The sequence below is a fragment of the Streptococcus sp. 11273D007BT genome, assembly GCF_053547195.1.
Window position 1 is genome coordinate 2,016,688 of sequence record NZ_JBPWPE010000001.1, and the last position, 47,853, is coordinate 2,064,540.

A 47,853-nucleotide genomic window follows, 5' to 3' on the forward strand; every position below is an offset into this window, starting at 1 on the left:
GCTTTAGGATTTGGCCAATGAATCAAGACCAAGTCTAGGTAAGTCACCCCTAATTTTTCCATAGATTGCTCAATGGACGCCCGCGCTCCCTTGGCATCTAATTGATCATTCCAAACCTTAGTGGTTAAAAAAATCTCCTCACGTGCTATCGAACTATCTGCTACCGCTTGGCCGACACTCTTTTCATTACCATAAATCTGAGCCGTATCAATGTGACGATAACCCGCTTCAAGAGCATAAGAAACCGCACGATAAGCCTCTTCACCATCTGGAATCTGCCAAGTTCCAAAACCAATCTTAGGGATATTCAAGCCATTAGCTAATTGATAATGATCCATCATCTGACCTCCTTTTGTTTTCTTTCTTCATTATAAAACAATAAAGAGACAAAAACAAAGAAAACCCTTACTTTATCAGAGCTTTCTGTTCAAAATCCCACCGTAGCCTTAAGTAAGATAAGACCATAAAACCGCAAGTAAAATAGCAGGCAACATATTGGCCACGCGAATCTTTTTGTCCCAAATGATATTGACACCGACACAGAAGATGAGGACAGAGCCGATAAAAGAGAGATTGGCAAGTGCCTGGGCCGTCATCAGTGGCTCAATCAAACGTGCCAAGAGGGTAATAGACCCTTGAAAGAGAAAGACTGGTACTGCTGAAAAGCCTGCTCCCTTGCCCAAACTCGAGGTCATAATCAAAATGATAACAAAGTCCAAAATACTCTTTACGGCCAACAAGCGATAATCTCCTGTCAGTCCATCTTGGATGGCTCCTAGTACAGCCATGGCACCGATACAAACGGTCAATGACGCTGTCAGGAAAGCATCTAAGAACTGACTATCTTGACTGTTTCCTGATTTTTCACGGAGCCAAATACCCAGCCTTTCAAACCAGCCTTCGATATGGAGCACTTCCCCAATCAAGGTCCCCAAGGACAGACTAAGGACCAAAAGCATGCTATTTTGACTTGTGATCTGACCATCTACAACTGTCAGTAACCCCTCTAAACTACCAGAAATCCCCAGAAAAAGAACAGCAACACCACTCGCCATCGTCAACCCCGACTGATGGCGTTCTTTTAGTAAATGCCCAAACCAAGACCCTAAAAAACCTGCTAGGGCAATAGCGATGGTATTGATAATTGTTCCTAAGGCAAACATGGTCCTCCTTTATGATTCTCTATCATTTGGCAAGAGATAATAGACTTTGCCATCTTCAAGCAGCAATTCTACATTCTCATCATAGCTGTTAATAGATAGTTGCTTACTAGATTGATAGGAAACTCTTTCTTGTTCTGAAATCTGCTTAATCGTCTGTTTTCGAACACCAATATAGCGAATCGCTTTATTTAGCTCTCCAGCAGCTTTGCCTAATCCAAAACCTGCAGCAGCACCTACGATACCTCCAAGAAATCCTACTCCAGCAGCAATATGGGCGTTCTTATCCAATTCTTTGGCAACATCTGCTACTACTTTCATAGCACCTTCCTGTGCACGCCTATTATACTTCAAATCAATGCGAAATGATTTTATCTTGTTTTTATGCCAATCAGCTATCTTTTCACCCAAACTGTTACAGGTGTTTAGATAATACTCATACACATAATAACTACTATCCTCTGATATCACGCCCTGTGAGAATACTAAGTCCAACTTACTAAGTTCCTCTAATAATCTCAGCAAGGTTTGTTGATAGAACAGATTGGCACTTAACTTTTCAATTAGTTTTTCATACTTTTCAAAAGATAATCCTTTTCCCTTAGTGACAATATCTTCAATAGCTAGATTCACCTGTTCTAATAATTTAGTAACCTCGGCCCGAAAATTTGCACACTCCATCAACTTTTGTCTTGATAATTCAGTATTTCCAACATAATCTGCTGAAAATTTTGATAGCTGAGAAATATTAACAATCAAAGCCCGAACAGTCCCTTTAAATTCTCTTTCTTGAAAATCTTTAATATCATTTAAAGTTTCTTTCATGGAATTAAGTTGTCCATTGATTTCAGCCATATAATATTGACCAACAACCATGGCACCAACTTGCATTACACCCGAAACAGCTGCCGCAGCTTTTGCTCCCTTTGCGATATCCACTTGTGCAGGGGTCAAGATTGCATGGGCATTAATTTTTCCATCCGCACCTTTAACTAAGGCACGATACTTATCCGTTTCCCCTTTGATTTTGTGCAAATCGCCTATCGGCAAATCCACTTTAAACAATCCCTTAGGAATATTAGGCTGTCCGGCTTTCTGAAGATTATGTTTAAGTGCTGGTTGAACTATCTTTTCAACATGAGCCAAAATATTCGGATTTGTAATTTCATATTTTTGATATGTCGGTAATGCCAACGCATCCATTTCCTGAATGAGGGCAAAATAGTCCTCAGACACAATTAGCTCTCTTTGTTCCTTTTGCTCTAATTCACTCATCTTGAGACTCTCCTTATTTCAACAATTCCGTTGCGTAGCTAATGGCAGAAAGAGCGTAGAGTGGAGCCGTCTCCGCTCGCAAAATACGGGGACCTAGACCTGTCTTGACCGCTCCTGCTTTTTCAAAAGCGGCTACTTCCTCAGGCGACACGCCACCTTCTGGACCGACAATAACAAGGACTGATTGGCCAGCTTCTAAGCCAGATAAGATTTTCACTAGATTGGCTTGTTCGCCTTCTTTTGCGGATTCTTCGTAGGCTAGGATAATCTGGTCAAAGCCTGCCAACTGGGCTAAGAAAGCCACTTTTTTCTCAAATAAGCGAATAGCTGGAATGCGGTTGCGTTTGCTTTGCTCGGCTGCTCCTTGGGTGATTTTTTCTAGTTTCTCTGCTTTTTTTGCCAGTTTTTTACCGTCCCATTTGACCACAGACCAGTCCGCTGGAAAGGCCCATAGGGCTGCCATGCCTAACTCCGTTGCCTTTTGGGCGACAAATTCGAGCTTATCTCCCTTAGGAAAGCCCATGGCAATGGTCACAGAAATGGGTAATTCGACATTGTCTGCCAGTTCTTCAATAACCTCAACCGATTGGCTCTGGCTATCTACCACGCGCGCCAAGCGTTTGATCCCGTCATCAAAGACGAGGACAATCTGATCATCTGCCTGCAAGCGCATGACAGAAAACATATGCTTGGCAGTGTCCTTGTCGCTAATCTGGAAAAGGCCCTGCGGTGCTCTGCCATTGACAAAATACTGCTGCATCCTAACCTCCAATCACACCTGAGCGGTCAGCTGTTTTCTTGAAGACGCAGCAATTCCACTCGCCCTGAATCATGTGGGTCTCAAGGAAGAAGCCAGCCGCTTCCGCAGATGCTCGCACCATGTCCCACTTGTCCGCGATGATACCGCTCATAATCAAGTAGCCCTCGTCCTTGACCAGACGGTAGGCATCCTCTGTCAGATGGATAAGAATATCCGCCAAGATGTTGGCAACGATAACTTCTGCTTTAATATCAACGCCACGAAGTAAGTCACCTGCCGCGACATGAATATTGCTAGTATTAGCATTAAGGTCAATATTTTCCTGAGCTACACGCACCGCCACCTCGTCCAAATCATAGGCGTAAATCTCCTTGGCTCCCAAGAGAGAGCTTGCAATGGAGAGAACGCCTGAACCTGTACCGACATCAATGACCGTTTCACCACCACGCAGGACCTGAGAAAGAGCAAAAAGGCTCATCTTAGTAGTCGGGTGGGTTCCCGTACCAAAGGCCATACCTGGATCCAGGCGGATAATCTTCTCACCAGCAGTCCCCTCATAGTCCGTCCAAGACGGTACAATGGTCAAATCATGGGTAATGCGGGCTGGCTCATAGTATTTCTTCCAGTTGTCCGCCCAGTCTTCCTCTGCCAATTCGTGACTTTCTAGACTGATCTGACCCGTCTCCAAGCCAAAGCCTGTCAAATCCGCCAAGCGAGTCGCCAAGTCTGCCTTAACTTCCTCAATATCTACAGTATCAGGATAGTAAGCCGTAATGGCAATCATGTCTGACTGCTCCACCTCGGGATAAAGTTCGCCAAAACGATCCTCCTGTCCCACATAGTCAGCCGAGTCGCTAATCGCCACCCCCTGACTGCCCGTTTCAATCATGAGATTTGAAACTGCCTCTTCTGCATCACGATGCACGTGAATCGTTAATTCTTGCCATGAGTTCATGTTTGTTTCCTTTTTATACGATATTTTAATTATCTTTTAAGATATTACCAACCTGATTTCTCAATTTTCTATTAGTTACAACATACTCATTTTTTTCAAGAGTTCCTTCTGCTATTAAATGTTCTTCTAATTGCTGAGAAACGGTAAGTAATTTTTTCAAATTACCTCTATTTTTAGTTTCAGTTGTATGATTCAAAAGTCTACTAGTTTTAATAAATAAATTTTCATTACGAACAAAAACAAGCAATAAATTTTCTCTTACTCTTGTTAACGCTTCAAACAACCCATTTATTTCAATATAATCATAATCTCGTTGTGGCAGAATTAACTTCCCATTACTATCATATTGAACTTTTTCGTCAATGACAACCAGTACTTTATCATACTCCCTGCCTATCACATCGAACTGATTTTTTGAACGGTTCGATATTTTTGTTCTGTATTGTTCATTAGGCTTATTCCATTTGTATTTTGTATATTCTGTCAGTTCAATAGCTACATAATTGTTAAACGAAACCATCTTATCAATAAACTCCCGAACCTCTAATTCTGAATTAAAATATACAGCATTAATCTTAGTAAATTCTTCAATTTGTACATTCGATTTAGTATCAAAGAAATTTTGAATGAATGAAGATAGTTCTTTATCTGTTCTAACTTTTTCTTCTAACTCATAGATTACAACATCAACATTTTTTCGTAGAGCCTCCTCGATTCCTAATCTATCTTCTGAAAACCGAAGAACTTGTCTATGATCAGCAGCAAATACTACCTTTTGGGATAGTACTAATGAATTTACTTGTTCCCTTCGTAATCGCTGCGCCTCATCTACCAAAATAACTTCGTATTCATCAACTACTTCATCAATTGTGACATCTTTGATTGGTTTAAAATCAAAAGGAAAATATCGTCCAAAATTTTCCTCTTCAAACTTAGCAGAAAAAATAAATAAAACTTTTTTCCCTTCTAAATTATAACGTTTTGCTAATTCAAACAAGACCAAGGATTTCCCTGTGCCAGGACCACCTGTAATTGCATTTAATTTGTTATCATCTGACATCAAGTCTCTAACAATATCTCGTTGTTTGTCAGATAAAAAATATTTGGATTCTATAAATTTTTGAGGTTCTGTATATGGAGAAATAAGAATATTTGAGCTATTTATATACTCCAACAAATTATCCTCTGTATACGCCTCATCAACCACACTCGCTAAATCCATAAAAGAGACTTCTAATAATTCTTTATTATCATCTAATCGGTATAGAGTATCAGTATCTAAAATATAACAAAATGCTTGTACATTGTCACAGACATTTTTTAATAAATGTTCATGTCTTCGAAGTTGATAAAGTATCCCTGGTAATCCATGCTTAGGCATACTGTATTTCAACTCAATATTGAGAGCTGTTCTATTTGCAAACCTTAATATATCAAACTGTTCTTTTATGCCACATCTAACACTTTTATCAAGTAAATATCCCATCTTTTGAGTGGGAATAGTGAGTAAGGGTGATAATTGCAAAAAAAGAGAGTTTAATGTGTCTAACTCATAGTCTTTCATTGAGCTTAAACAATTAATTTGCAAATATTCTTCTCTAATTTCCTTGTTCAGCCCATACATTTTGAGGAATGTATCAATTTCGATAATATTTCGTCTCATTTTCAATACCTCGGATAGCCAAAAAATTCTGTTTCTTGCAAGTCTGCTCTGCCTTTTTCAAAAGCCTCTCTGTCCCAAGAAATCGCAAATTCTTGGGCCTCTGGGTCCGCCAAAAAGTCCATGAGGTCATCTAGGCCTTGGTCGGCGGTGTCCTTGAGAAAGCCTGCGAAGTAGGTCAGAAACTCTGCCGAAAAGCCCTTCTTGGCGTCAAATGGCAGAGCGACCAGATAGTCTTCCGCGTCAAAGCGAGACTTGTCCTGATTGTAGAAAAGGACATACTCCTCCAGGAAAATATCCTCCGCAGAAGCATTGCCTTCGTCGTCCACCGTTTCAATCCCAGCCACATTTTGTGCTTCCAAGATGAAAGCCAACTCAACTGCGTGGTTTTTCTTGTCCCAGTTGAGCTCGTAATCGTAAGTAAAATGTTTGTCCAGTGCTGCTTCCAGCACATCTAAAAAGCCATGTTTCGCCATTCTATTTCCTCTTTTCTATATAGTCTTTTAGTTTACTTTTAGTACTAGGCAACGAGCTGTAGGCTGTACTGAAGTACGGCAAAGCGAGTTAACGACGTAATAAAAGAAAAACTAAATGACGATAAATTCCAATAAATTTATTTCTCGACCATATTTGACAGAAGCCCGCTTGTCTTTCTCCAAAATGGACTTGGTTAAATCTAGTTGATTCACCGCTGCCAAGGCTACAGCATAGTGAATAACATCAGCTAATTCTTCTGCCAAACGAGCAGAGCTGTCGTCTTCGCCATCCATCATCTTGCGGTCTGCACGCTTGTTCAGCAGCTCTGCCACTTCACCAATTTCTTCCACCAATTTCATAAAGAGACTTTGCTCGGGAACTGTCGTCCCATAGTGGTCACGCAAGTATTCTTCCAAAACACTCACCGTCAACTCCGCCATCTTCGTTTCTCTCCAAATCCTAAAATTGTAGTATAATGATTATACCATTTAAAGAGCAAAAAAACAGGACCATAAAAACTCCCTTGCTCAAATACTAAGCTGGTAAATCCCCTTCTAATACCAGCTTCTTTAAGGACATTAACTTTTGAGAAACCGTTAAAGGAGGACTATGGACACGAATCTTGCTATGCGGATGCGCCCCAAAACCATTGAGGATGTGATTGGGCAAAAACACTTGGTTGGCGAGGGAAAAATCATCCGTCGTATGGTGGAAGCTAATCGCTTAACCTCTATGATTTTATTTGGACCACCAGGGATTGGAAAGACCTCGATTGCCTCAGCTATTGCTGGCACGACCAAATACGCTTTTCGCACTTTTAATGCAACCATTGACAGTAAAAAACGCCTACAAGAGATTGCTGAAGAGGCAAAATTTTCAGGTGGGCTTGTTCTGTTACTAGATGAAATCCATCGGCTAGACAAAACCAAACAGGACTTTTTATTACCCTTACTTGAAAACGGTACTCTAACCATGATTGGGGCTACAACGGAAAATCCATTTTTCTCTGTCACACCAGCTATCCGTAGCCGAGTACAAATCTTTGAACTAGAGCCCTTAAGCAACCAAGACATTACAGAGGCCTTAAACCGTGCCATCTCAGACAAAGAAAATGGACTTAAAGGCAATATTGATCTTGCTCCAGAAGTGATTGATTTTATCGCTACTGCCACTAATGGTGACCTACGTGCTGCCTACAATTCACTAGAATTAGCTGTTCTTTCTACCAAGGAAAGCGATGGCCGTCGCTACATTGATCTAGATGCTGTTCAAAATAGCTTACAACGCTCTTTCATCAGTATGGATAAGTCAGGAGATAGTCACTACGATACCCTATCTGCCTTACAAAAATCCATACGAGGTAGCGATGTCAATGCTAGTCTGCACTATGCTGCACGATTGATTGAGGCTGGGGATTTACCCAGTTTAGCACGCCGACTAATTGTCATCGCCTATGAAGACATTGGTTTAGCCAACCCCGAAGCTCAGATTCACACCGTCACTGCTATGGAGGCGGCACAAAAAATTGGCTTTCCTGAAGCACGAATCTTGATTGCTAATGTCATAATTGACCTCGCTCTCTCACCCAAATCAAACTCAGCCTATCTTGCCATAGATGCCGCACTAGCTGACCTTAGAAAGTCAGGTCATCTTGCTATCCCACGACATCTTAGGGACGGACACTATTCAGGTAGTGAGGAACTCGGCAATGCCAAAGACTACCTTTACCCACATCACTATCCTGAAAAATGGGTTAAACAAGACTACCTTCCTGACAAACTCAAACAAGCCAATTATTTTACCGCTAACGCAACAGGAAAATACGAACGTGCCCTTGGGCTCAACAAAGAGCGAATTGATAAACTCTCAAAATAGAAAACGATTGCAAAAAAATCCTGTTTTTGACTTGAAAAATTTTTTGAATATGGTATCATAAAAGTACAGAAAAGAACTGCTGTGGTATACGAATTCACATCTATGTGTTGACCGACTATTTTTTGTATTTTTCGGGAAACGAAGACATCCAACAGCTCGCAAGCCGTCTCACACGGAAGCAGCTTCAGTTGGAGCGAGTTGCCCACCTGCTATGTACGTCGCGGGTTCAATACAAAACGTGAATCATCGGTACCAATACAGCTTTTTTTTATTTCAAAATAAGACTCTGAGGTTGGGAAACTCTCCCAACCTCTTTTTATATCGTAACGTTTTTAGACAAGCAAAGCTTCTCAAAGCCTGTCTATCCATTCTATGCTATAATAGAAACATGACTAACAAGAATAAATTACTTTTAATTGATGGCTCATCTGTAGCCTTTCGTGCCTTTTTTGCCCTTTACAATCAAATTGATCGTTTTAAAAACAAGAATGGGCTTCACACCAACGCTATTTACGGCTTCCATCTCATGTTGGATCACATGATGAAACGCATTGAGCCGACACATGTCCTTGTCGCATTTGATGCAGGAAAAACTACCTTTAGGACAGAAATGTTTGCAGACTATAAGGCTGGACGTGCCAAAACACCTAATGAATTTCGTGAGCAATTTCCCTACATTCGAGAAATGCTGACAGCTTTAGGTATCAAATATTATGACCTTGAAAATTACGAAGCTGACGATATCATTGGGACGCTAGACAAAATGGCTGAACGCACAACAACACCATTTGAAGTGACCATTGTCAGTGGGGATAAAGATTTAATCCAGCTGACTGATCAAAATACTGTTGTTGAAATTTCTAAAAAAGGAGTGGCAGAGTTTGAGGAGTTTACACCTGCTTATCTAATGGAAAAAATGGGTATTACCCCTAGCCAATTTATTGATTTAAAAGCTCTCATGGGAGATAAGTCAGATAATATCCCTGGTGTCACCAAGATTGGAGAAAAAACAGGGTTAAAATTGCTTCTAGAACATGGCAGTCTAGAAGGCATCTATGAAAATATTGAGCATATGAAGGCTTCTAAAATGAAGGAAAATTTGATCAATGATAAAGAACAAGCCTTTCTCTCAAAAACTCTTGCGACCATTGACACCAAAGCTCCTATCACCATCGGACTTGATGACATTATCTACCAAGGACCAAACCTTGAAGTGCTCTCTGCTTTTTATGATGAAATGGACTTCAAGCAATTAAAAGCTGGATTAGGTGGCGCTGGTCAAAAAGAAGTCGAGGTCTCCTATACAGAAGTGACCGAATTACAACCTGAACACTTTAGCGAAAATCAATTTTTCCATTTTGAGATTTTTAACGATAATTACCACCTAGAAGATATTATTGGCTTTGCTTGGGGAAATCAAGAAAATATTTATGTTTCCACCAATCGCCAACTACTGACGCACCCTCTTTTTAAGGCTGCCTTAGAAAAACCTGTTAAAACTTATGACTTTAAACGCAGCAAGGTTCTTCTCAGCCACTATGGCATCACCATGCCAACCAGCCTTTTTGATAGCCGTCTTGCTAAGTATCTTCTCTCAACCGTTGAAGACAATGCCATCTCTACTATTTCTAAGCTTTACGGACAAACCCCTCTGGCTGATGACATTGAAATTTATGGTAAAGGCGTTAAACGTGCTATTCCTGAAAAAGCTGAGCTTTTGAGCCATCTTGCCAAAAAATTACAAGTCTTGATTGAAACAGAAGAACCTATGCGACAAGAACTGGAACAAAACCATCAGCTAGAGCTCCTTTTTGACATGGAATTGCCACTCGCTAATGTCTTAGCGAAAATGGAGATCACAGGAATCAAGGTTCAACGTGAAACCTTGCAAGCCATGCAGGTGGAAAACCAAGTTGTCATTGACAACCTCACTCAAGAAATCTATGACTTGGCTGGAGAAGAATTTAACATCAACTCACCAAAACAACTGGGTACCATTCTTTTTGAAAAAATGGCTCTCCCTTTATCAGCCACTAAAAAAACTAAAACAGGCTACTCAACAGCCGTTGACGTCTTAGAGCGTCTAGCCCCTGAAGCGCCTATTGTTGCTAAAATTTTAGACTATCGCCAGATTACCAAACTCCAGTCAACCTATATTATTGGCTTACAAGATTACATCTTAGAAGATGGTAAAATCCATACCCGATATGTGCAGGATTTAACCCAAACAGGAAGATTATCTTCCATTGATCCTAACTTACAAAATATTCCTGTTCGACTAGAACAAGGACGCATGATTCGTAAAGCCTTTCTACCAAGTATGGAAGACAGTGTTTTATTAAGTTCAGACTATTCACAAATTGAATTACGGGTATTAGCTCACATCTCTCAAGATGAGCACCTCATCGAAGCCTTCAAGCATGGGGCAGATATTCATACCTCAACTGCCATGCGTGTCTTTGGTATTGATAAGCCAGAAGAGGTCACCTCAAATGACCGTCGAAATGCCAAAGCCGTTAACTTTGGTGTAGTGTATGGTATTTCTGACTTTGGCTTAGCTAATAACCTAGGTATCACCAGAAAAGCAGCTAAGGACTACATCGAAACTTATTTTGAACGTTATCCTGGTATCAAAAATTACATGGAAACTGTCGTACGCGAAGCCAAAGACAAAGGTTATGTTGAGACGATCTTTAACCGACGCAGAGAATTGCCAGATATCAACTCCCGCAACTTTAACGTGCGTAGCTTTGCAGAGAGAACAGCTATCAACTCCCCAATCCAAGGGTCTGCCGCAGATATCCTAAAAATTGCGATGATTCAATTAGATCAAGAATTAGAAAAAGCAGGTTATCAAGCACGCATGCTCCTACAAGTACACGATGAAATCGTTCTTGAAGTCCCAAATCAGGAGTTAGAAGCTGTCCAAAAATTAGTCAAAGACACGATGGAATCTGCCATCTCACTATCTGTTCCTCTTATTGTTGACAGCAATAGTGGCGCCAATTGGTACGAAGCTAAGTAAAATCATCATAAAAAAAAGCTGGCATAGCGTCCAACTTCTTAACCCTGAGTTAGTATCCCTTAAAACAAATGATAAGGGCTACTAACTCTTTTATTTTTTAGTATATTTTTTAACAGCAGGCATGACAATGGAACCCAGTTTATCAATCGTTTTCATCACCTGTTTAAAAGGCATTCCTCCAAAATCAATTTGAGCCATGTAACGTTGATGACCAAAAGTCTCTGCTTGATAAAGTAATTTTTCAATGACTTCTTGTGGACTTCCTAAGACCATGACATTAGTTAAATCAGAGCTTTGTGCAAAAGCCTCTTTCGCCCAACCTGTCCCATTGGCCTTACGCATCCCTTCATCAACATAAGGATAGAACTCCTTCATTGCTTGCTGCGTCGTCTCTGCAACATAACATAATCCTGTCGTCGCTAAAGGAATGTGCTCTGGCTGATAACCTGCTTCTACAAGAGCTTCTCTATAAGCTTCAATAACATATTGATAATGCTTGATATGACCACCCAACATGGCCAAAGCCATTGGAACTCCCTGTTGACCTGCTTTGATGGCACTTGGTTTTTGTCCTCCAACAGCACGCCAAATAGGAAGCTTCCCTTGAGCGGGACGTGGAAGAATTAAGGCATTGTCTAAAGAAGCGCGATACTCTCCTTGCCAAGTGAGACGTTCTGTTGCATTAATCTGCAAAAGAAGATCAAATTTTTCTTCAAATAAGGCTTCATAATCCTTTGTATCATAGCCTAACAAATCAAACAAACCTGTACGAGAAGCTCGTCCAGCTATGATTTCAGCTCGTCCATGTGAAAGAAGGTCTATGGTAGCAAAATTTTCATAAACACGAACAGGGTCTGAAGTTGATAAAATGGTTGCAGCAGAGCCAATTTTAATGGTTTTAGTAGCTTGGGCAATAGCCCCTAAAATAACTGCATGGGCTTGCCCCACAAAATACTTCTGATGACTCTCCCCAATACTGAAAAAATCAAACCCTGCCTCTTCAGCCAACTGGGCTGCCGAGATAATCTGATCTAAGCGCTCTTGGGCTGAAATGCCTTTCCCACTAACACTATCTGGCATATGATCCCCTAAAGAATATAAACCAAACTCCAAGCCAGTTTTATCCTGTTGAATACGAAATGATTCCATTTTCTACCCCTTATAAATCACTAGTTAGTGATAATATACCCTAAAAAAGACTAACCGTCAAAAAATTAGCCCATTTGGTTACAGAAAATGAAATCCCTTTCAAAATATGATAAAATATGAGAAAAGGAGGTCTCCTATGACATATCATTTTATCAACCCTAGTCAACCCATCATTGATCATTATCTGAAAAATGCTCAAACCATTGCTATTTTCGGCCTATCTGATCGTACAGACACCGCTGCTTATCGTGTGGCTGCTTATTTAAAAGAAGTTGGTTACACCATTATTCCCATCAATCCTAAGTTAGCTGGATCTGAGATTTTAGAAGAAAAAGCTTACGCTAAACTACAAGATGTTCCTGTCCATATTGACATCGTTGATGTTTTTAGGCGTAGTGAGTTTTTAGCTGATGTCGCACAAGATTTTTTAGAAACCGATGCAGATATCTTTTGGGCACAGCTAGGCTTAGAAAGCCAAGAAGCCGAAAACATCTTAACGAAAGCCAACCGTACTGCTATTGTCATGAATAAGTGCCTGAAAATTGAACATGCCAATCTAGCAAAAAGGGACGGGAAGTAACTCAACCATTCAAAGAAGAGTTTATCTCCCAGCCCCTGTGCAGTAATCGATTAGATTTGAAGTGTCAAACACGAACAAATCTGCCAACTAACCACCGCTCTGAAATAGTTAGGCTAACCTTGATCAAGTCGTGCTGGGGTTTTTACCCAGCCTTTTTCTTAATTCATGATAAAAAACAGCCCGTGCGGTAAGGTAATAAGGTAAAACATAAATAATAGCAAATCCGAAAGTAATCAAAACCAGTAGATACCAGCCTAAAAAACTCAAATGAAGTCGGAAAAATTTAAACTTCTGCTTTCTCATCAAATCTTGACTCTCAGATAAGATCTTTGAGGCATTCTCATAGCTACCATCTGATAAAGCATCTAATAAGACGTATTCTGCTTGAGAGTAGGCAAAACATTTTATCACGAACATCACTATTCCAAATAGTTGTAAACCCAGACCAACTAGTACCAAAGCGAGAGCTACCCAAGTTTGAAGTTGTGACCAAATGCCCTGAGAATAGATGACAATTTCACTCAGGGCAGGAATCCCAACAGTGTTGATCATCGTTCCCATTATGGTAAAAAACAACCAAGGTAGTAAGAAAATAAGGCGAACAATAGCCAGCCAGATGACCTTAAAAATGATATGGTTATCAAAAATCATCACAGCATCTGCTAAAGTAAGACGCTCTTTTTTTCCTCTTAGACTATAGACCAAACTCATGATAACAGAAAGCGTTATTCCCATGTTTAAAAGATTAACCAAGATAGGAAATACTGTGTCTGACCAATCCCAGTCTAGCTGTGTCTGGATCTCTTGACGATAGCTAATACTAGAGCTAACAAAGATGAGTAAAATTGGTAATAGAAAAAATGAGTATCTTCCTTTCAATTGTGCTAGATGAAGCCTAGCAACTTGACGCATTTGTTTTAAGGACATAAAAACCTCCTAATGTCTATTATAACATAGGAGATGATAAGTCAACTTAATGACAAAGAGCTTTTTTTTTGATAAAATTGTAGGGCTAAAACGCTCAGAACTGTATTTTCTGACAGCAAAGGAGAAAAAATGACAACTGATTCGCCGATTAAATATCGTTTAATCAAAAAAGAAAAACACACTGGTGCACGTTTGGGTGAGATTATCACCCCACATGGCACTTTCCCAACCCCTATGTTTATGCCTGTTGGAACGCAAGCTACCGTTAAAACCCAAAGCCCTGAAGAGCTTAAAGAAATGGGCTCAGGGATTATCTTGGCAAATACCTACCACCTATGGTTACGCCCTGGAGATGAGTTGATTGCCCGTGCTGGTGGACTCCATAAATTTATGAACTGGGATCAGCCTATTCTAACGGATTCTGGTGGTTTTCAGGTTTATTCTTTAGCTGATACACGCAACATCAGTGAAGAAGGGGTAACCTTTAAAAACCACCTCAACGGTTCTAAGATGTTCTTATCACCAGAAAAAGCGATCTCTATCCAAAACAATCTAGGGTCTGATATCATGATGAGCTTTGATGAGTGTCCACAGTTTTACCAACCTTATGACTATGTCAAAAACTCTATCGAACGGACGAGTCGTTGGGCAGAGCGTGGGCTAAAAGCTCACCGTCGCCCACATGATCAAGGACTTTTTGGAATTGTTCAAGGGGCTGGTTTTGAAGACCTTCGTCGTCAATCTGCGCAAGATCTGGTTAGCATGGACTTCCCAGGCTACTCTATCGGAGGGTTAGCTGTGGGAGAAACGCATGATGAGATGAATGCTGTTCTTGACTTTACAACCCCACTCTTACCTGAAAACAAACCCCGTTATCTTATGGGGGTTGGAGCGCCAGACAGCTTAATTGATGCGGTTATTCGTGGCGTTGACATGTTTGACTGCGTCTTACCAACTCGTATCGCTCGTAACGGAACGTGTATGACCAGCCAAGGACGACTCGTTGTTAAAAATGCCCAGTTTGCAGAAGACTTTACACCACTAGATCCAGAGTGTGACTGCTACACTTGTCAAAACTACACTAGAGCTTATATCCGCCACTTGCTCAAGGCAGATGAGACCTTCGGTATTCGCCTAACTAGCTATCATAACCTTTATTTCTTAGTTAATCTGATGAAAAAAGTCCGTCAAGCCATCATGGATGACAATCTGTTGGAATTCCGACAAGATTTCCTTGAAAAATACGGCTATAATCGCTCAAATCGCAATTTCTAACCTTGCTCTTAAGATTTTTTTAAGCTCATCCACTTATGATATTATATATTCGATAAATACCCCAAAAAAGAGGGAGTAGAAAAGATTCTTTTAGCCTGGTGAGTCTTTTCTTTCCCTCTATTTTTTTTAAGAAATGATATAATGGAAATAAAAGGAGAAAGAGCATGCCAGAAAAAGACTATGCCACTAGGTGGCTAAAATCAACCTTAATTGATAAGGTTCACAACCGTCAACAACTCGAAATGATTTGGCATAGTCCATCTATTCGTTTAGAAATTGTTCCAACAACCTACCGCAGTCATTTTTTGGCCTTAAAACCTTTCCCAGACAAAATTTATATCTTTGAAATTGTTGACGGTACTATTTTTTATACGGTGGGCTACCAAACAACAGTAGCTGCCTTAACAGGAAAACAAGTACAGCTCAAAACACAAGAAATTCAGCAAATTGAACAAACACAGAAGTTCATTCAAGGTTTCCTCAATCATTCTATTTGGAAATTTTAAACCATTAAGATCTTCTACCATCTCTCAAAAGTAAGATTATCCATCAAGCTTTTAGGATAAGAGGCAGAGTCTTGATGGTTTTTATTGTCTATTTACTTCAAACATACTATAATAAAATTCATACCATTCTATATTTAGAAAGCGTAGGAATTTCCTATGAATACTAACTTTTTTATTGCCTTTGCATTGACAGCTATTGCAGGTTTAAGTACTGGTATTGGTAGTCTTATTGCCTTTTTAGCCAAGGATACCAATAAAAAATTTCTATCTGTTAGCCTTGGTTTCTCCGCAGGAGTCATGATCTATGTCTCTCTTATTGAGATTTTTCCAACAGCTCAAGACATTCTCGTTAAAGAATTGGGCGAAAAAGGCGGAGCTTGGTTAAACGCCACAGCGTTTTTCCTAGGCATCTTTCTCATCGCTCTCATCGATAAACTTATCCCATCAGATGAAAACCCTCATGAAATCAAACATCTCAAGGAAGAAAAAAAAGATAGCCTCACAGAAGCTAAAGAACACATACAACGCCCTAAAAAACTAATGCGTATGGGCTTAATGACCGCTCTAGCAATTGGAATCCATAACTTTCCTGAAGGATTGGCCACTTTTATTTCTGCCATGCAAGATCCTAGCATTGCGATTCCTATTGTTGTCGCCATCGCCATTCATAATATCCCAGAGGGAATAGCTGTTTCTGTTCCTATCTATCAAGCAACTGGTTCAAAAAAAGTTGCCTTTACCTATTCTTTTTTGTCTGGCCTAGCAGAGCCAATCGGAGCTCTTGTCGGATGGTTTCTCCTCATGCCTATTATGAACGATGTCGTTTATGGCATGATTTTCTCAAGCGTAGCTGGGATCATGGTTTTTATCTCTCTAGACGAACTCCTTCCTGCCGCCCATGAGTATGGTGAGCATCATTTATCCATTTATGGACTGATTGCAGGTATGATCATCATGGCTATTAGCCTTCTTCTCTTTATTTAACTTATCCACAGGTGCTTTATGAAAATTCTAATTCCAACTGCAAAAGAAATGAAGACAGGAACTCCTGTTTCCGCCCAGCCTCTTTCCAAAGCCAGTCAAGCTGTCTTAAAGGCACTACAGGATTATGGGGTTTCTGATTTGCAACAACTATATCATTTAAAAGAAACTGCTGCTCAAAAAGAGCTGGAACGTTGGCAAGCCATAGTCAAGGGAGCTGCCTTGACTTATCCCGCATTGGAGCTTTTTAATGGCCTAATGTATCGGCAAATTGCTTTTGAGCCGACTCCTGAAAATCTAGCATTTATCCATAGATCTATTTTTATCACCTCTTCCTTTTACGGCATCATCAATGCGCTTGAGCCTATCTCAGAACACCGACTAGACTTCCTTAATCCTCTTAAGGTAGATGGAAAAACTTTAAAACAATTTTGGCGAGAGAGCTTCGATGCCTTTGTTTCAGATACGGAACCTATCTTATCCCTTCTTTCTAGTGAGTTTGAAGAGGTTTTCTCTAGTCCTATCCGAAAAAAATTGATTCGCGTCAGCTTTTTTGAAGAAAAAAATGGTCAACTCAAAAAACACTCTACCATTTCAAAAAAAGCAAGAGGACAACTGATTACTCAGATCATTCAAAATAAGATTACAGAGCCCGAGCAATTAAAAACCTTAACCTTTTCTGGTTTTACCTATCAAGAAGATCAATCGGATGCACAACACCTTGTTTACATCAAATCAATCACATAAAAGACTGAAAAATAGAAATAGCTTAGAATCACATCATGAGAAATGTTGATTCTAAGCTATTTTTGATTGTTATAAGTAGTATTTTTGCTTAGCCTCTTCTATCACTAAGCAGAGTCAATCTCTTGTTTTTCAACATATAAAAGGCGCAAACCTAGACCAAGCCCGCATGTCAATAAACCTAGAATTAACCCAATCCAGTACGCATAAGGCCCAAGGTCCGTCCATCTATCCAGTAGCAAACCAAAAGGAATGCAAAGTGCCCAATAGCTAACAACACAAATCACAAAAGGAATACGCGTATCCTTATAACCTCGTAAAATGCCTTGTATAGGTGCTGATAGGGCATCTGATAGCTGAAATAATAAACTATACGTCAAAAATCGCGTTACCAAATGGATAAAGTCAGGATCTTTTCCATAAAGAGCTGCAATACCTGCACGATTAAAATATAAAAAAGTTAAGGTGCACACAACAAAAGCCAATCCAGCCAAAAGACCTAATCGCGTATAAGTACGAGCATGGTCATACCGCTTAGCTCCGACCTCAAAGGAAACCATAATAGCCAAAGCCATTGAATTAGATAGGGGAAAAGCATACATCAAACTGGCAAAATTGATAGCAGCTTGGTGAGCCGCTATCACTTCTGTTGAAAATTTCGACATAAAAATTGCGACAATCGCAAAAAAACCAACCTCTGCAAAACTCATCCCTCCAATTGGAAGCCCTAAACGTAAGGCTGAACGACAAGCTTGCCAGTCAAAAGACTCTTTTTCCTGCAGACCATAGCCTCTTAAGTCAGGATGGTACCTTAATACCAAGACCGTTACACCCAATAAAAACCAATAAGCTAGAGCTGTCCCTAAACCTGCTCCTGCTCCTCCTAACTTTGGAAAACCAAACTGACCATAGATAAATAAATAATTCAATCCAGCATTAAAAGGGACAATTAATAGCATCAAATACATGGAAAGACGCGTCAGCCCAAGAGCATCCATAAAGGAGCGACAAACGGTAAATAATAAAAAAGGAAGAATCCCTAAAGCAAGGTAAGTAAGATAAGTAAAAGCCACTTCTTCTACTAAAGATTCTAGACCTAGCAAGGATAAAAGAGGTTTTAAGAAAAGTCCTCCTAAAACAAGTGTGACAAGCGATAATCCTAAGGCAAGATAGATAAACTGATAGAAATCTTTCTTAATCTTTTCTTTTTTTCCACTTCCAAAGTCTTGTCCCACAATTGGAACAAGTGCTGAAGCAATACCTGTCAATAGCGTTAAAATCGGTGTCCAAATAGAGCCACCAATAGAAACACCTGCTAAGTGCGACGTCGCATAACGCCCTGTCATCATCGTATCAATAAAAGCTGTTGAATAATTAGCCAACTGATAGACTAAAATCGGTAAAAAAATCTTAAAAAATAAAACAAGTTTTTGCCTAATACTTTCTGTCGTGTACATCATTCTCCCTAAAAATAAAATTGGACACAACTACTGATACTCATGATCAGACGTTGTGTCAACATCTCAGTGGCAGTGGTGGATTGGGTTTAATAGTCCAGTGGACTTATTAAAGATTGGAGATAAGATTTCTCAATTTATATTTTTCACTTCAAACTTGATCTCTGCAACTATCTCCCAGACAGCTGAAATCAGCAAGATCGTTCTGCTTTCACCTAACCACTTAAAACTAGAACTGATTGATGAACTTGTTTTTGATGGGCTGAGTGCTTTCTCCTTCTCACTCTGATAAGATGATATTTTTTTTTCGATTATTATCTTATCAGAGAAAGAAAAGTGTTATTGCTCGCGTCTAGCAGGCTCAAAGCTCTCTTTCCCATCATTAAGCTTGTCCCAGATAACAACCTCTCCTGTCGCTAAAGAACGTTTAACATCAATAATTCGCTGATTAGATGAGCCTCTAAACTGGAGCATTAAATTGCGCTTCGTACGATCATAACGTCCATCTACTAAAATATCAATATAAGATAATAACTCTAGCTTATCGTCTGTTTCTAGCAACATCTCTTCCCAAGTATAGCCTGTCCAAGACCAAATATCCTTATTGGGTAATTCTGTCTTGATGCGCTTCACCAAGGGCAATAAAATTCCTGTATTTAAAAAAGGTTCTCCTCCTAAAAGGGTTAAGCCTTGAACATAAGGTTGAGCAAGATCGGTCATAATCTTCTCCTCCAACTCCATTGTATAAGGTTGCCCTGCTTTAAAGGACCACGTTGCAACATTATAACAGCCCTCACAGTGAAATAAACAACCACTCACATAAAGAGAGTTCCGCACCCCTTCACCATCAACAAAATTAAAAGCCTTGTAATCAATGATACGCCCTTGGCTCAGCTCCTCACTTTTCCACTCTTGTGGTTTTGGATTATTCATATCAACTCCTAGAGTCATCAGAGCTAGATTAAGTCCCATTACTTGCCTAGTTATGAAGATTTCTATCCATCTCTAAGCCTTAACCTAAACTCTCTTTGCTTCCTTTCATGGTTAGTGTTATCAGGCTAGAGCTCAATCCAATAACGTTCTGTTTGCTCACGGCAATCCTCTAGCTCACCCCCACAAGCCAAAATCGTACGACGACTGGCTTCATTTTGCTCATGGCAGGTCACTAACACACGCTTAATATTCTTATTGGTTGCCTCTTTTAAACCCAGTTGTAATTGCTTTTTGGCATATCCTTTTTTTCGCTCACTCGGACGAATAGAATATCCGATATGCCCACCTTTTTGCAATAAAAAATCATTTAACCGTAATCGTAAATGTAAAAACCCAAGTGCCTTACCAGTCTGATCAAAAGAAACGTACTGAATCGCAGGGACATAACCGTCAGGTAAATCGAGTCCCATCTCATTTGAGAGATTCTGTTCTAACCATTCTTCATAGGCCAATTCCTTCGGATAATGGCCACCATCCATAGCAGATCCATCTTGGTTGAACTCTGCAATCATCTCAAGGATGGCTTTTTTATCCTCCAAAGCTGGCCGTCTTAAACTGATGACTTTTTTACAGATTTTTTCAAAAATTGTTCACGTAAACTAGCTACACGATCTTTTTTATTATTTCCTCCCTTCGAGTGCTTTTCATGATAGCGAGCTACCTGTGCTTTTCCTTTATCATCTAATTGATATTTTCCCATTATGATTTCTCTTTTCTATTTTTATTTATAAAAGGAGGCTGGATAAAAAGTCCAGCACTACTTCTCAACGTTCGTATTAACATCTTATTGCAGCAATTGGGGCCAACAGTCCAGTGGAGTGAAACAGTTTGGAGAATTATTTTACCCTAAGCCTATGAGGTAAAAAGGTTTAAGATGAAACTGTTCCACTCCTCATTCTTACAAACTAGAGCCGTTCATATGTTTCACACGTGCGATGATTTCTTTATGACGACCATTCACCATTGGACGCGCTTGCGGATTTCCTAGATAACCACAAGTCCGCTTCACCACATCAACTGTCTTAGGATCACTGTTGCCACAATTAGGACACTTAAATCCACGCTCTGTTGGTTCAAAATCCCCTTCAAAATCACAAGCATAACAGTGATCAATAGGCGTATTTGTTCCCAAATATCCTACTCTATCATAAGCATAATCCCATACCGCTTCTAGAGCTTTTGGATTTTGTTGTAGCACAGGATACTCACAGTAATGAATAAAACCACCACTTGCTCCCGCTTCTGGATAATCCTTCTCAAAGTCTAACTTTTCAAAAGGCGTTGGATTTTTTCTCACATCGTAATGGAAACTATTAGTGTAGTATTCCTTGTCTGTAATATCTTCAACCATTCCAAATTTCTCAGTATCTATACGACAAAAACGATCTGTTAAGCTCTCTGATGGTGTTGAATAAACAGAGAAATGATAGCCATATTGGTCAGACCAATCCTCTGTCAATGCCTTCATTTTCTTAATAATGTCAAGAGTAAATGCCTTGGCTTCTGGCTTGTCCTCCCACTGCCCACCATAAAAGACGGTCGCAACTTCATAAAGACCAATGTAGCCTAGTGACACCGTGGCACGACGATTTTTAAAAACCTGATCCACTTGATCTTCTTTTCTCAAACGCTTACCAAAAGCACCATATTGGTAGAGGATAGGCGCATTGCTTGGTGTCGCTTCTTTGACACGCTCTACACGATACACTAGGGCATCTTTTGCTATACCCATACGTTCTGAAAAAATCTCCCAAAATTTTTCCTTGTTTCCTGCAGATTCAAGTGCTATCCGTGGCAGATTAACCGTTACCACACCAAGATTCATCCGACCAGATGTGACATCCTGTCCTGTTTCATCCTTCCAACCTTGTAAGAAAGACCGACAGCCCATAGGCACCTTAAAAGAACCTGTTAATTCGACAATCTTATCATAAGACAGCATATCAGGATACATACGCTTAGTGGCACATTCTACTGCTAACTGCTTAATATCATAATTAGGAGAGCCAACCTCTAAGTTCAAGCCACGCTTTACGGTAAAAATCAACTTAGGAAAAATAGCCGTCCGATTTTCACTTCCTAAGCCCTTAATACGAATGGTTAAAATGGCCTTTTGAATTTCACGTTCAAACCAAGATGTCCCCAAGCCAAATCCTAAAGAAGTAAATGGCGTTTGTCCATTTGAGGTGAACAGAGTATTAATTTCATACTCCAAACTCTGCATGGCATCATAAATGTCTTTTTTAGTCTTTTCACGCGCATAGGCCTCATGCTTTTCTGGCATCACCCATTCTTTAGCGTCATTTAGGTGCTTATGGTAGTTCAACTCCGCATAAGGAGCCAACACTTCATCAATACGATCTGCTGAACATCCACCATACTGGCTAGAGGCTACATTCGCAATAATCTGTGAGATTTGAGCGGTTGCCGTCTGAATAGATTTCGGACTCTCTACCTCTGCGTTACCAATTTTAAACCCATTGGCTAGCATTCCCTTAAAATCAATTAAACAACAATTTGTCATAGGAGTATAAGGGCTATAGTCCAAATCATGATAGTGAATCTCACCTTTTTGATGTGCATTGGCCACATGAGCAGGCAACATCTTAAGACCTATAGATTTACCAACAATACCTGCGGTCAAATCACGCTGTGTATTAAAAACATCACTGTCCTTATTCGCGTTTTCATTAACCACCGCACTATCTTTATTGATTAACTTACCGATGCTAAAATTAATATCCGTTGCTTGAGCTCGGTCAAAGTCACGTTGTGTACGGTAACGAATATATTCCTCTGCAAGATCATATTCATTAGCTTGTAGTAGTTCATGCTCCACAATATTTTGAATCTCATAGATATTTACATCTACTGTAAAGCGGTCAAAAATCTCAGCCAAGACAGCATTCGTGATACTTTCTAACTTAGCTTCCATGATTGGCGTTATGGGAGCAAGCTTTTGAGCTGCCTTAAGAAGGGCTTGATAGATTTTATCTCCATCCAGTCCCACCTTACGCCCATCACGTTTGATGACCACCATATCAAAACGATTTGTAACATCATGTTCACTAAGTACTGGCATTATTTCTCCTCCTTTAACAACGTTTTTATTATATCATAACAAAGAAAAAAATCAATATCTTGTGGTTTTTTGAATAAACACCCACAAGATATTGATTTACTTGAGTTTATAGACAACAAATCCCTCAACCTGATCAAGAGAAATTTTTTCATAATTTTTTGCTAAATTTTGTTTAACAGCATCTGATAATGCCATTTTTTTATTTTGAATCACATAAGTAGCTTTGTCAGATAACAGATTGTCTTCTAATTCCTTCTGGTAAGATGACTGACGTGCTGCCAAAAAAGGTAGAGGGTAAAGACTACTTGAACTAGTTTGACTCTTTATATAAACCGTTGCCTGTGAGTCCCATACATATATTATATCATTTTTACCGACCTCTTTTTTTAGGTAAGTTGCGATAAGATCACGCTCTGTTGACATCCGATAAGATGAAGCATAAGACACAACAGGAGCAGCCATAGCATAAATCACCATAACAACTGGCAAATAATAAAAAGATTTAAAAATAAAAGTAAAAAAACTTCTTGATGTTTTAGTCACACGATGACTACGTCTTTGTTTCTTATTAACCACCTCATAAGCCTCATTAAGATAAGGGGCTGATAGAACAAGACCAAAAGGTAAAAATAGAATTAACTGAGATAAGTCATAAGTTCGAGAAAAAATAGCATAAATCAGATAACAAACAGAACTACATAGCATAAGGTAGCAAAACCATTTGTCTTCTTTAAAGGATTTTAAAGAAATTAAAGATTTGAGTCCCCAAAAAACTAAGCCCGAAGAAAATATCATTAAAAGTTGCAATCCAATAGTGAATACCAAACTACCATCAGATAATGCTGGTTGAACAAAATTATTCCACCCTGTTTGCTCTAAATAAGCTGAGACAGACTGCATATTCAATACAAAGTAGCCTGCAATATAAAAAACCAATAAATTTCCAAACAAGACACATAACAATTGATAGAACCCTCTTGCTATATGTTTATTTCTTAAATTATAAATACCAATAAAGATAACCGATAATAGCCAAAAAACTAAGGATCTTGGCTCAATTAAAATAGCAATAGCCCCCGTCAAGCCATAAATCATAAAGGTCTCATCTGGAATTTCTTGTTTAAAATAACGCAACAAAAACCAAATTGAAACTAAGATAAAAGGAAGGGCTAACTGACTGGCATAAAGACCCCCAAAGCCAAAAGTTGCTAAAAGCACATAGAAAAAACTCGTTAAGGCTATCGTTGCACTATCTCTAAGTGTCAAATAAGACATTAGCTTATAAATATAGATTCCCGAAATATAATGTGCCAGAAAATATATAGGGATTGTTAAGAGAAGTGTTCCTCCTAAGTAAGATAGAGCCAATAAAGCATAATAAATAATCCCTGAGCTTGCATAAATCTCACTATAGGGATAGGTACCCTGACTCATCATAAAACCAATATAAAGATTTTCTGATTGCTGAGTACTTGCCAAACCGCTAAAAATGGGAAGGGCAATACTAATGATACTTACCAATAAGCTCATCAAAGCAATGTAAAACTTATGCTGAGACGGGACTTTGATTTTAGTTTTGGGAGCATCTTCCATAGAAAGAGCTATCTTCTCTTTTTTCCCACTACGTTGCATACGACTATATTCTGAACTTGTTGTTGGAATTTGCTGTTTTTCTTGATCCACAACAGACCTCTCCTTATCTTTCATATCTCTTCCAGTATATCAGAAATTAGTGTTTAGTCAATTTCTCACAAAGATAAAGATAATACAAAATATCTTTGAAACGGTGTAAAGACTGTCGTGAATAATTTCTTAAAAATATCCGTTCTTTCTCGCTTAATGTTAAAAATTTTTTCTTCATACTAATTTATTCGAAAAAAGATATGTTATTTGACAAAAAAGACTGGTTACCCAGTCTTTTTACTAATCCTCATCTACAAAACTATTGAAGACTTCCTCAATCATATCCCACTCCGCATCTGAATCTTCAGGAATAGGTTGAAGATCTCCTTCTGTACCATCTTCATTTTCTGTATAAGAGTAAGCTTGGATCTCAATTTCACCATTAGCATCTTCTTCTGCACCTGCTGGTACTAAAAGAACATAGTTTTTACCAAATTCTTCTCGACCATCAATTGTCAATAAAATTTCAAACAAGGTTTCATTTCCTTGCTCATCCACTAACGTAATAACTTCATGTTCATGATCATGATTATGTGACATTATTTTCTCCTTTAAAACATACGATCTAGATAATTTTGTAGAATCAGTTGGGCAGCAAGCTTATCAATAACTTTTTTACGCTTTCCACGGCTAACATCCGCCTGCTCTACCAACATCCGCTCTGCTTGTACAGTTGTTAGGCGCTCATCTTGGTAATCTACAGGAAGTTGAAAAAGTTCCTTAATTTTCTCACCATAGGCTTGACTCGCTTCAACACGAGGACCGCTGGTGTTATTCATATTTTTGGGTAAACCAATCACAAACTTATCAACACGATACTCTTTTACCAACTCTGATAACCGTTCAAAACCAAATTCTTCCGTTTCTTCATCAATTTTGATGATTTCAAGACCCTGTGCTGTAAATCCCAAGGGATCACTGATTGCTACCCCAACTGTTTTAGAACCAACATCTAATCCCATTACTCGCATTATAAATCGATTCCATTTCCTTTTAGATAGTAACGAACAAGCTCTTCAACAATCTCATCGCGTTCATGCTTTCTGATTTGATTTCTGGCATCATTGTAACGAGGGACATAAGCTGGATCTCCGCTCAAAACATAGCCTACAATTTGATTAATTGGGTTATATCCTTTTTCATCCAAGGAACGATAGACGTGCGTCAAAGTCTCACTAATTTCTTTTTTATTCACATCATCTAGATTGAAGCGGACGGTTTCATCTGTAAAGCCCATCTCTACACCCTCTTTCCAATATATAGTCCCATTCATTATATCTTATTTTTAAGGAATAAACAAGAACTAGATACAGAAGGTAAGATTAGAATAACTCAAAAAACTTAAACAAACCTAATCTCATCAAAAATAAAAGGGCCATCAGCCCTTTTATGTGATTCCATTATAGTGCAGCACGCAATAATGCTTCTGAATTTTCAACATTACGCACAGAGCGTGGTAAAAAGGCACGAATATCATCCTCTTTATATCCAACCTGCAAGCGCTTTTCATCAATCAAAATCGGCGTTTTTAAAATACGAGGGTTCTGGATGATCACATCAATCACCTCACTCACACTAAGCTCCTCGATGTCAAATTTCAAAGCTTTAGCATAGCGATTTTTCGAAGATACGATACTTTCTACACCATTTTCTGTTTTTGATAAAATGTTAAATAATTCTTCTTTTGTTAGAGGGTCTTTTGCTAAATTTTGTTCTTTATAAGGTAATTGGTGAGCATTAAGCCATGTTTTAGCTTTTTTGCAGCTCGTACAACTTGAAATTGTATAAATCTTAATCATGTCAATTCTCTCTTTCCTTACATGATACTATTATCATACCACAGGCCCTCCTTTAATAAAATCCGTCTTAGGACCTATTTTTATTCCTCGATTTCAATAGCATCATCCAACTCTAGAACGACATCTTCCTGCTCAAGAACTTCCTCTGTAACTTCTTCTTTAACAGACGCTACTGGCTCATCTGAAGCTTCAATCAGGCCAAAATGCACACGCACTTTACGATCAATTTCTTCTAGAATTTCAGGATGATCCAACAAGTACTTCTTAGCATTTTCAGAACCTTGTCCAATCTTAGCATCGTTATAAGAATACCATGCACCAGCTTTTTTAATAATTCCTAAGTCACTGGCAATCTTCACCAACTCTCCTGCTGCTGAGATACCCTCACCATACATGATTTCAACCAAAGCTTCCTTAAAAGGAGGTGCTACCTTGTTTTTGACTACCTTAATTTTTGTCTCACGCCCAATGACACTACCTTTTTGATCGCCTGTTCCCTCAACTTTATTTGAAGTACTACGAACATCTAAACGCACAGAAGCATAAAACTTAAGAGCACGCCCACCAGGAGTTGTTTCTGGGTTTCCAAACATAACACCAACTTTTTCACGCAACTGGTTAATAAAGATGGCAATTGTTTTGGTTTTGTTAATAGAAGCAGATAACTTGCGCATCGCTTGGCTCATCATACGCGCTTGAAGTCCAACATGACTATCACCGATATCCCCATCAATCTCCGCACGAGGAACAAGAGCTGCCACCGAGTCAATAACTACCAAATCAACCGCACCTGAATCAATTAACTTCCCTGCAATTTCAAGCCCCTGCTCACCAGAGTCTGGTTGTGATAGTAGTAATTCATCAATATTAACCCCTAAAGCTTGAGCATACAAAGGATCTAAAGCATGTTCTGCATCAATAAAGGCTGCAATACCACCTTCTTTTTGAGCTTGAGCTACAGCGTGAAGAGCAACTGTTGTTTTACCTGAACTCTCCGGACCGTAAATCTCAATAATACGACCTTTAGGATAACCACCTGCACCAAGAGCAATATCTAACGCTAGACTACCTGAGCTCATGACTTGAACTTTTTGCTCCACACGCTCACCCAGTCGCATCACCGCCCCCTTACCAAAATCCTTTTCAATGGTTTTTAGGGCATCATCTAAGGCCTTTTTACGCTCATCACCAAATTTTTTTGTAATTTCATCTAATTTTTTACCAGATTTTTTAGCCATTTTTTCTCCTTTATTTAAATCTAGAGACACATCTTTTTTATTATACTAAACTTTAGCTTTTTAATAAAGTCTGACGGACTAAATTTAAAGCGTGTAGCACTGCTACTCTTCGAATCGTAGAGCGACTTCTTCCTCCTAAAGATAGCTGTAAAATCTCTGTCCCATCTACACTCGCCAAAGCAATAAAGACAGTTCCTACTGCTTGACCCTCTAATTCCTCTGGACCAGCAACACCTGTTAAGGAAATCGCAAAATCTGCACCTATCTTTTCTCTTGCTCCTTCAGCCATTGCTTGTGCTGTAAAGGAACTCACCACTCCATGCTCTGCTAGGTCTTTCATATTAATCCCTAACATTTTTGATTTCTCCTCCATACTGTAGGTAACAAAACCACCCGAAAAAATCTGAGACGCACCTGAAATATCGGCAAGACTGGCTTGAAATAAGCCAGCAGTTAGACTTTCAGCTGCCGTAATGGTCTTATTGTTAGCTTTCAAAAGATTAACCACCACTTCTGATAGACTTGTATCATCACCATAAGCATAAAATAGTTGAGAAAGTGGTTCTCGTTCTAATATTTTTGATTCAAACTGGTCTAGTTTAAGAGTAGCCTCTCTTTGACTTTTTGCCTTAGTGGATAAGCGCAAAGTCACCTCGCCAGTTTTCGCATAAGGTGCTAAAGTGGGATCAGTCTGTGTTTGAATCAAATCATCTAATAAAGTGACTAACTGACTCTCGCCCATCCCAAAAAAGCGTAAAACACGCGAATAAAGTTTTTTGCCACTGTCCAAAAGTGGCAATAGCTCCTCTCTCACCATCGGTTTTAACTCCCCTGGAGGCCCAGGGAGGACAACATAAGTCGTACCATCAACTGTAATGAGTCCACCTACTGCAAGTCCTGTGCGATTTTGTAAAGCAGTTGATCCTTCAATAATCTGAGCTTGACGTTCATTATTTGGCGTTCGACTGCTAGATGGTCGATGTGAGAAAAACTCATCTAAACGCTTTTTAGCAGATAAATCAGTAACCAATTCACGATTTAAAAATTGCGCTAGGGTTTGTTTGGTCAAATCATCTTCTGTTGGCCCTAAACCACCACATAAGATGATCAGATCACTCCGTTTTTTTGCAATGTCTAAAATCGATAAAAGACGCTCCATATTGTCCCCAACTGCTGTTTGAAAATAAACATCAATACCAATCTGCGCCATCTGCTCAGATAAAAATTGAGCATTGGTATTAACAATTTGACCTGTTAAAATCTCTGTCCCTACCGCTATCAATTCTGCCTTCATCTTTGCCTCCTAACTATTTATTCGATAATGATGGTCTTACTGTCATACTTTTTTAAAATTTGTTAACAAAGAAACCAGAGTAGCTTCAAAACTAAGCACTCTGGCGTCTTATCTTTTCATCTACTTGACTAACATTTTCAAGCCAGATTTAATATAGTTTTCAGCGGTGTCAGTTGTCCCTTCAAAAAAGGCACGGATTTTTTTCAATTCACTAGCTTTATATCCCAGAACCAAAAGAGCTTCCATTGCTTCTTCTAATTCTGGATTACCAGTAGCCTTTTGATGAGATTTTTTCTGCTCAGGAGCTAATTCGACAAATTTTCCTGCTAAATCTAAAACCATCTGTTGAGCTGTTTTTTTTCCAATTTTTGGAAACTTTGTTAAGTATTTAATATCGCCACTATCAATCGCAGCAACCAAACCTTCGTTATCATCAGCTGCAATAATGGCCAAAGCTGATGTTGGACCAATTCCTGTAACAGAAATTAAATTTAAAAAAACTGATTTTTCATGCTCATCATGAAAACCATATAACAACTGGGCATCCTCACGCACCACATGATGTAAAAAAATGCGAACTTCTTGATTAACTAAATCAGAAAAACTATAAGGATTGGCAACATGTATGATATAGCCCAAACCCGCTGTTTCTACCACAATATACTTAGCAGTAATTCGTGTCACTACCCCTTTAATATAATCGTACATCTCTTTTCCTTCTATTCATATTTTCCCATTTCACGTAAACTTTGGTGGTTTTCTTGAATACGTCTAAACATTTTTTCCATATCTGATGTCGTAAAATGAACTAGAACTGGTCGTCCATGAGGACAATTATAAGGATTTTGGCACTCAGATAATTGAGTCAGTAAATCTCTTGCAGAGTAGTCATCTAGCTTATGATTAGCTTTAATACTACGCTTACAAGACATCATAATGGCCAACTCTGACCTGTAATCCTTAATGGAGACCTGATTGGTTAATAGCAACATGTCACACATCTCATAAACCCCTGATTCAATCTCTTCTTCTTTAAACCAAATAGGATGCTCACGCAAAATAAAAGTATTTGGACCATAATCTTCTAAGTAAACCCCTACTTGATTTAAGAGAGACATCTTATCCTTTAGACGCAAAAAATCATCCTTAGGGAACTCAAATAAATAAGGGACTAACAGTTGTTGCGAAGAATTGTCAACCTGACCAATTTTTTCCCGATAGTATTCATATTTCACTCGTTCCTGGGCAGCATGTTGATCGATAATGTATAGACCTTCTTTACCTTGCGCAAACAAATAAGTACCGTGCATTTGACCAAAGTAATCTAGTTCAGGAAATGTGGAGCTGACCTCATTTTCAAGTCTTTCTACAGCCTTGTCAATCTGATTTTTACTCGATTTCACTGACCAATCAAAATCTGGATGTTCTGAAAATGTGCTATCTTCTCCAATCTCTCTTCTGTTAGCCATCTTAACAGAAGAACTAACAGCATCCGTTATGTCAACTTTTTTGTCAACATCCTTGTCAACACTGTCAAATTCCTTGACAGCATTTTCTGCTACTTGAGCTTCATCAAGGAAAAAATCTTGCTTAACAGCATCGTATCTCAATGGACTACTTTTTAAATTGAGAGTCGTTTGAACCGGTTTTGAGAGAGAACGTGTGCTTGATTTTGCTAAGTTTTCAAGAGCATCTGGAATCAAATCTTGTTGACGCAAACTTTCCATGATAGCTGTTTTAATTAAATGCATCAGCTCAGCTTCTTTTGAAATACGAACTTCTTGTTTAGTTGGATGAACATTGACATCAGCAAGATAAGGATCAATCTGAATATCAATGACAGCAATAGGAAAACGTCCAACCATTAGTTTGGATCCATATCCTTCTAAAATCGCTCGGTTGATCAAAAAATTTTTAATATAACGCCCGTTAATTAATAGTGTAATATAATTACGGTTTGCTCTAGTCAGCTCTGGCAAACTGATATAGCCTGAAATTTCAAAATCCAAATCACTGGTACTAATTTCCACCATCTTACGAGCAGTGTTCAAACCATAAATTCCTGAAATAGCTTGACGTAAATCACCTGTTCCGGTTGTCTTTAGCAATTCACGACCATCATTAATCAATGTAAAAGCAATTTCTGGGTGTCCTAAACTTAAGCGGTTGACCACATCAATAATATGAGCTTGCTCTGCTTGTAAACTCTTCATGTACTTTAAGCGTGCTGGCGTGTTAAAAAAGAGATTTTCGACCTTTATTTTTGTTCCAATGGGCGTTGTGACAGGCTCTTGTTTTTCAACTTTACCCCCATTGGCCACAAGTAAGGTACCACTTGGATCTGCCTGACTAGCCGTTTTAATCGTTAATTTACTAATAGACGCAATAGATGGTAGGGCTTCACCACGAAAGCCTAAGGTTCTAATCCGAAACAGATCTGCTTGATTTTTAATCTTACTCGTTGCATGCCTTCTTAAACTAAGAGCAACGTCAGACTGACGCATTCCTTCTCCATTGTCTGTGATTTGAATCGACTTGAGTCCTGCTTCCTCTATCTCTATTGTGATTTGACGGCTGCCTGCATCAATAGCATTTTCTACCAGTTCCTTGACCACACTAGCAGGACGTTCAATCACCTCACCTGCTGCAATTTGGTTAGCTAAAATCTCTGGTAATTCGATAATTTTTGACATAACTTCCCTTTCTAAAGCAGTTTTTTCAATTCGTATAAGGTTGACATAGCTTCCATAGGGGTAAGATTTAAGACATCAACCTTCTGTAATTGATCTAATACAGGATGTGAAGCTTCTTGAAAAAGGCTGAGCTGCGTACTAACGGCTTCTTTAGTAACAGCAGATGGATTCACCTGAGCAACTATCTGAGCCGAGTGTTCTTCTAAATCTTTTAAAATGGTGTCTGCACGATTCAGTAAATTTCTCGGTAAACCTGCAATCTTAGCCACATGGATACCGTAAGATTTATCAGCAGGACCTTCAGCAATTTTGTGCAAGAACGTCACTTCTCCATCTTTTTCTAAAATAGAGACATGAACATTGACTAACTGTGTCAACGTTTTTGACAAGGTTGTCAACTCATGGTAATGGGTAGCAAACATGGTCTTTGCCCCAACATGCTCATGAATATACTCAATAATGGACTGAGCAAGGGCCATACCATCATAAGTAGCCGTTCCACGACCCAACTCATCAAATAAAATCAAGGAGTGCGGGCTAGCTAATTGAATCGCTTGATTAGCCTCCATCATCTCAACCATAAAAGTCGATTGTCCAGAAATCAAATCATCTGCTGCCCCAATACGTGTGAAAATAGCATCAAAAATTGGAAAATTAACATAATCTGCTGCAACAAATGCTCCCATTTGAGCCATAATTACTGTCAAGGCAAGTTGACGCATATAAGTCGATTTCCCACTCATATTAGGTCCTGTAATTAACTGAATCGTAGTATCAGTATCAAAAGTAATGGTGTTTGGAATATACTCTTGTACTCCCATCACTTTTTCGACAACAGCATGACGACCATTTTCAATCGAAATCATTTGGTCAGTATTAAATAGCGGTCGAATATAGTGATTATTTTCAGCTACAACTGCTAATGATTGCAAGACATCAATAGTTGCCAGTAGGCGGGCTAATTTTTGAAGGCGCTGAATGTATTTTTCAACCTGAGCACGAATAGACATAAAGATATCATACTCAAGATTAGCTGACTCTTCACGTGCTTCTAACATATCCCCTTCAATCTTTGCCAATTCAACTGTACCATAACGCTCTGAGTTTTTTAGGGTTGCTTTTCGAAAGAAATGCTCTGGGACCAAATCAAGATTAGAGTTGGTTACATGGAAATAATAGCCATCTTTTTTATTGTAGTCAACTTTTAGATTAGAAATGCCACTAGCTTCACGCTCTTTAGCTTCTATCTCAGCTATCCATCCTGCTCCTTCTTTCATCACACGGCGATAGCCATCTAGTTTTTCATCAAACCCTGTTTTGATAATATCACCTTCTAAAATTGTCATGGGAGCTTCTGGATTAATAGCTGAGCTAATCAAGTGTTCCAACTCTGGTAGGGGATCCAGTTGTGCAACCAACTGTTCTAAAGCAGGGCTATCAAACGTTTCTAAGATAGACTTAATCATAGGAACATTGGACAAGGTTTTTCCAAGTTGAAGGAGATCCTTAGGATTAGCTTTTCCAAAAGAAACTCGACTAGCCAAACGCTCAATATCGTAGATTCCTTTTAAGCTTTCTGTTAAATCATGGCGCTCAAAAAAATGGTCTAAGAAAGCTTGAATCACCTCTTGACGATTTAAAATTTTAGTTTGATTCACCAAAGGCCGATCAATCCAACTACGCAATAAACGAGTCCCCATAGCCGTCTTAGTCTCATCTAGTAGCCAGTACAAACTACCATGTTTCTTTCCTGTCCGAGCATTTTCTAATAAGTCTAAGCTTTTTTTCGTGGCGTAAGTCATCTGCAAAAAGTCCTTAATTTCGTAATGTAAAGCTTTTTGGAGATGGCTAAGTTCTCTTAGTTGCGTGGTTTTAACATAAGCTAATAACTTACCTGCGCTGCTTTTTTCAAGAGGTGTCAAGGCGTTGTCAATAAGGTGTAAATCTTCTATGGCCTCCAAACTCTCAGATAATAACAAGTTGAGTTGTTTGGTTAAAAGGTGCTTTTCTTGTTCAGGTGGCTGATACCCCAAAACAACTTCTTTTGCCTTAAGGTTTAAAATCTCTGATGTGGCTGTATCAAAATCTGATAAGGTAGTTGTATGAAACTCCCCTGTTGATACATCCATATAAGCAAGGCCATAAGAAAGACCATCTGTATCAAGAGAGACTAAGAAATTATTACTAGCATCCTGACTACTGGAATCAATAGCTGTCCCTGGGGTAATGACCTGAACAACTTCTCTTTTGACCACACCGACAGCTTTTTTTGGATCCTCCATCTGCTCGGCAATCGCCACCTTATATCCCAACTCGACTAAGGTGTCAATATATTGTTGTGCTGCATGAAAAGGCATGCCTGCCATTGGAATAGGATGATCTGCATTTTTATTACGACTCGTCAAGGTCAGCTCTAAAATTTGAGCAGCTTTTGTCGCGTCCTCATAAAATAACTCATAAAAGTCCCCCATACGAAATAGCAAAAAAGCATCTGGATATTCTTTTTTAATATCCAGATACTGCTGCATGCCTGGGGAGAGTTTTTCTTTTGTCATGATGTCAACTCCTCATTTATTTTATCTTCAATAGATTTTGTCACATACTGTAAAAGATCACTAGTGTCTTGTAACTTTACACGATAAGCTTGAACAAGGGGATTTTGATTAAGCTCAACCTCTAAAAGAATAGCAGCCTCACTACTGCTTTCATAAGCTTGAGATTTCTCTAACTTTTGATATAAAACTGCTTCTTGCTGATAAGCTTTCATCTTTATAGTTTGCTCTTGTAATTGTGGTAATGATTTAACTTCTTTTTCTAGAGCTTGATAAGAAATCACATTAGGATGCTGGGCTAGAAGACTAGCTAGATGATCTAACTGTTTTTGAAAAGGTATCATAGTGATAACTCAATATCACTTTCTAAATTTTTTGCCATCGCTTCATCTCGACAAATCACAATCAATGTATCAGCGCCAGCAATTGTCCCTAAGATCCCCTCCTCGTTCTCAGCATCAATAATATTAGCTAAAACATCAGCTTCTCCTAAATTAGTATGGATGACCAACATAAAACTTGCACGCGCAACCTTTAAGATAAACGGCGATATTGCCTCTAAAAAACTGCTATCTGTTAGATTAGATAGGCTATAATACAATCGACCTTCACCATCCCGTAATTTTAATAACCCAATTTCTCTCAAGTCACGAGACAAAGTGGCTTGTGTTACAGAAATGCCCTCTTCCTCTAAAAGAGCCTTGATCTCTTCTTGTGTTCCCACACGGCCTTTCTGGATAATCCGTTTGATTCTATTTTGACGTTCTTGTTTGTTCATGATATCCTCAATCTTGTATAAATATGCTAACTGATTATATCAAAAATTCCTTATTTTTTCGACACTTAAAGCAGGAGACTTCCTAGAAATCTTCTATTTTTAGTCATCAATTGAGTGATTTTATGTTAAAATAGAATGACTGATTAACAAAGGAGTACCTTTATGAATAACAAAGAATTGATTGCTTTAGAAATCAATAAAGTTGTCCCTGACTTGGACAAAGAAACAATTTCCAACTTACTTGAAACACCTAAAAATTCTGACATGGGAGATGTGGCCTTTCCTGCCTTTAGCCTCGCTAAAATTCTTAGAAAAGCCCCTCAAATGATTGCATCAGAAATTGCAGAAAAAATCGATGCTTCAGCCTTTGAAAAAGTAGAGGCAGTTGGACCTTACATCAATTTTTTCCTCGATAAAAAGGCTATTTCTGCAAAAGTATTGAAAGAAGTGATTCGTAATAAAGAGCATTACGCTGATCAAAGTATTGGGCAAGGAAAAAATGTTGCCATTGACATGTCCAGTCCAAACATTGCCAAACCTTTTTCTATTGGACATCTTCGCTCAACTGTTATCGGAGACAGCTTATCCAATATCTTTAAAAAATTAGGCTATCATACGGTCCGCATTAACCATCTCGGTGACTGGGGTAAACAGTTTGGTATGCTAATTGTTGCTTACAAAAAATGGGGAGATCAAAAAGCTGTTGAAGAAAAACCTATCAGTGAACTCTTAAAACTCTATGTTCGTATCAATGAGGAAGCTAAAGAACATCCTGAATTAGATGACGAAGCACGTGACTGGTTCCGTAAGTTAGAAAATGGTGATGAAGAAGCACTTAACTTGTGGCAATGGTTCCGTGATGAAAGTCTAGTAGAGTTTAACCGCCTTTATAAAGAGCTTGATGTTAAATTTGATAGCTACAACGGTGAAGCATTTTATAATGACAAGATGGATGAAATCGTTGAACTGCTTGAAGAAAAAGGTCTCCTTGAAGAATCAGAAGGTGCTCAAGTTGTCAACCTTGAAAAATACGGTATTGAACACCCCGCTCTTATCAAAAAATCTGACGGTGCCACTCTTTATATCACACGCGATCTCGCTGCTGCTCTTTATCGCAAACGCCAATATGACTTTGCTAAGGCCATTTATGTGGTAGGGCAAGAACAGTCAGCCCATTTCAAACAACTTAAAGCTGTCCTTAAGGAAATGGACTATGACTGGAGTGAGGATATTACTCACGTTGCCTTTGGTCTAGTCACTAAAGAAGGTAAAAAACTTTCTACACGTAAAGGGAACGTTATCCTACTTGAACCAACTATTGCCGAAGCAGTTAGTCGTGCTAAAGCTCAAATTGAGAGCAAAAACCCTGACTTGCCAAACAAAGATGCCGTAGCTCATGCTGTGGGAGTTGGTGCCATCAAGTTCTACGACCTAAAAACAGACCGCACCAATGGTTATGACTTTGACCTAGAAGCTATGGTTTCCTTTGAAGGAGAAACTGGACCTTATGTGCAATATGCTCACGCACGCATCCAATCCATCTTGCGTAAGGCCGACTTCACACCAGACGAAACAACAACTTATAGCTTATCTGATACAGAAAGCTGGGAAATTATCAAATTGATCCAAGACTTCCCACGTATTATTGTCCGCAGTGCCGATAACTTTGAGCCATCTATCATCGCTAAATTTGCGATTAACCTTGCACAAAGCTTTAACAAGTACTATGCGCACACTCGTATTCTAGATGACAGTCCAGAACGTGATAGTCGCTTAGCACTTTCTTATGCCACAGCAACAGTCTTAAAAGAAGCCCTTGCTCTTCTTGGAGTAGAAGCACCAAACGAAATGTAAACAAAATCCCATTTGGTAAATACCAAATGGGATTTTCTTAATTCAGATTCTTTTTCCTTCGAATCGTAAAATCGGAACTAACGACCTCATCTACATCTAAAATAGAGATAAAGGCATCTGGATCCATATCTAACAAAATCGCCTTAACATCTCTTACTTCGCTAGGGTTTAACACCACATAGAGTACCTGATAAGAAGTTCCTGAGTAAGCACCTTGTCCCTGTAAAAAGGTTACTCCTCTATTGATCTCATTTAAAATTCGTTTTGCTACCAAATCTGATTGTTTCGTAATAATAATCATTCCTCGAACACGATAACCACCATTTTGAACAACCGTTACGACTTGACTAAAGACAAAACTGGCAATTAAGGTATAAAGCATATGTTGTAAATCAATATAAGTTAGAGAAGCTAATAAAACCAGCAGGTCTATGGTTAAAAGCGTCTGCCCCAATTTGAAGCCGAATTTTTCCTCTAAGACACGCCCGATAATATCTGTTCCACCTGTTGTGGCACCATATCGAAAAACAAGACCACTTCCTACACCTGCAAAAAGACCAGCGACCACAGCCACCAACATCATATCATTCTTTAAGGGAATTTCAATTGGAACACGTTGCCATAGCCAGATAAAAATAGACATGGTGAGGGTGCCATAAATGGTTAAAACTAATGATTTTTTTCCAAAAACACGTGCCCCCAAGACAAATAACGGTAAGTTTAAGAGTAGGGAAGAATAGGCAGGATTAAGACCTGTTAAAAAATTGATGATAAGAGTAACTCCTGCGATGCCCCCTTCAGCTAAATGATAAGCCATATTAAACTTGACAAAACCAAAAGTATATATTGCAACCCCCAAAGCAATCATTAGCAGATTCTTAAAGGTTAATCGTTTATCTTCTTTCATCACGTATCCCCCTTACCACAAAAAAGGAAATCGGGATCAATCATCATCTCCCAATTTCCTCCTTTCTATTTTTTCATTTTTCGATATTTACTTTTTGATGCCACAAATTCTGGACTCATGACTTCATCAACATTAAAGACTGAAACAAAAGCTTGCGAATCAAGTTCTCTCACTAAGATCTTAACATCACGAACATCTGTAGGGCTCAAAGCAACATACATCACATCTTTTTCTTGACCAGAGTAGGCTCCTTCTCCTTTTAAAAAAGTTACCCCTCTCCCCAGATCTTCCATAATAACCTTTGAAATCTCTTGAGAGCGATTAGAAATGATGACCATGCCCCGAACAGCATATCCTCCATTTTGAACTAGATTAACCATCTGGCTATACATAAAGCTAGCAATCAAAGCATACATCATCTTGGGAATAGTGATATAGGTCAGCGATAAAATCATCACAAAAATATCAAATGCAAGAAGAGCTTGGTTTAATTGGATTCCAAACTTGTCCTCAATAACACGTGCTACAATATCAGACCCTCCAATAGTCCCCCCATTTCTAAAGACCAATCCACCACCTAAACCAGCAGTGATGCCAGCGAGCAAGGATACTACCAAGTCATCATGTTCTAAATCAATGACAATAGGAACTTTCTGGAAGATCCAAATAAAAAAATAGAGACAGAAAATTCCCTCAATCGTATAAATCATTGATTTACGACCAAATAAGTAAGCTCCTAAAAGGATCAAAGGTAGATTAATCAGATAACCTGAATAGGTGGGGTTAATTCCAAAAAGGGCATGTAAGACTAGTGTTAGACCAGATAAACCATTGGCTGCAATTTGATTAGCCATATTAAAGTAAACAAATCCAAAAGCATAAATAGCTGCCCCAAAGGCAATCAGAATCATATTTTTCAGACGAAACTGATAATCCACTATCATACAAAATCTCCTTAACTCCTACTGATCCTCTTCCACAAATCTTCCAATGATATGAACATTCTCCGCTACCGAAACAAAGGCTGTCGGATCATATTTTTTCATCAAATACTTAAACTCAGCATACTCTGAACGGGTGATAATAGTGATCAAGACACATTTTTTCTCGTGATTATAAGTTCCTTCTGCATCATTGATACAGGTCACACCACGATTTAATTTTTTGTGAATCATGCGGGTGACTTTATCAGGATTACTGGTGATAATCATAGCCTGCATTTTCTTTTGCTTGGTAAAGACAGCATCCGTCACACGACTAGAGACAAAGATTGTCACCATGGAGTATAGGGCATACTGCCAACCAAACAAAAGTCCCGCAAACAACATAATGACAGCATTCACTGCTAAGGAAATATTGCCAACATCACGGCCTGTTTTCTTACGAATCGTTAAACTAACAATATCTGTCCCACCACTTGAAATATTAGACTTCAAAGCATAACCTATGCCAACTCCCATCACCAAACCACCAAAAATGGCGTTAATCAAGGGATCTTCGGTTAAGGTTATTTCAGGCATAAACTGAATAAATAAGGTACTTAAAGTAACTGTAATAAAAGTAAAGACTGTAAATTTATGCCCAATCTTATACCAAGCCAATACAATCAAAGGAATATTAATAGCATAAAAGGTAAGAGCTACAGGAATTGCAAAACCTAGTAGGCGGTGGCTTAGAGCTGACAGAACCTGTGCTAAACCAGTGACACCACTGGAATAGACATGCCCTGGCTGAAAGAAAAAGTTAACTGCAATACTGGATAAAAGGGCATAAAGCAGGGAAGCGGATACCTTCTCTGCATATTTTTCCCTTGAAATACTTTGTAGGGTTTGAAACAATCCTACTTTTTTAGCAGCCTGACCAACTGCATACTTTGTTTTCTTTTTAAAACTAGCTTTTTTAATCATTGTCCTCTACTTGCAAAGCAAGCTCTTCAAGTTGTTTTGGAGAAACAAGGCTAGGTGCTTGTGTCATAGGATCACTAGCCTTATTATTTTTAGGAAAGGCAATTACTTCACGGATATTATCTTTACCAGCCAATAACATCACCAATCGGTCTAGACCCAAGGCTAAACCACCGTGTGGTGGGAAACCATAGTCCATAGCTTCTAACAAGAAACCAAACTGTTCATTAGCTTCCTCAAGAGAGAATCCTAGAGCTTTTAACATCCGCTCTTGTAAGTCTTTTTGATTAATCCTCAAGCTACCACCACCAAGCTCATAACCATTTAAGACAATATCATAAGCAATAGCTTTTACCTTACTAAGATCACCCTCAAGTTCATGTGCTGTATCTGCTTGCGGCAGGGTGAAAGGATGGTGAGCTGACATGTAGCGACCTTCTTCTTCTGACCATTCAAACATTGGCCAATCAACAATCCACAAGAAATTAAATTGTGACTCATCAATCAAATCTTGCTCCTTAGCAATACGATTACGAAGAGCGCCTAAAGTATTATTCGCAACATCTAAGCTATCTGCTACAAAAAGGACCAAATCATTTTCAGAAAGCGCTAAGCGCTCAACAAGAGCTGACTCAATATCTGTTAAAAACTTAGCAACTGGACCTGCTAAGTTAGCATCATTATACTTCACCCAAGCTAGACCTTTAGCACCAAATTGTTTGGCAAACTCTGTCAACTTGTCAATATCTTTACGAGAATAAGCATCCGCCTTACCTTTGACAACGATTGCTTTTACTGTCTCAGCCTCTGAAAAGACTTTGAAATCGACTCCCTTTACAGTTTCTGTCAAGTCTTCTAGAAGCATTTCAAAACGAGTATCTGGCTTATCTGAACCATACTTGTTCATAGCTTCGTCATAAGACATACGTGGGAATGGCAAAGTGACTTCTATCCCTTTTGTATCCTTCATCACTTTTGCGAGTAAACCTTCTGTCAAGTCTTGAATCTCAAGATCTGTTAAAAATGATGTTTCTAAATCAACCTGTGTAAACTCAGGTTGACGGTCACCACGAAGATCTTCATCACGGAAACACTTAACAATTTGATAATAGCGATCAAATCCAGCATTCATCAACAATTGTTTTGTAATTTGAGGACTTTGCGGAAGAGCATAAAAATGACCTTGACTCACTCGACTTGGTACAAGGTAGTCCCTCGCTCCTTCTGGAGTGGACTTCGTTAACATCGGTGTTTCGACATCAATAAATTCAAGAGCATCCAAATAATTGCGAATAGAATGTGTCACCGCTGCACGCAGTTTAAAGTTTTCGAGCATCTCAGGGCGACGAAGATCTAGGTAACGATAACGCAAACGTGTCTCATCACTGATTTCTGCACCATCTTTAATTTCAAAAGGAGTCGTCTTGGCTACATTTAAAATACGCAACTGCTCAACATGTAATTCCACCTCACCTGTAGGCAATTTATCATTAGCTTGACCACGTTTTTCAACTTGACCCGTCACTTCAATAACATACTCACTACGTAATTTTTCAGCTGCAGCCACAACTTCTGCTGAAGCATTTTCTGGGTTGATCACCAATTGCATGATGCCTTCACGATCACGCAAATCAATAAAAATCAAACCTCCTAAGTCGCGACGTCTAGCAACCCAACCTTTAAGAGTTAGGATTTGTCCAACATGTTCTGTGCGAACACGTCCTGCATACATTGAACGTTTCATATGATTTCTCTTCTCCATCTAAAATATTCATTCCTTCATATTATAACAAAAAGCGCTTAAAAACCCCACCTATTTCAAAAGAGTTTTTCGATGCTTATCCTAAAATCTAGATAAGATTATCTTATCAGACAAAAACCTCAGTAAGTGCAGCTTACTGAGGTTTTTGTTAGGCTAACTTTTCTACAATAGCCGCAAAGTTTTCTGTGATTTCAGCAAAACTTGCGGTGTACTCTTCACGTGTCTGATTATTTTTAATAGTAACTTGGCCACTTTCTACTTCACTTTCGCCAAGCGTTATCACTAACTTCGCACCAAAAGTATCTGCTGACTTGAACTGCGCCTTAATTTTACGGTTAAGATAGTCTCGTTCTGCTTTAAAACCTTGATGACGAATAGCTTGTACCAACTCTAAAGCCTTCCCATTAGCACCAGCTCCTAAAACCGCTAAATAAACATCCAAACTTTCTTCAACTGGTAGGCTGATCCCTTGTTTTTCAAGAATTAAAAGCAAGCGTTCAAGTCCTAGTCCAAAACCAAAACCAGCGGTTTCTGGACCACCGAAATACTCAACCAAACCATCATAGCGACCACCTGCACAGATGGTCAAGTCAGAACGATCAACAGTTGTGATGAACTCAAAAATCGTGTGATTATAATAATCCAATCCACGAACCATATTGGTATCAATCACATAAGGAATCCCCAAACTCTCAAGCATGTTACGCACTTGATCAAAGTGTTCCTGACTCTCTTCATCTAGATAATCTAAAATAGACGGAGCATTTTCCACTGCTAGCTTGTCTTCTTTTTCCTTAGAATCTAGAACACGCAAAGGATTTTCTTCTAGACGACGCTGACTATCTTTTGAAAGCGTCTCTCGAAGAGGGGTTAGATAGTCAATCAAAGCTTGACGGTAGGCCGCACGACTCTCTGGGCTACCCAGAGTATTAAGGTGAAGGGTCACATCTTTAATCCCTAAAGTCGTAAATAATTGATAAGCCATAGCGATTGTTTCAACATCTGTGGCAGGGTTGGGAGAGCCAAAGCACTCAACACCAATTTGGTGAAACTCACGCAAGCGACCTGCTTGTGGACGCTCATAACGAAACATTGAACCAATGTAATAAAGTTTAACAGGTTTTTGAACCTCTGGAGCAAAAAGTTTGTTTTCAACATAAGAACGGACCACTGGAGCTGTTCCTTCTGGACGTAGAGTGATGTGACGCTCACCCTTATCATAAAAATCATACATCTCCTTAGTGACAATGTCTGTTGTATCGCCAACAGAGCGACTAATCACTTCATAATGTTCAAACATAGGTGTTCGAATTTCAGCATAATGGTATTTCTTAAATGTTTCACGTGCAACTTCCTCCACATACTGCCATTTAGCAGACTCTTGTGGCAGAATATCTTGTGTTCCCTTAGGTTTTTGCAATTTCATCTGTATTGATACAAGGCCCTATCTTTGAAAAATAAAGCATCATCCTTCAAAAACTAGCTAGCGTCTATCAGTGATGGGACACTGCTACAGCCTCTTCACCTTTCCCTTAATTTCCTACCTATTTTACCACATTCTGTCCCCAAAAACTATCACTAGAAAAGGAAAAGACTGGTCAAGAAAGAAATTTTTCTTACTCCTTCATCACAAAAGAATGTCTCACTTTTTATGAAAATACATGAAAACCATTGTCTTTATCAGGGATCTGCGATATAATTTTCTAAGAAAACGTTTGCATAGGAAGGTTGCTTATGAAAAAAGAATTTCGATTAGTCCCCTACGGGGATACCCCTTATCACACTGGTTTAGCTATTCCTGTTTTTTCTTTACGTAGCGAAAACGATTTCGGTGTTGGGCAATTTAGCGATTTAAAGGCCTTGGCAGATATCACCAAAGCAAGTGGGCTTGATATTATTCAGATTTTACCAATTAACGACACCAATGCCACTCAAACCTTTAAGGATTCTTCTCCTTATACCGCCACTTCTGTTTTTGCCCTCCATCCCCTTTATCTAGACTTAACACCATTTGAAAAAGAGCTTGATTCAGACAGTCTTACAACTTATCAAAAAGAGAAGGCAGCATTCAATCAGCTAGAGGCGGTGGATTATCCAAATGTTATCAAAAGAAAACTCTTTTATGCTCGAAAAGTCTTTGACAAACTCAAAAAAAGTCTAGCTCACGACAAAAACTTCAAAGCTTTTAAAGAAGAGAAAAAAAGCTGGCTAGAAGCTTATGCTTGCTTTAACTATTATCTCAAGCAGTATGATAGTACCGATTTTACAGATTGGAAAGAGCATGCCGTCTATCAAGATCATTTCTATAAGGAACTGCAAAAAAATGCTGAAGCTAAAGATTTCTTAGACTTCCAAGCTTTCTTACAATTCGTCCTTCACCAACAGCTCCTTGAGGCTACTCAATATTGTCATAGCATCGGAGTCGCCATTAAAGGAGATATTGCCATCGGAGTCGGACTTTTCTCAGCAGATGCTTGGCAAAATCCTGATCTCTTTAATCTGGATATGCAAGCGGGAGCTCCACCAGATGCTTTTTCCACAACAGGACAAAACTGGGCTTTACCGACTTACAATTGGACACGTATGGCAGAAGATGGGTACGCTTGGTGGAAGGCCCGTCTTAGCAGTATGGCAACCTATTTTGATGCCTACCGCCTAGACCATATCCTTGGTTTTTTCCGTATCTGGGAAATTCCAACCTACTCTGTTCGCGGTTTACTCGGACACTTCACACCTGCCCGCGGTTATTCCGTTGAAGAATTGGAACAAATTGGTATTCCTTTCCGAGCTTGGGGAGGGGAAAAACGTTTTGTTGAACCTTTTATCAAGGATTGGGTTATCGACCGTATTTTTGGACGTGATCAAAGAGATAGAATTATTCAAAATTACCTCAATTATATAGGCTATGAAAATTATGAATTAAAAGAGCCTTTTAAAGACCAAAAGACGATCGAAGCTCTAGATGTTGAAGAATATATCAAGGATGGGCTCTACCAGTTAACAGAAAATGTCCTACTCATTAAGGACCATGAAACAGATGGGTACTATCATCCCCGTGTCTCTCTAACACAAACTATCTCTTATCAAGAATTAGGCTATGAATTCCAAGAAAAATTTGATTGGCTTCATAATGACTACTTCTATTATCGTAATAATCATTTTTGGAAGGAAAAAGCTCTAGAAAAGTTACCTGTCCTCAAAAATGCAACAGATATGCTTGCTTGTGGAGAAGATTTAGGGATGGTACCTGCCACTGTTCCAGAAGTAATGGCAGAAACGCAGATTTTAAAATTAGCTGTTGAACGTATGCCTGATGACCCTGCTCAATTTGTTCACCACTTGGATCACTTAGATTACCTCTGTGTGGCAACTCCCTCTAGTCATGATACTTCAACCCTAAGACAGTGGTGGCAAGAAGATTTTGCATTTACGCAACAATATTATAACCAAATAATGCACTTCTTTGGAGAAGCACCACAAGAGGCTGGTCCAGAGGTGATTGAGAATATCATTTATCGCCACCTCAATTCTAATGCCATGATTGTCATTTTCCCACTACAAGACCTATTTGCTCTTAACACTGAGGTAAGCAATCCAAATCAAGCAATCGAGCGCATTAATGACCCTTCTAATCCCAAAAATAGTTGGGATTATCGCATGCACCTCTCTCTTGAGCAGTTGTCTGAAAAAGCGGACTTTATTCAACAGCTTCATCACATGGTTACCAACTCTCGTCGAAGCAGCAAAGGCTAAAAAATGCTGTTCTAGTACCCTTTCTTAAACCAGTGTTTGAGGAGAAAATCTTAGAAAGCCCTATTGATCTGCTATGTAACTGATACAAATGAGTTTTCTTTACTCCCTAACTTGTAGGCTAGGACGTAAAGGAGACTTTTTTCATTTATCTAGTAACACCTGAAAATAATGATCGTTTCAAAAGCTTGACATCTATTTTAAAAAGAGTATAATTAGAATAATTCTAAATAATATTTATAATCATTCTAAAAACAGAGGTAAACAATTATGACAACTAAAGACTATGGTAAAGCGCCATTTGTAACCAATATTGAAACAGCTACACTTGAAAATACTAACTACCGCACAGCCCTTTGGACTGGAGAACTCTTGCAAGTTACCCTTATGTCTATCCCAGTTGGTGGTGACATCGGTGCAGAAGTTCACAATGAAAACGATCAATTCCTCCGTATTGAACAAGGTCACGGCCGTGTGATCATGGGGGAATCAGCTGATAAGATTACGCTTGATACTGAAGTTGGACCAGAAGATGCCATTTTCATTCCAAATGGAACCTACCATAATGTCATCAACATCGGTCAAGAAGACCTTAAAATTTACTCTATCTATGGACCAGCCCACCACGCTCATGGGACAGTTCATGAAACACAGGCCATTGCTATCGCTGCCGAAGAAGCAGAAGAGCACGGTCATTAAGATGAACATTTTTCAACTTCAATCTGTCGGCTTATCGTATAATGATAAGTCGATTTTAACTGACATCAGCTTCACTATTGCAGAAGGCGAGCGACTAACCTTGGTTGGACCTTCGGGCAGTGGAAAAAGCTCTATCCTAAAACTCTTGGCAGGCTTAACATCTGCGACTAGTGGGACTATTTTCTTTCAAGGGGAAGACATCGCAGAGCTGGATATGCCAACTTACAGGAGAGAAGTTTCTTATTGTTTTCAACAGCCAGTTCTCTTTGGGCAGACCGTCCAAGATAATCTCCAGTTTCCATTTGCCATTCGTCAGGTAGCCTTTGACCAGACCAAAGCCCTCAAGGCTCTAGAATCTGTTCATCTAGCACCAACATTTTTAAGCAAAAAAATCACAGAACTATCTGGAGGGGAAAAGCAACGAGTTGCCCTCATCCGTAATCTACTCTTTGAGCCCAAAGTTTTACTCTTAGACGAAATCTCTACAGGCTTAGATGCCGAAACCAAGGCCATTGTCAACAAGCTCTTAGCAGACTACCATATCGCAGGAAATACCTTGATTGAAGTCACTCATGACCAATCAGAGATTGATGTAGCCCAAAAGATTTTGAGAATAGAAGGAGGTCGTATCCAAGGATGAATGTTTCAGTAGATAATCTCTCCTTAGCCCTTGTTTTCGGACTAGTCTTGGTAGCAATTAGCATCAGTCAGAAGGAAAAACTTGGACTGACCAAAGATATTGTTATGGCCGTTGTCAGAACAGTTCTCCAGCTGATTTTTGTTGGCTATATTCTCAAGTTTATCTTCCAAGCCTCAAATGTCTTTCTCAGCTTAACGATGATTCTGATTATTCTTTTTAATGCCAGCGTCCAAGCTAACAAACGCAATCCTAGTAGCAAGAAATCCTTGCTCCATCCCTTTCTAGCCCTTTTAACCTCAACTGGTCTGACCTTGACAATCTTGGTACTATCTGGTGCAATCAAGTTTACTCCTTCACAAGTGATTCCCATATCAGGGATGTTGGCTAGTAATGCCATGACGGCAATCGGCTTATCCTATCGGGCTATGTACAAGTCTTTCACTGATAACCGCCAACAAGTTTTGGAAAAATTAAGTCTAGGTGCCAGTGTTAAACTGGCTTCACAGGATATTTTGCGCGAGGCTATTAAAACAGGTATGCAGCCCACCATTGACTCAGCTAAGACAGTTGGTCTAGTCAGCCTGCCTGGGATGATGTCAGGGCTAATATTTGCAGGAGTTGATCCAGTCCATGCCATTCGCTATCAGATTATGGTCATGTTCATGTTGCTGTCTGCGACTAGCTTAGCTTCCGTTATCGCCTCCTATACAGCCTATCAGACCTACTTTACGGATAGAGCCCAGTTGGAATTTGACTAATCGTTTATGACTAGAGATAAAAGAAAAACACAGATAACCTTAGTTAAAGTTATCTGTGTTTTTAGTTGTTGTCCTGCTCATGTTTAATGGTCTCACTAATCTTCTTCCCGATAGAGAATAAAGGTCACAACAAAGGAAACGACGACTGAAATAATCAAGCCTGCAATAGCTGTGTAAAAGTATTTTAACGTGTCCTCTCCGATGTAGGCTGCAATAGTTAGAAGCCCTGGCGAGCCACCTGAGAAGTTTCTAGCCCCTAAAATGCCTAGGAAAAATCCACCTACGCCACCAGCTACCATAGAGCCGATTAAAGCTGCTTTATTTTGCAAGGTTACACCATATAAAGCAGGCTCTGTGATTCCAAAGATAGCCGTAAGACCTGCCGAAGAAGCCAAGGCTTTTTTATTGGTGTCTTTTGTTTTAACAGCAATCGCTAGCGCAGCGCCCCCTTGTGCCACGTTGGAAGCTAACATCCCAGGCTGGGCAATGGTGTCATAACCAATAGTCATTCGGTTATTGATACCAATGGACACCAAACCATAGTGGGTCCCTGTCATGACAAGGAAAGGAGAGAAGACACCGACAATCGTTGGAACTACCCAAGGACCAAAGTTTTCTAACCATTTAAAGAAATTACCTAGCCAGTTTCCGACAATTGCCC

General features: G+C 39.2%; 45 protein-coding genes (1 of these 45 only partly in view). 12 read left to right on the forward strand and 33 right to left on the reverse strand.

The window, feature by feature from the left end; all coding sequences use genetic code 11:
• From ACEE75_RS10215 to ACEE75_RS10250, 8 genes are all read right to left on the reverse strand, one after another.
• Positions 1-338, reverse strand: partial view of an aldo/keto reductase gene (locus ACEE75_RS10215; protein ID WP_447575565.1) — the beginning only. It extends 505 nt beyond the left edge of the window; the window shows 338 of its 843 coding nt (coding positions 1-338); its start codon is at positions 336-338; its stop codon lies beyond the left edge, outside the window.
• A 108-nt stretch (positions 339-446) separates the two neighbouring features.
• The gene (locus tag ACEE75_RS10220; protein WP_449164801.1) at positions 447-1,163 is read right to left on the reverse strand and encodes a DUF554 domain-containing protein; all 717 of its coding nucleotides are present in this window, start codon (positions 1,161-1,163) and stop codon (positions 447-449) included.
• A gap of 9 nt (positions 1,164-1,172) precedes the next feature.
• Positions 1,173-2,435, reverse strand: coding sequence for a hypothetical protein (locus ACEE75_RS10225; RefSeq protein ID WP_447575439.1), 1,263 nt, complete (start codon positions 2,433-2,435; stop codon positions 1,173-1,175).
• Positions 2,436-2,448: 13 nt separating this feature from the next.
• Positions 2,449-3,195 (reverse strand): 16S rRNA (uracil(1498)-N(3))-methyltransferase, encoded by a 747-nt coding sequence (locus ACEE75_RS10230; RefSeq protein ID WP_447575438.1) that lies wholly within the window; start codon positions 3,193-3,195, stop codon positions 2,449-2,451.
• A 1-nt stretch (position 3,196) separates the two neighbouring features.
• Positions 3,197-4,150 carry a 50S ribosomal protein L11 methyltransferase gene (gene prmA, locus ACEE75_RS10235; protein ID WP_447575437.1) on the reverse strand — a complete coding sequence of 318 codons (954 nt, stop codon included), beginning with the start codon at positions 4,148-4,150 and terminating at the stop codon, positions 3,197-3,199.
• A 25-nt stretch (positions 4,151-4,175) separates the two neighbouring features.
• Positions 4,176-5,813, reverse strand: a complete 1,638-nt coding sequence (locus ACEE75_RS10240) for an AAA family ATPase (RefSeq protein WP_449164802.1) — start codon at positions 5,811-5,813, stop codon at positions 4,176-4,178.
• Between the two features lie 2 nt (positions 5,814-5,815).
• Positions 5,816-6,286: a DUF3013 family protein gene (locus tag ACEE75_RS10245; protein WP_449164803.1), complete on the reverse strand. Its 471-nt coding sequence runs from the start codon at positions 6,284-6,286 to the stop codon at positions 5,816-5,818.
• A 111-nt stretch (positions 6,287-6,397) separates the two neighbouring features.
• Positions 6,398-6,727, reverse strand: a complete 330-nt coding sequence (locus ACEE75_RS10250) for a MazG nucleotide pyrophosphohydrolase domain-containing protein (protein ID WP_449164804.1) — start codon at positions 6,725-6,727, stop codon at positions 6,398-6,400.
• A gap of 169 nt (positions 6,728-6,896) precedes the next feature.
• On the opposite strand from ACEE75_RS10250, the gene ACEE75_RS10255 reads away from it, so the two are divergent.
• Positions 6,897-8,162, forward strand: a complete 1,266-nt coding sequence (locus ACEE75_RS10255; protein WP_354368404.1) for a replication-associated recombination protein A — start codon at positions 6,897-6,899, stop codon at positions 8,160-8,162.
• A gap of 388 nt (positions 8,163-8,550) precedes the next feature.
• A complete protein-coding gene (gene polA / locus ACEE75_RS10260; protein ID WP_447575433.1) occupies positions 8,551-11,187 on the forward strand; it encodes a DNA polymerase I in 2,637 nt (878 codons plus the stop codon).
• A gap of 90 nt (positions 11,188-11,277) precedes the next feature.
• Here polA and ACEE75_RS10265 read toward each other — a convergent pair whose 3' ends face one another.
• Positions 11,278-12,336: an LLM class flavin-dependent oxidoreductase gene (locus ACEE75_RS10265; RefSeq protein ID WP_447575432.1), complete on the reverse strand. Its 1,059-nt coding sequence runs from the start codon at positions 12,334-12,336 to the stop codon at positions 11,278-11,280.
• A 136-nt stretch (positions 12,337-12,472) separates the two neighbouring features.
• Between ACEE75_RS10265 and ACEE75_RS10270 the strand changes: the two genes are divergently transcribed.
• Positions 12,473-12,916, forward strand: a complete 444-nt coding sequence (locus ACEE75_RS10270) for a CoA-binding protein (protein ID WP_447575431.1) — start codon at positions 12,473-12,475, stop codon at positions 12,914-12,916.
• A 123-nt stretch (positions 12,917-13,039) separates the two neighbouring features.
• Here the strand turns inward: ACEE75_RS10270 and ACEE75_RS10275 are convergent, their stop codons facing one another.
• Positions 13,040-13,843, reverse strand: a complete 804-nt coding sequence (locus ACEE75_RS10275; RefSeq protein WP_447575430.1) for a DUF975 family protein — start codon at positions 13,841-13,843, stop codon at positions 13,040-13,042.
• Between the two features lie 129 nt (positions 13,844-13,972).
• On the opposite strand from ACEE75_RS10275, the gene tgt reads away from it, so the two are divergent.
• The 4 genes from tgt (at position 13,973) to yaaA (ending at position 17,352) form a co-directional block, all read left to right on the forward strand.
• The gene (gene tgt, locus ACEE75_RS10280) at positions 13,973-15,118 is read left to right on the forward strand and encodes a tRNA guanosine(34) transglycosylase Tgt (protein ID WP_354368394.1); all 1,146 of its coding nucleotides are present in this window, start codon (positions 13,973-13,975) and stop codon (positions 15,116-15,118) included.
• 164 nt (positions 15,119-15,282) lie between these two features.
• On the forward strand, positions 15,283-15,624 hold the full coding sequence (locus ACEE75_RS10285; protein ID WP_447575429.1) for a hypothetical protein: 342 nt from the start codon (positions 15,283-15,285) through the stop codon (positions 15,622-15,624).
• 156 nt (positions 15,625-15,780) lie between these two features.
• Positions 15,781-16,608, forward strand: a complete 828-nt coding sequence (zupT, locus tag ACEE75_RS10290; RefSeq protein ID WP_427894392.1) for a zinc transporter ZupT — start codon at positions 15,781-15,783, stop codon at positions 16,606-16,608.
• Between the two features lie 18 nt (positions 16,609-16,626).
• Complete coding sequence (yaaA, locus tag ACEE75_RS10295) at positions 16,627-17,352, forward strand: peroxide stress protein YaaA (protein ID WP_447575428.1); 726 nt, start codon at positions 16,627-16,629, stop codon at positions 17,350-17,352.
• A 104-nt stretch (positions 17,353-17,456) separates the two neighbouring features.
• Here the strand turns inward: yaaA and ACEE75_RS10300 are convergent, their stop codons facing one another.
• The 17 genes from ACEE75_RS10300 to argR all read right to left on the reverse strand — a co-directional run bounded on the left by ACEE75_RS10300 (position 17,457) and on the right by argR (position 34,918).
• On the reverse strand, positions 17,457-18,806 hold the full coding sequence (locus tag ACEE75_RS10300) for an MATE family efflux transporter (protein WP_447575427.1): 1,350 nt from the start codon (positions 18,804-18,806) through the stop codon (positions 17,457-17,459).
• A 339-nt stretch (positions 18,807-19,145) separates the two neighbouring features.
• Entirely contained in the window at positions 19,146-19,739 is a 594-nt protein-coding gene (gene nrdG / locus ACEE75_RS10305; protein ID WP_447575426.1) for an anaerobic ribonucleoside-triphosphate reductase activating protein, read from the reverse strand.
• 125 nt (positions 19,740-19,864) lie between these two features.
• Entirely contained in the window at positions 19,865-20,359 is a 495-nt protein-coding gene (locus ACEE75_RS10310; RefSeq protein ID WP_447575441.1) for a GNAT family N-acetyltransferase, read from the reverse strand.
• The gene (locus ACEE75_RS10315) at positions 20,350-20,499 is read right to left on the reverse strand and encodes a hypothetical protein (RefSeq protein WP_447575425.1); all 150 of its coding nucleotides are present in this window, start codon (positions 20,497-20,499) and stop codon (positions 20,350-20,352) included. The genes ACEE75_RS10310 and ACEE75_RS10315 overlap by 10 nt, the downstream gene beginning before the upstream one ends.
• Before the next feature lie 198 nt (positions 20,500-20,697).
• The gene (nrdD, locus tag ACEE75_RS10320; RefSeq protein WP_449164805.1) at positions 20,698-22,881 is read right to left on the reverse strand and encodes an anaerobic ribonucleoside-triphosphate reductase; all 2,184 of its coding nucleotides are present in this window, start codon (positions 22,879-22,881) and stop codon (positions 20,698-20,700) included.
• A 96-nt stretch (positions 22,882-22,977) separates the two neighbouring features.
• Complete coding sequence (locus tag ACEE75_RS10325) at positions 22,978-24,564, reverse strand: DUF2079 domain-containing protein (RefSeq protein ID WP_447575423.1); 1,587 nt, start codon at positions 24,562-24,564, stop codon at positions 22,978-22,980.
• Between the two features lie 240 nt (positions 24,565-24,804).
• On the reverse strand, positions 24,805-25,104 hold the full coding sequence (locus ACEE75_RS10330; RefSeq protein ID WP_354368376.1) for a DUF1292 domain-containing protein: 300 nt from the start codon (positions 25,102-25,104) through the stop codon (positions 24,805-24,807).
• 11 nt (positions 25,105-25,115) lie between these two features.
• On the reverse strand, positions 25,116-25,535 hold the full coding sequence (gene ruvX, locus ACEE75_RS10335) for a Holliday junction resolvase RuvX (RefSeq protein WP_447575422.1): 420 nt from the start codon (positions 25,533-25,535) through the stop codon (positions 25,116-25,118).
• Positions 25,535-25,801: an IreB family regulatory phosphoprotein gene (locus tag ACEE75_RS10340; protein WP_354368372.1), complete on the reverse strand. Its 267-nt coding sequence runs from the start codon at positions 25,799-25,801 to the stop codon at positions 25,535-25,537. Before ACEE75_RS10340 ends, ruvX begins: the two co-directional genes overlap by 1 nt.
• A gap of 163 nt (positions 25,802-25,964) precedes the next feature.
• Complete coding sequence (gene spx, locus ACEE75_RS10345) at positions 25,965-26,363, reverse strand: transcriptional regulator Spx (RefSeq protein ID WP_354367284.1); 399 nt, start codon at positions 26,361-26,363, stop codon at positions 25,965-25,967.
• A gap of 80 nt (positions 26,364-26,443) precedes the next feature.
• Positions 26,444-27,601, reverse strand: coding sequence for a recombinase RecA (gene recA, locus ACEE75_RS10350; RefSeq protein ID WP_447575421.1), 1,158 nt, complete (start codon positions 27,599-27,601; stop codon positions 26,444-26,446).
• Between the two features lie 52 nt (positions 27,602-27,653).
• Entirely contained in the window at positions 27,654-28,895 is a 1,242-nt protein-coding gene (locus ACEE75_RS10355; protein ID WP_447575420.1) for a competence/damage-inducible protein A, read from the reverse strand.
• Positions 28,896-29,015: 120 nt separating this feature from the next.
• Positions 29,016-29,603: a Holliday junction branch migration protein RuvA gene (ruvA, locus tag ACEE75_RS10360; protein ID WP_447575419.1), complete on the reverse strand. Its 588-nt coding sequence runs from the start codon at positions 29,601-29,603 to the stop codon at positions 29,016-29,018.
• An 11-nt stretch (positions 29,604-29,614) separates the two neighbouring features.
• A complete protein-coding gene (mutL, locus tag ACEE75_RS10365; protein ID WP_447575418.1) occupies positions 29,615-31,588 on the reverse strand; it encodes a DNA mismatch repair endonuclease MutL in 1,974 nt (657 codons plus the stop codon).
• 11 nt (positions 31,589-31,599) lie between these two features.
• Positions 31,600-34,143, reverse strand: a complete 2,544-nt coding sequence (mutS, locus tag ACEE75_RS10370; RefSeq protein WP_447575417.1) for a DNA mismatch repair protein MutS — start codon at positions 34,141-34,143, stop codon at positions 31,600-31,602.
• A complete protein-coding gene (locus ACEE75_RS10375; protein ID WP_447575416.1) occupies positions 34,140-34,484 on the reverse strand; it encodes a YlbF family regulator in 345 nt (114 codons plus the stop codon). The genes mutS and ACEE75_RS10375 overlap by 4 nt, the downstream gene beginning before the upstream one ends.
• A complete protein-coding gene (gene argR / locus ACEE75_RS10380; RefSeq protein ID WP_354367270.1) occupies positions 34,481-34,918 on the reverse strand; it encodes an arginine repressor in 438 nt (145 codons plus the stop codon). Before argR ends, ACEE75_RS10375 begins: the two co-directional genes overlap by 4 nt.
• 162 nt (positions 34,919-35,080) lie before the next feature.
• Between argR and argS the strand changes: the two genes are divergently transcribed.
• The gene (gene argS / locus ACEE75_RS10385; protein ID WP_447575415.1) at positions 35,081-36,772 is read left to right on the forward strand and encodes an arginine--tRNA ligase; all 1,692 of its coding nucleotides are present in this window, start codon (positions 35,081-35,083) and stop codon (positions 36,770-36,772) included.
• Positions 36,773-36,809: 37 nt separating this feature from the next.
• Here argS and ACEE75_RS10390 read toward each other — a convergent pair whose 3' ends face one another.
• The 5 genes from ACEE75_RS10390 to hisS form a co-directional block, all read right to left on the reverse strand.
• Positions 36,810-37,679 (reverse strand): YitT family protein, encoded by an 870-nt coding sequence (locus tag ACEE75_RS10390; RefSeq protein WP_447575414.1) that lies wholly within the window; start codon positions 37,677-37,679, stop codon positions 36,810-36,812.
• Between the two features lie 65 nt (positions 37,680-37,744).
• Complete coding sequence (locus ACEE75_RS10395; RefSeq protein WP_447575413.1) at positions 37,745-38,623, reverse strand: YitT family protein; 879 nt, start codon at positions 38,621-38,623, stop codon at positions 37,745-37,747.
• Between the two features lie 18 nt (positions 38,624-38,641).
• Positions 38,642-39,586, reverse strand: coding sequence for a YitT family protein (locus ACEE75_RS10400; RefSeq protein WP_447575412.1), 945 nt, complete (start codon positions 39,584-39,586; stop codon positions 38,642-38,644).
• Positions 39,579-41,327: an aspartate--tRNA ligase gene (gene aspS / locus ACEE75_RS10405; protein WP_447575411.1), complete on the reverse strand. Its 1,749-nt coding sequence runs from the start codon at positions 41,325-41,327 to the stop codon at positions 39,579-39,581. Before aspS ends, ACEE75_RS10400 begins: the two co-directional genes overlap by 8 nt.
• A gap of 166 nt (positions 41,328-41,493) precedes the next feature.
• Positions 41,494-42,771, reverse strand: coding sequence for a histidine--tRNA ligase (gene hisS / locus ACEE75_RS10410; protein ID WP_447575410.1), 1,278 nt, complete (start codon positions 42,769-42,771; stop codon positions 41,494-41,496).
• Between the two features lie 308 nt (positions 42,772-43,079).
• Here hisS and ACEE75_RS10415 point away from each other — a divergent pair, with 308 nt between their 5' ends.
• The 4 genes from ACEE75_RS10415 (at position 43,080) to ACEE75_RS10430 (ending at position 47,192) form a co-directional block, all read left to right on the forward strand.
• A complete protein-coding gene (locus ACEE75_RS10415) occupies positions 43,080-45,098 on the forward strand; it encodes a 4-alpha-glucanotransferase (RefSeq protein WP_447575409.1) in 2,019 nt (672 codons plus the stop codon).
• Positions 45,099-45,365: 267 nt separating this feature from the next.
• A complete protein-coding gene (locus ACEE75_RS10420) occupies positions 45,366-45,794 on the forward strand; it encodes a cupin domain-containing protein (RefSeq protein ID WP_447575408.1) in 429 nt (142 codons plus the stop codon).
• 1 nt (position 45,795) lies between these two features.
• A complete protein-coding gene (locus tag ACEE75_RS10425) occupies positions 45,796-46,434 on the forward strand; it encodes an ABC transporter ATP-binding protein (protein ID WP_447575407.1) in 639 nt (212 codons plus the stop codon).
• The gene (locus tag ACEE75_RS10430) at positions 46,431-47,192 is read left to right on the forward strand and encodes an ABC transporter permease (protein WP_447575406.1); all 762 of its coding nucleotides are present in this window, start codon (positions 46,431-46,433) and stop codon (positions 47,190-47,192) included. Before ACEE75_RS10425 ends, ACEE75_RS10430 begins: the two co-directional genes overlap by 4 nt.
• A gap of 95 nt (positions 47,193-47,287) precedes the next feature.
• On the opposite strand, the gene ACEE75_RS10435 is transcribed toward ACEE75_RS10430, so the two are convergent.
• Positions 47,288-47,853, reverse strand: a 566-nt coding sequence (locus tag ACEE75_RS10435) for a PTS transporter subunit EIIC (protein ID WP_449173635.1), incomplete at its 5' end; no start/stop codon positions are given.

What these genes read in the sequence shown, in the direction of transcription:
- ACEE75_RS10220 (WP_449164801.1), bottom strand. Translation starts at nt 1,163, where the DNA reads ATGTTTGCCTTAGGAACAATTATCAATACCATCGCTATTGCCCTAGCA.
- ACEE75_RS10225 (WP_447575439.1), bottom strand. Translation starts at nt 2,435, where the DNA reads ATGAGTGAATTAGAGCAAAAGGAACAAAGAGAGCTAATTGTGTCTGAG.
- ACEE75_RS10230 (WP_447575438.1), bottom strand. Translation starts at nt 3,195, where the DNA reads ATGCAGCAGTATTTTGTCAATGGCAGAGCACCGCAGGGCCTTTTCCAG.
- prmA (WP_447575437.1), bottom strand. Translation starts at nt 4,150, where the DNA reads ATGAACTCATGGCAAGAATTAACGATTCACGTGCATCGTGATGCAGAA.
- ACEE75_RS10240 (WP_449164802.1), bottom strand. Translation starts at nt 5,813, where the DNA reads ATGAGACGAAATATTATCGAAATTGATACATTCCTCAAAATGTATGGG.
- ACEE75_RS10245 (WP_449164803.1), bottom strand. Translation starts at nt 6,286, where the DNA reads ATGGCGAAACATGGCTTTTTAGATGTGCTGGAAGCAGCACTGGACAAA.
- ACEE75_RS10250 (WP_449164804.1), bottom strand. Translation starts at nt 6,727, where the DNA reads ATGGCGGAGTTGACGGTGAGTGTTTTGGAAGAATACTTGCGTGACCAC.
- ACEE75_RS10255 (WP_354368404.1), top strand. Translation starts at nt 6,897, where the DNA reads ATGGACACGAATCTTGCTATGCGGATGCGCCCCAAAACCATTGAGGAT.
- polA (WP_447575433.1), top strand. Translation starts at nt 8,551, where the DNA reads ATGACTAACAAGAATAAATTACTTTTAATTGATGGCTCATCTGTAGCC.
- ACEE75_RS10265 (WP_447575432.1), bottom strand. Translation starts at nt 12,336, where the DNA reads ATGGAATCATTTCGTATTCAACAGGATAAAACTGGCTTGGAGTTTGGT.
- ACEE75_RS10270 (WP_447575431.1), top strand. Translation starts at nt 12,473, where the DNA reads ATGACATATCATTTTATCAACCCTAGTCAACCCATCATTGATCATTAT.
- ACEE75_RS10275 (WP_447575430.1), bottom strand. Translation starts at nt 13,843, where the DNA reads ATGTCCTTAAAACAAATGCGTCAAGTTGCTAGGCTTCATCTAGCACAA.
- tgt (WP_354368394.1), top strand. Translation starts at nt 13,973, where the DNA reads ATGACAACTGATTCGCCGATTAAATATCGTTTAATCAAAAAAGAAAAA.
- ACEE75_RS10285 (WP_447575429.1), top strand. Translation starts at nt 15,283, where the DNA reads ATGCCAGAAAAAGACTATGCCACTAGGTGGCTAAAATCAACCTTAATT.
- zupT (WP_427894392.1), top strand. Translation starts at nt 15,781, where the DNA reads ATGAATACTAACTTTTTTATTGCCTTTGCATTGACAGCTATTGCAGGT.
- yaaA (WP_447575428.1), top strand. Translation starts at nt 16,627, where the DNA reads ATGAAAATTCTAATTCCAACTGCAAAAGAAATGAAGACAGGAACTCCT.
- ACEE75_RS10300 (WP_447575427.1), bottom strand. Translation starts at nt 18,806, where the DNA reads ATGTACACGACAGAAAGTATTAGGCAAAAACTTGTTTTATTTTTTAAG.
- nrdG (WP_447575426.1), bottom strand. Translation starts at nt 19,739, where the DNA reads ATGAATAATCCAAAACCACAAGAGTGGAAAAGTGAGGAGCTGAGCCAA.
- ACEE75_RS10315 (WP_447575425.1), bottom strand. Translation starts at nt 20,499, where the DNA reads ATGGGAAAATATCAATTAGATGATAAAGGAAAAGCACAGGTAGCTCGC.
- nrdD (WP_449164805.1), bottom strand. Translation starts at nt 22,881, where the DNA reads ATGCCAGTACTTAGTGAACATGATGTTACAAATCGTTTTGATATGGTG.
- ACEE75_RS10330 (WP_354368376.1), bottom strand. Translation starts at nt 25,104, where the DNA reads ATGTCACATAATCATGATCATGAACATGAAGTTATTACGTTAGTGGAT.
- ruvX (WP_447575422.1), bottom strand. Translation starts at nt 25,535, where the DNA reads ATGCGAGTAATGGGATTAGATGTTGGTTCTAAAACAGTTGGGGTAGCA.
- ACEE75_RS10340 (WP_354368372.1), bottom strand. Translation starts at nt 25,801, where the DNA reads ATGGGCTTTACAGATGAAACCGTCCGCTTCAATCTAGATGATGTGAAT.
- spx (WP_354367284.1), bottom strand. Translation starts at nt 26,363, where the DNA reads ATGATTAAGATTTATACAATTTCAAGTTGTACGAGCTGCAAAAAAGCT.
- recA (WP_447575421.1), bottom strand. Translation starts at nt 27,601, where the DNA reads ATGGCTAAAAAATCTGGTAAAAAATTAGATGAAATTACAAAAAAATTT.
- ACEE75_RS10355 (WP_447575420.1), bottom strand. Translation starts at nt 28,895, where the DNA reads ATGAAGGCAGAATTGATAGCGGTAGGGACAGAGATTTTAACAGGTCAA.
- ruvA (WP_447575419.1), bottom strand. Translation starts at nt 29,603, where the DNA reads ATGTACGATTATATTAAAGGGGTAGTGACACGAATTACTGCTAAGTAT.
- mutL (WP_447575418.1), bottom strand. Translation starts at nt 31,588, where the DNA reads ATGTCAAAAATTATCGAATTACCAGAGATTTTAGCTAACCAAATTGCA.
- mutS (WP_447575417.1), bottom strand. Translation starts at nt 34,143, where the DNA reads ATGACAAAAGAAAAACTCTCCCCAGGCATGCAGCAGTATCTGGATATT.
- ACEE75_RS10375 (WP_447575416.1), bottom strand. Translation starts at nt 34,484, where the DNA reads ATGATACCTTTTCAAAAACAGTTAGATCATCTAGCTAGTCTTCTAGCC.
- argR (WP_354367270.1), bottom strand. Translation starts at nt 34,918, where the DNA reads ATGAACAAACAAGAACGTCAAAATAGAATCAAACGGATTATCCAGAAA.
- argS (WP_447575415.1), top strand. Translation starts at nt 35,081, where the DNA reads ATGAATAACAAAGAATTGATTGCTTTAGAAATCAATAAAGTTGTCCCT.
- ACEE75_RS10390 (WP_447575414.1), bottom strand. Translation starts at nt 37,679, where the DNA reads ATGAAAGAAGATAAACGATTAACCTTTAAGAATCTGCTAATGATTGCT.
- ACEE75_RS10395 (WP_447575413.1), bottom strand. Translation starts at nt 38,623, where the DNA reads ATGATAGTGGATTATCAGTTTCGTCTGAAAAATATGATTCTGATTGCC.
- ACEE75_RS10400 (WP_447575412.1), bottom strand. Translation starts at nt 39,586, where the DNA reads ATGATTAAAAAAGCTAGTTTTAAAAAGAAAACAAAGTATGCAGTTGGT.
- aspS (WP_447575411.1), bottom strand. Translation starts at nt 41,327, where the DNA reads ATGAAACGTTCAATGTATGCAGGACGTGTTCGCACAGAACATGTTGGA.
- hisS (WP_447575410.1), bottom strand. Translation starts at nt 42,771, where the DNA reads ATGAAATTGCAAAAACCTAAGGGAACACAAGATATTCTGCCACAAGAG.
- ACEE75_RS10415 (WP_447575409.1), top strand. Translation starts at nt 43,080, where the DNA reads ATGAAAAAAGAATTTCGATTAGTCCCCTACGGGGATACCCCTTATCAC.
- ACEE75_RS10420 (WP_447575408.1), top strand. Translation starts at nt 45,366, where the DNA reads ATGACAACTAAAGACTATGGTAAAGCGCCATTTGTAACCAATATTGAA.
- ACEE75_RS10425 (WP_447575407.1), top strand. Translation starts at nt 45,796, where the DNA reads ATGAACATTTTTCAACTTCAATCTGTCGGCTTATCGTATAATGATAAG.
- ACEE75_RS10430 (WP_447575406.1), top strand. Translation starts at nt 46,431, where the DNA reads ATGAATGTTTCAGTAGATAATCTCTCCTTAGCCCTTGTTTTCGGACTA.